Annotated in this window: 54 protein-coding genes, 1 tRNA gene and 1 pseudogene (1 of these 56 running past the window's edge); 19 read left to right on the forward strand and 37 right to left on the reverse strand. The window is 52.1% G+C overall.

Features of this window, described 5'->3' with window-relative positions:
- The first annotated feature begins 180 nt into the window (after positions 1-180).
- Positions 181-1,220 (forward strand): annotated as a pseudogene (locus OCL06_RS09480) (IS481 family transposase).
- A 96-nt stretch (positions 1,221-1,316) separates the two neighbouring features.
- Here the strand turns inward: OCL06_RS09480 and OCL06_RS09485 are convergent.
- The 3 genes from OCL06_RS09485 to OCL06_RS09495 all read right to left on the reverse strand — a co-directional run bounded on the left by OCL06_RS09485 (position 1,317) and on the right by OCL06_RS09495 (position 6,148).
- On the reverse strand, positions 1,317-2,990 hold the full coding sequence (locus tag OCL06_RS09485) for a DEAD/DEAH box helicase family protein (RefSeq protein WP_262993897.1): 1,674 nt from the start codon (positions 2,988-2,990) through the stop codon (positions 1,317-1,319).
- Positions 2,991-3,188: 198 nt separating this feature from the next.
- Positions 3,189-3,265, reverse strand: a tRNA-Ile gene (locus OCL06_RS09490).
- Positions 3,266-3,403: 138 nt separating this feature from the next.
- On the reverse strand, positions 3,404-6,148 hold the full coding sequence (locus tag OCL06_RS09495; protein ID WP_262993898.1) for a choice-of-anchor B family protein: 2,745 nt from the start codon (positions 6,146-6,148) through the stop codon (positions 3,404-3,406).
- Positions 6,149-6,208: 60 nt separating this feature from the next.
- Here OCL06_RS09495 and OCL06_RS09500 point away from each other — a divergent pair, with 60 nt between their 5' ends.
- The 3 genes from OCL06_RS09500 to OCL06_RS09510 all read left to right on the forward strand — a co-directional run bounded on the left by OCL06_RS09500 (position 6,209) and on the right by OCL06_RS09510 (position 8,526).
- Entirely contained in the window at positions 6,209-7,006 is a 798-nt protein-coding gene (locus OCL06_RS09500) for an MbnP family copper-binding protein (RefSeq protein ID WP_262993899.1), read from the forward strand.
- Complete coding sequence (locus OCL06_RS09505; RefSeq protein ID WP_262993901.1) at positions 6,988-8,085, forward strand: methanobactin export MATE transporter MbnM; 1,098 nt, start codon at positions 6,988-6,990, stop codon at positions 8,083-8,085. Before OCL06_RS09500 ends, OCL06_RS09505 begins: the two co-directional genes overlap by 19 nt.
- 111 nt (positions 8,086-8,196) lie before the next feature.
- Complete coding sequence (locus tag OCL06_RS09510; protein ID WP_262993903.1) at positions 8,197-8,526, forward strand: hypothetical protein; 330 nt, start codon at positions 8,197-8,199, stop codon at positions 8,524-8,526.
- Positions 8,527-8,543: 17 nt separating this feature from the next.
- On the opposite strand, the gene OCL06_RS09515 is transcribed toward OCL06_RS09510, so the two are convergent.
- The gene (locus OCL06_RS09515) at positions 8,544-9,203 is read right to left on the reverse strand and encodes a hypothetical protein (protein WP_262993905.1); all 660 of its coding nucleotides are present in this window, start codon (positions 9,201-9,203) and stop codon (positions 8,544-8,546) included.
- A 235-nt stretch (positions 9,204-9,438) separates the two neighbouring features.
- Here OCL06_RS09515 and OCL06_RS09520 point away from each other — a divergent pair, with 235 nt between their 5' ends.
- The 9 genes from OCL06_RS09520 to OCL06_RS09560 all read left to right on the forward strand — a co-directional run bounded on the left by OCL06_RS09520 (position 9,439) and on the right by OCL06_RS09560 (position 16,683).
- On the forward strand, positions 9,439-9,765 hold the full coding sequence (locus OCL06_RS09520) for a DUF3718 domain-containing protein (protein WP_262993907.1): 327 nt from the start codon (positions 9,439-9,441) through the stop codon (positions 9,763-9,765).
- 11 nt (positions 9,766-9,776) lie between these two features.
- Positions 9,777-10,703 (forward strand): LytTR family DNA-binding domain-containing protein, encoded by a 927-nt coding sequence (locus tag OCL06_RS09525; RefSeq protein WP_262993909.1) that lies wholly within the window; start codon positions 9,777-9,779, stop codon positions 10,701-10,703.
- Between the two features lie 54 nt (positions 10,704-10,757).
- Positions 10,758-11,126 carry a CidA/LrgA family protein gene (locus OCL06_RS09530; RefSeq protein ID WP_262993911.1) on the forward strand — a complete coding sequence of 123 codons (369 nt, stop codon included), beginning with the start codon at positions 10,758-10,760 and terminating at the stop codon, positions 11,124-11,126.
- Entirely contained in the window at positions 11,123-11,860 is a 738-nt protein-coding gene (locus tag OCL06_RS09535) for an LrgB family protein (RefSeq protein ID WP_262993914.1), read from the forward strand. The genes OCL06_RS09530 and OCL06_RS09535 overlap by 4 nt, the downstream gene beginning before the upstream one ends.
- Before the next feature lie 187 nt (positions 11,861-12,047).
- Positions 12,048-13,043, forward strand: a complete 996-nt coding sequence (locus OCL06_RS09540) for a response regulator (RefSeq protein ID WP_262993916.1) — start codon at positions 12,048-12,050, stop codon at positions 13,041-13,043.
- Positions 13,043-13,540, forward strand: coding sequence for a PAS domain-containing protein (locus OCL06_RS09545; protein WP_262993918.1), 498 nt, complete (start codon positions 13,043-13,045; stop codon positions 13,538-13,540). The genes OCL06_RS09540 and OCL06_RS09545 overlap by 1 nt, the downstream gene beginning before the upstream one ends.
- Positions 13,541-13,594: 54 nt before the next feature.
- Entirely contained in the window at positions 13,595-15,280 is a 1,686-nt protein-coding gene (locus tag OCL06_RS09550) for an Lcl C-terminal domain-containing protein (RefSeq protein WP_262993920.1), read from the forward strand.
- 14 nt (positions 15,281-15,294) lie between these two features.
- Positions 15,295-15,783 (forward strand): Lcl C-terminal domain-containing protein, encoded by a 489-nt coding sequence (locus OCL06_RS09555; RefSeq protein ID WP_262994847.1) that lies wholly within the window; start codon positions 15,295-15,297, stop codon positions 15,781-15,783.
- Between the two features lie 105 nt (positions 15,784-15,888).
- Complete coding sequence (locus tag OCL06_RS09560) at positions 15,889-16,683, forward strand: YggN family protein (protein ID WP_262993922.1); 795 nt, start codon at positions 15,889-15,891, stop codon at positions 16,681-16,683.
- 27 nt (positions 16,684-16,710) lie between these two features.
- On the opposite strand, the gene OCL06_RS09565 is transcribed toward OCL06_RS09560, so the two are convergent.
- The 5 genes from OCL06_RS09565 to OCL06_RS09585 form a co-directional block, all read right to left on the reverse strand.
- Positions 16,711-16,941: a hypothetical protein gene (locus tag OCL06_RS09565; protein ID WP_262993924.1), complete on the reverse strand. Its 231-nt coding sequence runs from the start codon at positions 16,939-16,941 to the stop codon at positions 16,711-16,713.
- A 328-nt stretch (positions 16,942-17,269) separates the two neighbouring features.
- Positions 17,270-18,409, reverse strand: coding sequence for a radical SAM family heme chaperone HemW (gene hemW, locus OCL06_RS09570; protein ID WP_262993925.1), 1,140 nt, complete (start codon positions 18,407-18,409; stop codon positions 17,270-17,272).
- On the reverse strand, positions 18,402-19,004 hold the full coding sequence (gene rdgB, locus OCL06_RS09575) for an RdgB/HAM1 family non-canonical purine NTP pyrophosphatase (RefSeq protein WP_262993926.1): 603 nt from the start codon (positions 19,002-19,004) through the stop codon (positions 18,402-18,404). Before rdgB ends, hemW begins: the two co-directional genes overlap by 8 nt.
- A gap of 9 nt (positions 19,005-19,013) precedes the next feature.
- Positions 19,014-20,249 (reverse strand): ATP-dependent RNA helicase SrmB, encoded by a 1,236-nt coding sequence (srmB, locus tag OCL06_RS09580; RefSeq protein WP_262993927.1) that lies wholly within the window; start codon positions 20,247-20,249, stop codon positions 19,014-19,016.
- A 76-nt stretch (positions 20,250-20,325) separates the two neighbouring features.
- Positions 20,326-21,441, reverse strand: a complete 1,116-nt coding sequence (locus OCL06_RS09585; RefSeq protein WP_262994848.1) for a tRNA nucleotidyltransferase/poly(A) polymerase-related protein — start codon at positions 21,439-21,441, stop codon at positions 20,326-20,328.
- A 131-nt stretch (positions 21,442-21,572) separates the two neighbouring features.
- On the opposite strand from OCL06_RS09585, the gene OCL06_RS09590 reads away from it, so the two are divergent.
- Together OCL06_RS09590 and OCL06_RS09595 are read left to right on the forward strand one after the other, a co-directional pair.
- Positions 21,573-22,484: an ExeA family protein gene (locus tag OCL06_RS09590; RefSeq protein WP_262993928.1), complete on the forward strand. Its 912-nt coding sequence runs from the start codon at positions 21,573-21,575 to the stop codon at positions 22,482-22,484.
- The gene (locus tag OCL06_RS09595) at positions 22,477-23,610 is read left to right on the forward strand and encodes a general secretion pathway protein GspB (RefSeq protein WP_262993929.1); all 1,134 of its coding nucleotides are present in this window, start codon (positions 22,477-22,479) and stop codon (positions 23,608-23,610) included. The genes OCL06_RS09590 and OCL06_RS09595 overlap by 8 nt, the downstream gene beginning before the upstream one ends.
- A gap of 37 nt (positions 23,611-23,647) precedes the next feature.
- Here OCL06_RS09595 and OCL06_RS09600 read toward each other — a convergent pair whose 3' ends face one another.
- From OCL06_RS09600 to mutS, 9 genes are all read right to left on the reverse strand, one after another.
- Entirely contained in the window at positions 23,648-24,835 is a 1,188-nt protein-coding gene (locus tag OCL06_RS09600; protein WP_262993930.1) for an HD-GYP domain-containing protein, read from the reverse strand.
- Positions 24,836-25,154: 319 nt separating this feature from the next.
- The gene (leuD, locus tag OCL06_RS09605; protein ID WP_262993932.1) at positions 25,155-25,766 is read right to left on the reverse strand and encodes a 3-isopropylmalate dehydratase small subunit; all 612 of its coding nucleotides are present in this window, start codon (positions 25,764-25,766) and stop codon (positions 25,155-25,157) included.
- A 4-nt stretch (positions 25,767-25,770) separates the two neighbouring features.
- Complete coding sequence (leuC, locus tag OCL06_RS09610; protein WP_262993934.1) at positions 25,771-27,171, reverse strand: 3-isopropylmalate dehydratase large subunit; 1,401 nt, start codon at positions 27,169-27,171, stop codon at positions 25,771-25,773.
- A 3-nt stretch (positions 27,172-27,174) separates the two neighbouring features.
- Positions 27,175-28,272: a 3-isopropylmalate dehydrogenase gene (gene leuB, locus OCL06_RS09615; RefSeq protein WP_262993936.1), complete on the reverse strand. Its 1,098-nt coding sequence runs from the start codon at positions 28,270-28,272 to the stop codon at positions 27,175-27,177.
- Positions 28,273-29,832 carry a 2-isopropylmalate synthase gene (gene leuA, locus OCL06_RS09620; protein ID WP_262993938.1) on the reverse strand — a complete coding sequence of 520 codons (1,560 nt, stop codon included), beginning with the start codon at positions 29,830-29,832 and terminating at the stop codon, positions 28,273-28,275.
- A gap of 298 nt (positions 29,833-30,130) precedes the next feature.
- Positions 30,131-30,805: a hypothetical protein gene (locus tag OCL06_RS09625; protein ID WP_262993940.1), complete on the reverse strand. Its 675-nt coding sequence runs from the start codon at positions 30,803-30,805 to the stop codon at positions 30,131-30,133.
- Between the two features lie 136 nt (positions 30,806-30,941).
- The gene (gene eno / locus OCL06_RS09630) at positions 30,942-32,234 is read right to left on the reverse strand and encodes a phosphopyruvate hydratase (RefSeq protein WP_262993942.1); all 1,293 of its coding nucleotides are present in this window, start codon (positions 32,232-32,234) and stop codon (positions 30,942-30,944) included.
- Positions 32,235-32,295: 61 nt separating this feature from the next.
- The gene (pyrG, locus tag OCL06_RS09635) at positions 32,296-33,927 is read right to left on the reverse strand and encodes a CTP synthase (RefSeq protein ID WP_262993944.1); all 1,632 of its coding nucleotides are present in this window, start codon (positions 33,925-33,927) and stop codon (positions 32,296-32,298) included.
- Positions 33,928-34,086: 159 nt separating this feature from the next.
- A complete protein-coding gene (gene mutS, locus OCL06_RS09640) occupies positions 34,087-36,651 on the reverse strand; it encodes a DNA mismatch repair protein MutS (protein WP_262994850.1) in 2,565 nt (854 codons plus the stop codon).
- Positions 36,652-36,841: 190 nt separating this feature from the next.
- On the opposite strand from mutS, the gene OCL06_RS09645 reads away from it, so the two are divergent.
- Both OCL06_RS09645 and recA read left to right on the forward strand, forming a co-directional pair.
- The gene (locus OCL06_RS09645) at positions 36,842-37,345 is read left to right on the forward strand and encodes a CinA family protein (RefSeq protein WP_262993946.1); all 504 of its coding nucleotides are present in this window, start codon (positions 36,842-36,844) and stop codon (positions 37,343-37,345) included.
- A 112-nt stretch (positions 37,346-37,457) separates the two neighbouring features.
- Entirely contained in the window at positions 37,458-38,522 is a 1,065-nt protein-coding gene (gene recA, locus OCL06_RS09650; protein WP_262993948.1) for a recombinase RecA, read from the forward strand.
- 76 nt (positions 38,523-38,598) lie between these two features.
- On the opposite strand, the gene OCL06_RS09655 is transcribed toward recA, so the two are convergent.
- Entirely contained in the window at positions 38,599-39,276 is a 678-nt protein-coding gene (locus tag OCL06_RS09655; RefSeq protein ID WP_262993950.1) for a hypothetical protein, read from the reverse strand.
- A gap of 174 nt (positions 39,277-39,450) precedes the next feature.
- Between OCL06_RS09655 and OCL06_RS09660 the strand changes: the two genes are divergently transcribed.
- Positions 39,451-40,257 carry an ABC transporter ATP-binding protein gene (locus OCL06_RS09660; protein WP_262993959.1) on the forward strand — a complete coding sequence of 269 codons (807 nt, stop codon included), beginning with the start codon at positions 39,451-39,453 and terminating at the stop codon, positions 40,255-40,257.
- On the forward strand, positions 40,241-41,437 hold the full coding sequence (locus tag OCL06_RS09665) for an ABC transporter permease subunit (RefSeq protein ID WP_262993961.1): 1,197 nt from the start codon (positions 40,241-40,243) through the stop codon (positions 41,435-41,437). Before OCL06_RS09660 ends, OCL06_RS09665 begins: the two co-directional genes overlap by 17 nt.
- Before the next feature lie 23 nt (positions 41,438-41,460).
- Here the strand turns inward: OCL06_RS09665 and OCL06_RS09670 are convergent, their stop codons facing one another.
- The 18 genes from OCL06_RS09670 to OCL06_RS09755 form a co-directional block, all read right to left on the reverse strand.
- Positions 41,461-42,405, reverse strand: coding sequence for a tetratricopeptide repeat protein (locus tag OCL06_RS09670; protein ID WP_262993963.1), 945 nt, complete (start codon positions 42,403-42,405; stop codon positions 41,461-41,463).
- Positions 42,406-42,419: 14 nt separating this feature from the next.
- Complete coding sequence (locus OCL06_RS09675; RefSeq protein WP_262993965.1) at positions 42,420-43,394, reverse strand: type II secretion system F family protein; 975 nt, start codon at positions 43,392-43,394, stop codon at positions 42,420-42,422.
- Position 43,395: 1 nt separating this feature from the next.
- Entirely contained in the window at positions 43,396-44,364 is a 969-nt protein-coding gene (locus OCL06_RS09680; RefSeq protein ID WP_262993967.1) for a type II secretion system F family protein, read from the reverse strand.
- Positions 44,365-44,373: 9 nt separating this feature from the next.
- Positions 44,374-45,693: a TadA family conjugal transfer-associated ATPase gene (locus OCL06_RS09685; RefSeq protein WP_262993969.1), complete on the reverse strand. Its 1,320-nt coding sequence runs from the start codon at positions 45,691-45,693 to the stop codon at positions 44,374-44,376.
- Entirely contained in the window at positions 45,693-46,928 is a 1,236-nt protein-coding gene (locus OCL06_RS09690) for a CpaE/TadZ family protein (protein WP_262993971.1), read from the reverse strand. The genes OCL06_RS09685 and OCL06_RS09690 overlap by 1 nt, the downstream gene beginning before the upstream one ends.
- Positions 46,929-46,962: 34 nt before the next feature.
- Positions 46,963-47,430, reverse strand: a complete 468-nt coding sequence (locus OCL06_RS09695; protein WP_262993973.1) for a TadE/TadG family type IV pilus assembly protein — start codon at positions 47,428-47,430, stop codon at positions 46,963-46,965.
- Positions 47,427-47,885 (reverse strand): TadE family protein, encoded by a 459-nt coding sequence (locus OCL06_RS09700; RefSeq protein ID WP_262993975.1) that lies wholly within the window; start codon positions 47,883-47,885, stop codon positions 47,427-47,429. Before OCL06_RS09700 ends, OCL06_RS09695 begins: the two co-directional genes overlap by 4 nt.
- Positions 47,878-49,191, reverse strand: coding sequence for a TadE/TadG family type IV pilus assembly protein (locus OCL06_RS09705; RefSeq protein WP_262993977.1), 1,314 nt, complete (start codon positions 49,189-49,191; stop codon positions 47,878-47,880). Before OCL06_RS09705 ends, OCL06_RS09700 begins: the two co-directional genes overlap by 8 nt.
- Positions 49,192-49,199: 8 nt before the next feature.
- Entirely contained in the window at positions 49,200-49,460 is a 261-nt protein-coding gene (locus OCL06_RS09710) for a hypothetical protein (protein WP_262993979.1), read from the reverse strand.
- Complete coding sequence (locus OCL06_RS09715) at positions 49,460-50,947, reverse strand: type II and III secretion system protein family protein (RefSeq protein ID WP_262993980.1); 1,488 nt, start codon at positions 50,945-50,947, stop codon at positions 49,460-49,462. Before OCL06_RS09715 ends, OCL06_RS09710 begins: the two co-directional genes overlap by 1 nt.
- On the reverse strand, positions 50,947-51,768 hold the full coding sequence (cpaB, locus tag OCL06_RS09720) for a Flp pilus assembly protein CpaB (RefSeq protein ID WP_262993982.1): 822 nt from the start codon (positions 51,766-51,768) through the stop codon (positions 50,947-50,949). The genes OCL06_RS09715 and cpaB overlap by 1 nt, the downstream gene beginning before the upstream one ends.
- 11 nt (positions 51,769-51,779) lie before the next feature.
- Entirely contained in the window at positions 51,780-53,123 is a 1,344-nt protein-coding gene (locus tag OCL06_RS09725; protein WP_262993984.1) for a DUF8689 domain-containing protein, read from the reverse strand.
- Complete coding sequence (locus OCL06_RS09730) at positions 53,123-53,671, reverse strand: A24 family peptidase (protein WP_262993986.1); 549 nt, start codon at positions 53,669-53,671, stop codon at positions 53,123-53,125. Before OCL06_RS09730 ends, OCL06_RS09725 begins: the two co-directional genes overlap by 1 nt.
- A gap of 72 nt (positions 53,672-53,743) precedes the next feature.
- The gene (locus OCL06_RS09735) at positions 53,744-53,968 is read right to left on the reverse strand and encodes a Flp family type IVb pilin (RefSeq protein WP_262993988.1); all 225 of its coding nucleotides are present in this window, start codon (positions 53,966-53,968) and stop codon (positions 53,744-53,746) included.
- Positions 53,969-54,092: 124 nt separating this feature from the next.
- Positions 54,093-55,523, reverse strand: a complete 1,431-nt coding sequence (locus tag OCL06_RS09740; protein WP_262993990.1) for a L,D-transpeptidase family protein — start codon at positions 55,521-55,523, stop codon at positions 54,093-54,095.
- A gap of 9 nt (positions 55,524-55,532) precedes the next feature.
- Positions 55,533-56,399, reverse strand: a complete 867-nt coding sequence (locus tag OCL06_RS09745; RefSeq protein ID WP_262993992.1) for a helix-turn-helix transcriptional regulator — start codon at positions 56,397-56,399, stop codon at positions 55,533-55,535.
- A gap of 468 nt (positions 56,400-56,867) precedes the next feature.
- Positions 56,868-57,179, reverse strand: coding sequence for an EscU/YscU/HrcU family type III secretion system export apparatus switch protein (locus OCL06_RS09750; RefSeq protein WP_262993994.1), 312 nt, complete (start codon positions 57,177-57,179; stop codon positions 56,868-56,870).
- Positions 57,176-57,671 carry the 3' end of a flagellar hook-length control protein FliK gene (locus OCL06_RS09755; protein ID WP_262993996.1) on the reverse strand. 1,556 nt of this gene lie beyond the right edge of the window, so only the last 496 of its 2,052 coding nucleotides appear in the window; its start codon lies off the right edge, out of view; the stop codon is at positions 57,176-57,178. The genes OCL06_RS09750 and OCL06_RS09755 overlap by 4 nt, the downstream gene beginning before the upstream one ends.

Genomic DNA, 57,671 nt, shown 5'->3' on the forward strand with positions numbered 1-57,671 from the left:
ATGTTCGGCCACATAGCTCATTGGATTACTTACCGCCTGTTGAGTATGCAAAGCGGGCAGCATAATATGAATAATCTGAATTAGTCTCGACTTAATCTGACACTTCTTCTTGAAAAGTTGAGAGTTACCCGTTTTGATAAAGGTGTCGAATCTTTAATCAAAACAAAATAGGTAACTCTCATGTTGCATACTAGCAATCCAATCATCAAACACAAAGCAGGACTGTTAAATCTGGCTGAAGAGCTGGGCAATGTATCGAAGGCTTGTAAAGTAATGGGCGTGTCCCGTGACACGTTTTATCGGTATCAGGAGTTGGTTGAGGAAGGCGGAGTCGATTCGCTGATTAACCGCTCAAGACGCACACCTAACCTCAAGAACAGGGTCGATGAAGAGACCGAGCAGGCTGTTAGAGCACATGCAATTGCGTTTCCTGCTCACGGCCAGGCGAGAACCAGCATGAGCTGCGTAAAGCAGGTGTATTCGTTTCAGGTAGCGGTGTTCGCTCGATATGGCTCAGGCATAACCTGGAAAACTTTAAAAAGCGACTTGCGGCACTGGAAGCTAAAGTTGAAAGCGACGGCATCATTCTGACAGATGAGCAGGTTGCCGCGCTTGAGAAGAAAAAGCAGGATGACGAGGCCTGCGGTGAAATTGAAACACATCATCCAGGCTACCTTGGCTCACAAGACACCTTCTACGTTGGCAACCTCAAAGGTGTCGGCCGCATTTACCAGCAAACCTTCGTCGATACCTACAGTAAAATCGCCTTCGCCAAGCTCTACACGACCAAAACGCCAATCACCTCGGCCGACATACTCAATGACAGAGTATTGCCGTTCTTCGAGGCTCAGGAGCTGCCTATGCTGAGAATACTGACAGACAGAGGCACAGAATACTGCGGCAAAGTAGAGCAGCATGATTATCAGCTTTACTTAGCCATCAACGATATCGACCACACAAAAACCAAGGCGCGACATCCACAAACTAATGGGGTCTGTGAGCGATTCCACAAAACCATCCTGAACGAATTCTACCAGGTCACCTTCCGTAAAAAGCTCTACGATTCGCTGGAGGGACTCCAAAAAGATCTGGACGAGTGGCTGGAATACTACAACAATGAAAGGACTCATCAGGGCAAAATGTGCTGTGGCAGAACGCCAATGGAAACATTAACTGATGGGAAGCAGATTTGGGCTAAGAAGAATTTAGCTCAAATCTAATCTGACACTGGCACCATAAAACGGGTAACTGTCAGATCAGGTCTGAGCTAGTACAAATAATCTCATCGAAGCAGTGGTGCTAGTTCAGGGGAAAGGTCATCCCGAATCTAACATTTTGGTATAAAGTAGTGTTTTTTCTTTTTGAGTACCGTCGACGCGTGCTTTTTCTGGGTTATCGTAGCTGTCACCATTTATCCAATGCGCTTTTATCCAGTTTTTTTCTCGTCGCAGGGCCCGATTGCCTTTAACACTTGGAGCTCCTTTAGCTGTAAATTCATTCCTAATTAAATCAATAGCTTTTAAATAAATAGGGTCTGTTGTATAGCTTGTAAAATCAATATTATCCTGAATTAACTTTGCTGGAACAGCTATATAGCTATCGGTCGCGTAGGTCTCAACGTCACCAATTGGACGGCGGCGTTTGTATTTTATAGTAAGACCTACATCTAGTCCGTTAACGTGATATTCCTGGCATACATCTTCAAAAAAATCCTTTAAACCCTCAAAGTCTGATGCTGCATGTTCAGAACAAGTATTCTCTAGGTGGTCTAAAATAGCGGCATATGCTTCAGCGGCATTTATGTTCGTGAAGTGTGTTGAGGAATTATTGCCGTGATAACCACATGCTCGACCAATATTAGCTTGAACGACCGCAGCTACACTCGCGATTGTGCTATCCCATGTTGAGATTAAATTGTTTTTCATCATGGTGCCAAAGTTAATTCCCGCTCTGGCGCCGGCAACTGTAATTGCTATGAGTTTGTCTTCAAACAGTACAGCATCATCAAACTCTTTTTTAAATCGTTCGATACTACAATGCTGATCATCTGGCACACCATTTAGAGAATTACCAAGAATGTATATTGAACTACTGTCTATTCCCTTGGCTATTAGCAGTTCTTTTGCTTCCATAGCCGATCCCGCAGGGACTCTCACCAAAGACCAACCCATTCCTTCGTGTTGTATGAATTGTTCTAAAAAAGCATCTCGTTCTGGGGATGGAATGAGAAAGTTCTTATTGGTGCTGTCTAGTCCTTTAACTTTGCCACTCTTTAGCATCTCTCTTACGCCATAATATTCATCGCTTGTTTTGTGAAAAACTAGGCGCGTATTGAAATTTCGTCTCAATATTGAATCTTTTAGTGCAGCAGATGCAATCTTATTAGCAGTCTCAATAAGCTCGTCATCTTTATCGTTTTCTGCTTGTTCTTTAAGATCTAATGCTTCCTGGTACTCAGTTTCTGCCCCATATAATGCGCCGAAAGGTGTAGCTGATATGAATACCACCTTACATGTATCGTTTTCTTGCTCAAGATAATCAAAAATTTTGCTATAACGAATGGCGCTTACGTTTGAGCCATAATGACATTCGTCGATAATGATAAGTTTAGGAGGATTACCTTTAAATTCATTTTCTAATGCTTTTTCAAAGTTAACAAAGTTACTTACGACCACATTTTTAGCTAGTTTAAGGTCGTCTTCCGCTTGTTCTTTCAGAGCAAGGTCAGGCATTGTGACCAAATAAAGCGTATCTTTAAGTTGTTTTCTGTCAGATATATCTTGATCGCTAAGGCTAAGTCTTTGTAAACAGCAAAGAGCTAGAGCAATTCCTGATTTTCCGGCTTGCATTTCTGCCGCTGTCACTACCGCTCGCACCTCGTGATCAAAGGCGGAAAAGGTTTTCTGAGCAGCGCTTATTTGATGTAAACGTAACACATCACCGGATAATACTTTTTTTACTATTGTACGATGCTTTTCTGCACTACTCATTGAGGCAATTCCTTCTGACTTTATGTGAATCTAACAATATACTTTTTTTTGATGGATTTCCTGCTATTAGAAAAATGACAAATCAAATGCTGCAATATGTACAGTTTGAATAGAGCAGAGAGACTACATTGGTTTGTAGCACATATGTAGCACAGAAAAATCTGGTTGGTAAGCACTACTGCTTTAGGCGAGGAAAAATGGTGGCCCCACCCTGACTTGAACAGGGGACCTGCCGATTATGAGTCGGATGCTCTAACCAACTGAGCTATGGGGCCTTAGAAAGGAATGCGCTTCTATTAACGAATGTTTTTACAAACGCCGCGCAGTATAAGCAGTTTTTTTCGGCTTGTCACCCTCTTGTCACCACCAAAAACGCGGCCTGACTGTTTTACATACAATCATAGTCAGGCCGGTCATTGCCAGGCGTTTTTTGTTTGTAACGTGCGGCGTCTGAACAGGCTCATCATGCCTAATCCCAACAGTAAGCCGTAACCCAGGCTGCCCCCGCCGGACTCTTCACGGGGAGGTGCTTCTACTGGGATCGAGGCGGCCGGCTGAACATTAACCGTCACGCTATCGCTGCTTTGCACACCAAACTCATCGGTCGCGGTGAGGCTGAAGGTTAGGGGCTGGGCGTCATCGGGAGCCACAAAGGAGGTTTCCAGCGAGGTGGGGCTGTCCAGCGTGACGGTCGGGCCGCTGGTTTGTGTCCACAAGGTTTCGGCCAGATTACCTTCCGGGTCGCTGGCAGAGCCGGTTAATGTCACTGTCGCGGAGAGGTTCGCTGACTTGTCGTTGCCGGCATTTACTTCCGGTGCCTGGTTGGCTTCATCGTCTTTAATGCGTACGGCAACGGTGATGAACTCCCCCAAATTATCCGCGGAAGCGCCGGTGAGATCGACAAAGAACGTTTCTTCGCTTTCTTCGTCGCTGTCGTTAACCAGGGCCAGTTCCAGCGTCTTGTCAGCGTTGTCACCATCTGCCCAGCTAAGCTCACCACTGCTATCGGTGACATCGCTGCCGACGGTAGCGGTGTCAGAACGTAATGCGTAATTCACGGTGATTGGGCCGGTGCTGCCGCCCTGACGGGATACGGTCAGCGCCACAGTAGCATCGGTTTCAAGTGCCACCACCCCGTCATTGGTAAAGCTGATGACGCCCGCACTGGTGTCCTCGCCATCAATTGTGACCTTGGTCATGCCCTTGCCGGGCGCAATCGAGCCGCCGTTAGGGTTGAACAGGCGCAGGAAGAACAGTTCACTCGGTTCATCCGCGCCGTTTTCAGCAATAGTCAGGCTGAGGGTTTTATCTTCCGTATCCCCCTGGGACCATGACACGCTGCCTTCAACCGGCGTCAAATCAGTTGCAGTAGCTGAGCCGAACAGCGTTGCATACTGCACCGTCATGGCATCGCTGCCGGTGCGTGACAGCGTGACGGTAAGCGTGGTGTTGTCACTGGTGCTAATCTGGCGGTTGGCGAACTGCACTACATTGCTTTCCATGGCCACGGTTTCGTCTTTCAGAATAAACAGGCCACCCTGAATATCGCTCACCAACAGGTTGCCACTGGGTAAGAACGGGTACACGCCCCATGCACCGTTAAAGGCTGTGTTATCTGAGCTGGGGAAGGTGTCGAAGTTGGCAATTTCTGTTGGCGCCGTGGGGTCGCTGATATCCAGCACCGTCAGCCCTTTCTCATAATTCGACATATAGTAGCGGTCGCCACGCACAAAGCCGTTGTGATCAATAGCGGTAGTTTCGCCCACCCAGCTGGCTACCAGCTGTGGGTTGGTCAGACTGGTGATATCAATAACATGAACTGTGGTATTCACCCCCTCATACGACTCATCCAGTTCGTCATGCACAATTACGTAGCGGGTGTCTTCCGTCCACCAGCCACTGTGGGTGTACTGGATGTTGGGATAGGTAACAGCTGACAGCTCTTTGGCACTGGTGGGATTAGTATGATCCCATAAGCGCACGCTGAGTTCGTTAAAGTCCAGCATGACCAGGCAGCCGTCAGCGGTGCCGTTCACACAGTCGTTGGTGGCCCGGGCGTCGGTTACCCTGAGTGAAGAGGCGTCATGGGTGTAGTCGTTACGGGTGGTGCTTTCAGGGATATAAGTGGCTTTGGGCTTTTGCAGGCTTTTCAGTGAATAGGAGCGCCATGCGCCCCCATAGTTTTCTGAGCCGGTAATATGAATTTGCGCATCGGTACCAGGCAACGCCGTATTAAGGGTGTAGTCCACGTTGGAAATGTAGATATTGTGGGCTTTTGCGTCTTCGTTTAGCCGACCGGCTTCGCTAATGCCGTTTGGCAGGTCGTTCAGGTCGATGATCCATAAGCCTTCCGAGGCGCTGTCCGCTGTCACATAGGCATAGGCTCGCCAGGTGCGGGAGGCAGAATGGTAATACTGGTACACCTTGATATCACGCCAGGTGGTTGACTGCCCCGGCAGGCTGCCGACCAGTTGCGGGCTCTCCGGGTTGGTAACATTCACCACCGCCACGCCGTTACGCTGGCCGATAATGGCGTATTCGTTGCCAGTGTTCAGATCAACGTGACCCCAGATATCATTGGCACTGGTAGCGTTTAGGCCAAGCTCACTCAGTGGCATGTGGGCCAGCAGGCTCAGGTTAGTACAGGAAAAGCCGGCCGAGGTGCCGTTTTCACACGCCGCTGCGGTATGAGACTCTGACATCAGCGCCATTGCGGTGCTTGCGAATTTCGTGAGTTCCCCCGCGTCCTCTTGTTTGCCATCAGCAATCACCTGAAAACCCTGGCGATGCAATTCATCGGCAAACGCGGGAGGGACGCCGTACAGGGTAGTGGTATGAAGTGAGGGGTTTTGGATCTGAAAATGATCGACACGGCTAAAACCGCCCTTCACCGGTACTATTTCACTGATCAGATAAAACAGGTCGTTGCGGCTCTCAATTGAGTAATGCCCGCTGGCTACCAGAACCTTGTCACCCTTGCCCGCCATCTGGGCGGCATAGGCAATAGTTTGACAGGGGCGAAAGCGGTTATCGCAGCGCCCACTGTCGGTGCCATTAGTGGCAACAAAACGTGCCTTGTCATGCTCGCTATGTGCATGTACAGCTTGACTCACTGTCCCTAGTGAGACCACTATTAATAGCAATACTTGTTTTATCATGTGTTCGTCCTGAATACCCTGAGCAGATAAATTAGCAGACGAAGGTACAAAGTGGAAATTTTGCGCAACACAGTAGTCAGAAGCGCTGTCATTTGTACGTTACTCTCGGCGTTGGCTGCGTGTGACAACATTATTCCTAACCGCGAGGGCGGAACCATTCCGGTGCACCTGAAGCACGTCGACACCGGCACCTGCCCCATGACAATGACCATCAATAACAACAAATGGGCCATCGACTATCTGGCGATGTATGCCAGTAATCCGGCTATCCGCATAGACGGCAAATGGCAGCCGCTGAAGTTTAAACAAACCGACTGGCAAACCCCCGATATTGCCTTGCTTAAGTTTCATCCGTCCTGTGATGGTAAAAAGGAAGGCAATACCCGGCTGCAACTGGAAGCGTCCGCAGAGCTGATGCAGCTGGCGACAAACTTTCGGTTCACCATCGGCTTACCGTTTGAAGAAAATCACGCTAACCCGCTAACCCAGCCTTCGCCCCTGAACGACAGTAGCATGTTCTGGTCGTGGCAGACCGGCCATAAATTTTTGCGTCTGGATGTGCATAATCCGGCGGCCCCAAACCAAACCTGGTCCTATCATCTGGGCAGTATTGGCTGTGACTCGGAGTCGGCCATGCGCCCGCCGGAAAAATCCTGCACGTTCACCAATCGGGTGGAAATGATTTTGCCTATGACGCAGCTGGATTCCGATCTGGATCTGGCGTTATCGGTACCGGTCATGCTGGCACAGGTCTCGTTGCCTGACACCGATGGCTGCATGTTTGAGTCGCCGGACGACCCGGTGTGCAACCAGTTGCTTCGTAATCTGCTTCACCGGCCATGGCTCGACTGGGACTGATTGCGCTTTTCGCGCTGTGGTTGAGTGGCTGCTCCGAGTCGCCCACCCCGTATAAATGGGCGTTGCCTTACAATGTGCCGGAACCTGTGGTGCCGGCCGACAATCCTATGACGGAAGAAAAGGTAGCGCTGGGGCGGATGCTGTTTTACGACACCGCGCTGAGCGTGAATCAGCAACAGTCCTGCGCATCCTGTCACCTGCAACAGTTTGCCTTTGCGGAAGCCACTGCCCATTCGATAGGCACCACGGGTGACGCAGTTCCGCGCAATGCGCTGGCATTAGTGAACGTAGCTTACAATGGCTCCCTCACCTGGGCCCACGAAGGGCTGAATCACATTGAGCAACAACTGATGATCCCGTTGTTTAACGAAGCCCCCGTGGAAATGGGCGTGACAGGTCATGAGCAGGCTATACTGGCGCGTTTGCAGTCACCGGATTATCAGGCAGCGTTTGAAGCCGCCTACGGTGATACTGCCGCAAGCTGGGATGGCATTGTGAAGGCACTGGCCAGCTTTGTCCGTAGTCTGGTGTCATTCTCCAGCCCGTTCGACCGTTACGCGTATGGCGGTGACGATAGTTCCCTGACAGAGCAACAAATAGACGGCATGAACCTGTTTTTTTCCGAACGGCTGGAGTGCTTTCATTGCCATGGGGGCGTTAACTTTACCCAGTCATCGAAGCACACTTTTCAGCAGCTTAATCTGCGACCGTTTCACAACACGGGCTTGTACAACGAAGACGGGCAGGGGGGGTATCCTGCGGTTGACCAGGGGTTGATAACGGTATCCTTAAAGCCAGAAGATATGGGCAAATTCCGGGCGCCTACGCTGCGCAATATTGTGGTCTCTGCCCCCTATATGCACGACGGCAGTGTGCGTACACTGGCGGAGGTGCTGGATATTTATGCCGCCGGTGGCCGCGGTGAAGGTAAAAACAATCCGTATAAAAGCCCGTTTGTGACCGGATTCAGCCTTACGCCGGAAGAGAAGGACGCGGTCATTGCGTTTTTGCAGAGCCTGACCGATCAGCAGTTTTTACATAACCCCACATTTGGGCCGCCACGTTCTTCAGAAAATTGAACAGATTGTTAAGAAAATGCGTGTATTCAGGCATCTAGTAAGTGCATCGCACACTGTTCTTTGATATCTTTTTGCTGATTACTGATACGACACGCCAGCACGGAGACAATAATGACTGAGAAGCCCTTTCTGGTAAGCGGTCGCAATACCCTTATTCATAAGATCAGAAAGCTGGATTTGCTTATTCTTAACGGCGACGATAATCCACCGATCATCGTGACGTATAAAGGTATAAAGCGATATGAAGGCAAAGTACCTGAAAATAAGCGTGACGCTAAAATGATGGATATGGAGCTGGTGGACTTAACAGCCGGTGAAGTCTTCAGCGACGAAAAAACGCTGCTGTTTGTGCAAACCCTGAACGGGAAAGAATATAAAATTGACTACAGCAAAGCCGATACGTCCATGTTTATCAAAATTCATCAGGACAGCTTCTTTTAAGTAGCGCTGTGCTGGGGTCAGGCAATGTGGCCCCAGTTTGTTGCTTCCAGCGAGTTAAAACCGCGGATGGGGCGGGGCTTGCCCTTGAGCTGAGTGTAGCGACGAGCAAATATCTCAAACCTGCAAATGTCGTGAGGTGTCACTTCTGACGCATTCACACCTTTAATAACCCCGGCCGTTTTCAGGCCTGCGGCAATCAGTTCAGAACAAAACCAGCTACTGAAATCCTCATCGTTATAGCTGATCCTTCCAAACCAGGGATGCTCATCCAGAAAGTCTACCGCTGCACCAAATAACTGTAAGACATCATATTTTTTATCCTGCTGCGCAAACATGAAGTCATGAAAAGCAGCCTGGTTCGCGTTAAAGACAGTGCGGGCCTCTGTGCCCAGCGGCAGCCACCAGATATCACCCTGGTATGTTTCTATTCGTTCACTGAGGCGATTAGTCATTACCCCCTGCTGCCCGTCTTTTACGGTGGCTTCTACTACCAGCTTACCCGGCTGCATGTCTGATACGGCAGCCTGAGGCTGCTCAACCACCACCGCCACATGGGTCACTGCCGAACGGGTAGTGAGCTTCGCCCAGCGGGAAAATAAACACTTGCCGCCAAAAGCAATCACATCGCCTGGCTGCATGTATGGCTTTACCTCCGGGTACTGCTGTACGTCCAGCACAGATACATCCTTGTTTGTAGGTATGACAGGGTGTTGCAAAGTGTGTGGCAGGCGCGACCAGTAACCGCCCCAGGCGTTTATTAATCAGCGTTTATAGCGTGTTTATCGCAATATCTCAAATAGCCGCCGCTGGCCGTTTTCCGCCGGTTACAACGCAATTTTTTCACTACTGTTATCTGGCAGCCGGACATTTTGTAGTAGCCGTCAGCATTCACAGGTAAACGAGGAATAAACAATGAAATTACTTACAGCAAGCAACGTAATTGGAGCCGTACTGGCATGTAGTGTAATCGCCGGTGGCGCTCAGGCCAAAGGCTATCCACCTGAAATGGAAGATAAACTGGTCCGGGTATGTGAAGCGATAAAAGCCGACAGTCCTATTCGCCTGCACGTGGCCGTGGAGCGTAGTGGTCTGACTTATCGGATGCTGCAACAGGGTCTGGTATGTAATGGCCAGGACATGCACACCTTTGCATTGTCGAACGGCGCAAAAAAAGCGGGAAAGTTTTTGATAACCCGTACTCATAGTGGCAAGCGTACCCTTACCGCACAGCATCACTAAGGAGCAAAGTCATGCTTTGTCATGGGCAACATGCTTTATCGGATATCAGGATAAAACGTGCCGGACTGGCTGGTGAGCATCCCGATGTGGTAGCTGCCTACGTAGCCAGTGTGACAGGGAAGGGCGCGTTGCAGGTGGTCATCTTATCGTTCGGTGAGGCGCATGGCAGCGGCCTTTACACTGAGCTTGAGCAGCACCCGGCGGTGAACGCAGTGCACGTGTGCAATGATGAATACAGTGCGCGCGAGGTGTGTTCAACCTCAGCACCTGTGGTGATCTTTGCACCGCTCTCTACCATGCTGAGTATGCGCCAACAGGTACCAGTCGGGTGCCGCTGGGTAGTGATGGGCGAGTCCAACGATGACGCCCTGGCTGCATTCAGCGCCTGCGCGAGCAGTTTTTTACCTTTGCCGCTGACCGTCGATAATATTCACCGGTGCATGGCGCAATTGCTCAGTGAAACTAAGCGGTTGCAGTTCAGGCGGCAATATCAGCAGGTCACCGAAGGGCTGTGCCGTCAGTTTGGCGTTACCCCCCATGCGCTGAGCGCAATGCTGCGGCGTCAGTGTGCCAGTCGTAATGAGCCGGGTGTGGTAGGTCTTAAGTCCGGCAGTGAATGGCGGTGTCTGCACCCCCACGATATACGCTGGATCGAGGCGGCGGGGGATTATATGTGTGTGTATACTCTGGGTGAAAATCATATTGTTCGTTCTACTCTGTCAGATTTGCTGAAAAAGCTTGATAACACCCGGTTTTTACGCGCCAGCCGCTCGGTCATTGCCAACGTAGACTGTGTAGCTGAAATTGAGACTGTCACTCCCTCGCTGCACATCCTGCATTTGGATGACGGGACCCAGGTTAAAATCAGCCGGCGTTGCTATATTGCCCACTGGCAACAGCGACAAAAAGATGATCGGGCAGGGCAAAGGTCGCGCTGATAAGTCTACATACTGGTGATACACTTACCGTATATTGTTGTCACCGGGATTGTTATGACCGTGCTTATCCGCCATCTGCTCGGCTGGACAGGGTTGTTGCTGTGTTATTTTGCGGGCAAGGTGTTGGTGCTGATGTGGGAACTGCCCTTGCCGGCGGCGCTCACTGGCTTGTTGTTGATGCTGCTAATGCTGTTTGTACGTGGCGGAGCTGTTTCTGTGGCCACTGCCGGCGCGCCCTTACTCAGGCACATGTCGGTGCTGTTTGTACCCGCGGTACTGGGCGTAGGCGTTTACTGGCAGAGTATCTATCTGCATGGCTGGGCCCTGGCGGCGGCCATTGTAGGCACGACGGTTGTCGCTTTGGGGCTGACCGGCCTTGTGGCACAACGAGTGCTTCAGCGGCGACTGGTGCAAACGGAATGACCCTCGCCCAGGCGCTCTTACAAATTGGTGCAGACGTAAGCCGTGTAGCCGATGCCACGTTCTCAGTGGCGGGCCTGCAATGGATCCTGATTACCCTTGTCTGTTACACCGCGGCGCTGGCGCTGTTTCGGCTGGCCGGCGGTTCACCCTGGCTGCACCCGCTGGTGATCACCGCTACTGGCGTGGGCATGACGTTATATCTTACCGAAACCAGTATTGCCGACTTCCAGACATATGCAGGTATTATTCACTGGCTGCTCGGGCCGGCTACCGTGGCACTGGCTATTCCGATGTATAACCAATGGCAACAGGTACGGGACCTGGGCTGGCACCTGTTGGTTTCGGTTATGGCGGGCGGCATACTGGCGCCGCTACTGGCATGGACCACCCTGTATCTGTTGGATGCCCCTTTGGCTCTGCAAATGACCATGCTGGTTAAATCCATCACCACGCCGCTTGCTATGGAAGCCAGCGCCAATATCGGCGGCGTGCCTGCGCTGGCCGCGGTGTTTGTTATCACCACCGGCATCGTGGGTGCAGTAGTAACCCCGGCGGTCTTCCATATTTTCAGGGTTACGGGTGCAGCAGCACAGGGCGTGGCATTAGGGACAGTGGCCCATGCGGTAGGAACGGCTAAAGCATTACAAATGAGTGAGCAGGCAGGGGCGATGGCAACGCTTGGGTTGTGTTTAAACGGTATCGTGACCGCGGTCATATTACCGCTAATGCTGTGAGCGGCCTGAGTTCACCTGACATGGACTTTCGGCCAATAGCTGCTATTGCTTAAAACGGGTGAAGATATTTATAAAAACGCCGATACCGGATATATACCCTGATAAACTTAATGCGCACGGCTCACCGGGCGACATTCTTCCATTGCCAGCGTAAAGGCAAACAGACGTAAGGTGGTAATTGAGTAACATGTTTTCAGTGTTAGTGTGTGACGACTCACTGGTAGCGCGCAAGCAGGTAGCTAAATGCCTGCCACAGGACTGGCAGGTCGCCGTGCATTTTGCCAAGCATGGTCAGGAAGCTGTGGATGCCATCGCCGAGGGCAAGGGCCAGCTTCTGCTGCTGGATTTGAACATGCCGGTGATGGATGGTTACCAAACCTTAGAGGCTATTAAAAAGGCCGGCTATCAAACCCAAACCGTGGTCATTTCCGGAGATATCCAACCCGAGGCTCACGAACGGGTTATGCAGCTTGGCGCGATCGATTTTATCCAGAAGCCGGTCAGCCCGGAGTCACTCCTTGCAGTACTGACCAAACACAATATCTTACAGGGTGACGAGCCAAACGCCGGTGAAGATTATCTGTTAGATCCTGACATACGGGACTGTTATCAGGAAATTACCAACATCGCCATGGGGCAGGCCGGCGACCATCTGGCCCGTATCATGAACGTATTTGTGCGCCTGCCTATTCCGAATGTAAACCTGATAGAAGTGTCTGAACTGCATATGATGCTGTCAGACATTGAGCACCACGAGCGGGTCACTGCGGTATGTCAGGGGTTTCTTGGGCCCGGCGTACGGGGAGAGGCCTTGTGCATACTGAGTGATTCCAGCTTTGAGGATGTGGCCAAAATTCTGGATATTCAGGATGCAGTGGATGATCGTATTCAGCTGGAATTACTGATGGATGCGGCCAGCATTCTTATTGGCACCTGTCTGACTGGACTGGCAAATCAAATGGACATTAATTTCAGTCAGGGCCACCCGGTGGTACTGGGCCAGCACCGCGCCATCACCGAAATTATTTCGATGAACAGCATCAAATGGCGTCGTACCCTGGCCATAGAGCTGAGTTACGGACTGGAAGGTTACAACGTGCAGTGCGATCTTATTCTGTTGTTTACCGAAGACTCCATGAAAACCATGAATGCCAAGCTGGCACATTTGCTGGAGGACTTTTAATGAGCCAGAGCGATTTAGAAGGGTTGCTGGAATTTCACTGGATGATGGACATGCTGCAGACGGTAGACGTAGGCATCGTGGTGTTGGATACCAATTATAAAGTGAAAGTATGGAATGGCTTTATGGAGAGCCACAGTGGCCTGTTGCCCAGTGAAGTGCGGGACAAAACCTTGTTTTCTTTATTTCCGGGAATTAAGCAGGACTGGTTTATGCGTAAAGCCAAGCCGGTATTTGCCCTGAAAACCCGTGCATTCATGACCTGGGAACAACGCCCTTATTTGTTCAAGTTTCCCAATTACCGGCCGATCACAGGCAGTGAGCCGTTCATGTATCAGAACATTACCCTGTCGCCGCTGGTATCTGCTACCGGCGTAGTCGACCACATCAGTATGATGATTTACGACATGACGGACATTGCGGCCGGTAAGAAACAACTGGAGTCACTGCAGGTGGCACAGAGTGAAGAGCAGGAACGGCGCCGCCGGACGGTGCGCTGAAGCAGCCGGACTTCTGCACCGGGTTAACCACATTAGTAGTATTAAGGAGCCGGGATGACCCTCTTTCGACACGCCACCTATGTGCTGGCAGCACTGATGCTGTTTGCTTGCGGCGGTTCAGGTAGCGACGATGACACCCCTAACCGTACTCTGTACGTCAGTGCCGGTGCGGATCGCAGTGTCAGCGAAGGTGCCTCAGTCACCCTGAGCGCAGAAGCCAGTGGCGGCGATGGGGCGCTTATCTGGCGCTGGATTGCCACCCCTACGCTGTCAATTACCCACGCAGATACCAGCTTACCCGCCGCGACATTTGTGGCGCCTACGCTGGCGACTGCCAGAGACTATACGATCACCGTCACGGTGACTGATGCCAGCGGGGTGAGCGCGTCTGACTCGCTGGTGGTGTCGGTACAGCCGGATAACAGCCCGCCGGTAGCGGACATTGCGGTAGCCGACTGGCCGGGGCTCACTACCGGGTTTTATCCGGCAGGAGTAGCGGTCACACTGGACGCTGCCGGCAGTACTGATGCAGATGCCGCCGACGCCGCTAACCCCATTGCCAGCTACACCTGGACTCAGACTCAGGGCACCGATGTGCTGACCGATGTAATGACTGAGCAGGCACAACTGGTGATCACCACACCGATAGCCAGTGAGCGTCAGATACTGGCATTTACGGTAGAGGTAACCGATGACGAAGGCGCCACCGACACCACCGCCGTGCAACTTACGGTGCAGTCGGCCAGTGAAACCGTGCCGGTTATTGAGGCGGGTGTGTCGCAGGCCGTATTCAGTGGTGAGCACATCGTGCTTGAGGGCAACGCCTATACCACCATACCGTCAGCCTCACCCCTTGCCGTAAGCTGGGAGTCCGACGCCACCATACAGGCGCCCAATAGCCTGTCTACTTATGCTATTGCCCCACAAGTGAATACTTACACCGAGTACGTATTTACCCTCACCGTGGTAGATGCCAATGGTAACCAGGTTGATGACACACTCACCGTTGCCGTGCGTCCTTACCCGGTCGCGAGAATGAATGATACCGGCGTCACAGTACAGGCCACCACCGATGCCATTACACTGAATCAGCAGAATCTGTGGCCGGGTCAGGACGGCCAGCGTGGCAGTGACGTTATTGCTCAGTCGGGTGCTCTGCCTAAAGCAGGCGATGGCGAAGCCGGCTTTGATTTCACTAAACTTAATAGTAACGGTGATGAGCAGGACGCGGACAGCGGCAGCTTTTCCTGTGTGCGGGATAATGTCACCGGACTGGTCTGGGAAGTGAAAACTGACGCCAATGACCTGCATGACAAAGATCACCGCTATTCCTGGTACCAGACTGAGGACAACGGCGGCTTCGCCGGCGATGAAAACGCAGTTGATACCAGTTGTACGCTGACAAATTGCAATACCCAGGCGTATGTGAATGCCGTGAACGCACAGGGGCTGTGCGGGTTTTACGACTGGCGAATGCCCACCCATCACGAGCTGCTTTCACTGGTGCATTTCGGTCGCACCAGTACGGCTATGATCGACGTTGAATTCTTTCCTTACACCGGTGAATTACAGCACTCACCATTATGGTACTGGACGGTAATTCCCGGCGCAGACGGTGTACAAGACGATGCTGCCCAAAACGCCTGGGCTATCGACTTTGCATCTGGTGTCGATAATTTTCTTAATAAATCCACCGCCGGCAGTATCCGCCTGGTGCGGGCAGGGAGGAGTGCCCCGTGATCCGAATTCTTACTATGCTCACCGCCCTACTGATACTGCCGGTACAGGCGCAAACCTGTCTGGCCACCGGTAACGAAACGGCACCCGACGAAGACTTTACTGTGCAGGGTGGCAACGAAGTGCTGCACCATCCCACTAACCTGATTTGGCAGCGCTGTGCTGTCGGGCAAACGTGGGACGGCAGCGTGTGTGCGGGCGAGGCCACCCGTTTCGACTGGCAGTCAGCATTGCAATATGCCCATGAGGCCAGCCAGGATGATAAGTTGGGCTGGCGTTTACCTAACGTGAAAGAGCTGGCCTCCATTACTGAGCGCCTGTGTGTACGGCCATCGGTTAATACCAGTATTTTTCATGCCACGCCGGCTGACGACTTTTGGACCGCCACCCCGTCCACTCAGGATCCGGACCGCGCCTGGGTGGTGGCATTTTTCAATGCCAGTCACGCTGTCAAACGCAAAGACCGTTTTGTGTATATCCGCCTGGTGCGCACCAACGTTGAATAATTTCCCCGCAACGCCTATGATGCGGCGGATTTTATTTAACCTGAATATTGGCTGATTGAACTTAAGTTGCTCCCTATTTGCAACGTTGGCGTTCACAATAGCATCATGAAGATACTCTCACTGTCATTGCGCACCTTTGTTGGCTTTTGCCTGCTGCTGATTGGTACTCAGCAGGCTGCGGCAGAATTTACCTGCGACATCGATTTTTCCTACGGGCTGGTGGTCAACGATGAGCAGCTGCGGGTAATGGATAAATCGCGCACGGTGCTGCAAATTAACCATCGCTCCCAGCTTTTCATTGGCGGGCGCTGGCAACCCCTCAACGATGAACAACGCTTGTGGCTGGAAGATTACGCTTCCGGCTTGCACTACGTGGTGCCGAAAATGATAGTACTGGCCACGGAAGGGGTCGATCTGGCCATTAAAAACATTGATCATGTTTATCTTGGGCTGGTAGGCAGCGATCACGACAGTTACGAGCGTCTGCGCAAAGCTATGCAGCGGGTGAAAAATCGGGTGAAAGAAAAATTCCGCCATGCCAGTAACCACTATTTCATTGGCCCCGGACCACTGGAAGCGGTGGACGAGTTTGTGGATGATGAAATTGAAAGTCAGTTGGAAGAAGCCATTTCAACGTCGGTTGGCGGGATCCTGTCGGCTATTAGTGGGGTGAACCCCAACAGCGGTGAGCCGGAAGATGCGCAAGCTGTAGAAATTGCTCGTCAGCTTGAAGCCATGGGTGAAAAGGTAGACAGTGATATCGGCCCACGCGCGTTCACGTTAAAAAACAAAGCCCAGTGGTTCTGCGACAAGCTAAGAAAGCTTGACCGCACTGAAGAGAGGCTGCGAGAAACCATCCCTGCGTTCAAGCAATATAATATTATTACCTCCACCCGCTAGGGTGAACGTTTTCTTACCTTAGCCCGCTCAGGCGTGCTGTTGACGCCTGCTGAGAGGCGGTGCAACAGGATCCGCTACCGGCATCGGGAAGGATGCACTGGCATCGAGCGTCACTGAACTGCCGTCACTGAACTCATAATGAGTGAGGGAGTCGTGAAGTTGCTCACATCGCACACATAAGCGGAAACACTGTAGCCAAATTCGCTCTTTGTCCACTGCCAGGGCTTGTTCAGCTTGAGTAGGGTAGTGCCGCATCATCGTTTGTGTCCTCTTGGTAAACGCGTGCCGACGACTGCAAAACGTGGCGTTACTGTGATTATTATTATGTGTCGCGTGATAAATGTCGTTGTCGTTAGGGCGAGACCCAGGCTGCAAGATTATTCAATTCAGGCCGCACTGTGCCTGCCAGTAGTGCCGGGTCTCTATGAGTAAGTATAGACAGCGCTGCGGGGATCGCAGCACGTAAACCCATTAATTTTTACCGGATCCTGGTAGACTTTAGTTGAAGCGGGCTGCAGCGGTGAGCTATGTGAAAAGTGGCTGTAAAGTCAGTTTGCCACTGCATCGATGCAGCGGCATGGGTGGTTCAGACCAGTTCGGTTAGCAGCGTATTGAGGTAGCGACGGCCTTTTGCGGTGACCTGCCACTGGCTGGGCGTTATCTCCAGTAACCCTTGTTGCTCAGCCCGGGACAGCGAGTCACGGACGTCCTGGGGCAATGCCTGGCCAGTCAGGGCCGCGTAATCGTCACTCGGGCAGGCTTCCACCAACCGAAAACGATTCATAAAAAATTCAAAGGGCAGAGCGTCATCTGCCACGGGCGTTTGCTTGTCCAGATAGGGCCTGCTGAGCTCCATATAGCCTCTCGGGTGCTTAACCTTCACGGTACGGGTAATCTGCCCAGAGTGGGTATTAGTAATCTTGCCGTGGGCGCCACAACCAATACCGAGGTAGTCTCCAAACCGCCAGTAATTCAGGTTGTGCTGGCATTGGTGGCCGGGTTTGCTGTAAGCGGATATCTCGTATTGCTCAAAGCCAGCAGCTTTTAGCGTAGCATGACCCTGTTGCTGTATTTCCCATAAAATATCGTCGCCGGGCAGTTCCGGCGGACGGGAATAAAACGGGGTGTTTGGTTCGATGGTCAGCTGATACCAGGACAAGTGGTAGGGAGACAACGCCAGTCCGCGACGTAAGTCTGACAGCGCGTTTTCAACACTCTGATCCGGCAAGCCATGCATGAGATCCAGGTTAAAGGTCGGTAAGCCGGCCGCGTGTGCCTGGGCAACCGCATTTTCCGCCTGTGCATCGTCATGGATGCGGCCGAGTAGTTTAAGATGTGCGGGTTGAAAGCTTTGCACACCCACCGAGATGCGGTTGATACCCGCCTGATAAAAGCCGGTAAACCGTCCGGCTTCCACCGTACCTGGGTTCGCTTCCATAGTAATTTCGGCGTCCGGCGCCACATCAATACGTGCGCGGATCCCAGCAATCAGATTATGCATCGCCTCTGCGGTAAGCAGGCTCGGCGTACCCCCGCCAATGAAGATTGTTTCGACCGTGCGTCCGGCTACCTGTTTTGCATCAATGGCGAGATCGTCCAACAAGTGCGAAACATACTCTTTTTCCGGCAACGCGGATTTCAGCCCATGGGAGTTAAAGTCACAATACGGACATTTCTGCACGCACCACGGGATGTGGACATATAAACTGAGCGGCGGATTACGCAAAAGTGTGCCTCATGGCATCCATTAATGCGGTCATTGCACGACCCCGATGGCTGATGCTGTTTTTCACCTGACGGTCCAGCTGGGCGGCGGTACAGTTTTCTGACGGCACATAAAAAACCGGATCATAGCCAAACCCGTCGGTGCCGCTGGGGCTATCGGTAATGACACCCTGCCAGGCGCCCTGCGCAGTAAGTGGCACGGGATCGCCGGCATGGCGCATAAATACCAGGGTACAAAAGAAGTGGGCGTGCCGGTTGTCTGTACCGTCCAGCGCCGTCAGCAACTTGTTGACGTTATCCTGGTCGCTGGCGTCAGTACCGGCATAGCGGGCAGAGTAAATGCCCGGTGCACCGCCCAGCGCATCCACCACCAGACCAGAGTCATCCGCGATAGCAGGCAGCCCGGTTTCTCTGGCGGCATGACGGGCTTTAATAATGGCGTTTTCCACAAAAGTGGTGCCCGTTTCCGGGACGTCACCCACCCCCAGTGCTTTTTGTGGGACTACGTCTACGCCGTAGTCAGCAAACAGGGTTTCAAATTCTCTGACTTTACCGGGATTGCCGGTGGCCAGCACAATCTTTTGAGGAAACGACATCACAGGCTCCTACTTCTTCTTCTTCGCTTTGCTGGTGGTTTTCTTCTTCACTTTGCTTGGGGCTTTCTTGCTGGCCTTTTTCTTTTTAGGGATTTTCTTGGGCGCTTTGTGTTTCGGACGTAACGAATCAATCACCCGCGCTTTCAGAGGTTCGCCGGAATAGCGACTGGCTTTACCCACCATTTCAATATCGTGGGCTTCAACCAGCGAAATTGCCGTGCCTTTAGCACCGGCGCGACCAGTACGCCCCACCCGGTGTACATAAATATCGGCTTTGCGTGGCATATCGAAGTTAATGACGTGGCTGACATTGGGGACGTCAATGCCTCGCGCAGCCACATCGGTGGCCAGCAACACCGGCACATCGCCAGATTTAAAGCGGGCAAGTGCGGCATTACGCTTGTCCTGAGGCATTTCACCCTGTAACCAGCACACCATGATCCCTTTCGACGCCAGGCTGTCTTTCAGGGCTTGCAACCGGTCACGGGTTTTCACGAACACAATCGCGTTGGTCACCTGGTTTTTAAGAATGTATTCCAGCAGGGCTTCCTTATGGGCATAGTCGTCCGCCAGGTGATACCACTGATGAATTTTATTCTTTTCTTTGCGAGACGGGCTGGCTTCCACCACCACCGGATCTTTCAGCAGTTCGTTGGAGAAGCGTTTTACGCCGCCCCCTTCCAGTGTGGCAGAAAACAACATATTTTGTTTACGCCAGCGCGCTTCAGCCGCAATCTGATTGACGATGCCTGAAAAACCCATATCCAGCATGCGGTCCGCTTCGTCGAGGATCAGACACTCAATATCACGACAGTCAGCTTTTTCGTTCTGAATATGCTCAAACAACCGGCCCGGTGTCGCCACCAGAATATCCAGGTTCTTTTGCAGCGTGTCGATGTCGGTGCCATAGTTAATGCCGCCGGTAATCACGCCGCATACCAGCTCAGTATGTTTGGTAATGGCCATTGCCTGCCCATAGACCTGCAAGGCTAACTCACGGGTCGGTGTGAGTATCAGAATGCGAGTCGCGCCGGGCTTTTGGCGTGGGTAGTCCAGCAGAAACTGACAGGCAGGCAGCAAAAATGCTGCGGTTTTGCCGGTGCCGGTGGGCGCAGAGGCCAGAATATCTTTGCCCTCCATCGCCGGAGGCACCACCAGTTCCTGTATGGAAGTCGGGGTGGTAAAGCCCATATCGGCAACGGCCTGGCAAAGCGCATCATCCAGCTCTAGTTCATCAAAAGTCATAGTCATATCATGGAAATCGAAATTCCGCGTATTGTAGCATTAGTTAGCCAAAACGCAGGGTAAAGCAGCAACATTTTTACTGCAGGGAAACGGTGAATTCGGCAACGGCCTCACAGCGGGCTGCGAATACGGCTTTTTTAATATCCGGGCCTTTCACACCACTGGCCACAATGGCTTTCACGTCGACCTCGTTAGCTGCCTGCAACGCCTGCTCAAGCGCATGGCGACGCGACGAATAGCCGTTTACCCGGGTCACAGAGGCGAGATAGCCGGCGGTATCCAGCAACGCGGCAAAGCGCGCCGGTTTACGCCACGCATCATGATTATTGAACAATTCAACAATGTCTGTTGCCTGCAGCGCCGAGTTCATCAGGGTGTGGCTGCAACGTGCGCTCATTTTGGCAAGATCAGCCACCACGTTAGGTGCTTTTAAGCGGGTCAGCAGGGTGTCTGTCTGTTCAGGCGTAAGACCGCTGCATAACACGGCCATGCGGGTTTCCAGCGGCGCGTTGTCATTTGCTGCCTTGGCGAGGGCTTCATATTCCGGGTTGGGGACAGGCGGGAGTTCCGCGAACCAGCTGGCAAGCGCGTTACTCTCGGAAAGCACCTCGAAAAACACCTGCGGCGACTGCTCCATGAGGCTGCGGCTGGTTTCCTGCCACACTCGTTCGGCGGTGAGCTGTTCAAGTTCGCCAGAAGCGGCCATGGTGCGCATGAGTGCCATCGTTGCCGGCGCCACACTGAAACCCAGATAATGGTAGCGGCAGGCAAACCGCGCCACCCTGAATACCCGCAGAGGATCTTCTGAGAAAGCATCGGAAACATGCCGTAAGACCCGCTGAGCGATATCTTCTACCCCGTGATAAGGATCAATCAGTTCACCATTGGCATCTTTGGCAATGGCGTTAACGGTGAGATCCCGGCGCTGAAGATCCTGCTCCAGTGTTACCGACGCCGACGCATCGCACACAAAACCAGTGTAACCTGTGCCTGCCTTACGTTCGGTGCGCGCCAGTGCATATTCGTCTTTAGTGCGCGGGTGCAGAAAAACCGGAAAGTCTTTGCCTACCTGGGTATAGCCTTTTTCCAGCATGATTTGCGGGGTGGCACCTACCACCACCCAGTCTTTTTCGGTGACCGGGCGGCCCAGGAGTTCGTCGCGGACTGCGCCGCCGACCAGATACGTCTGCATTGTTGTGGGGGAAGTCTGTTTTTGCATAGGGTTATTATGCCTTATTGTCCGCAAACGTGCTGGCAAGTTTTGACATCTGGTGCGGCTCTGGTAGTTTAATCCGCGTCACTCAATTTACCCGTTCTTGTGGAATGTATCTGAATTATTTCGGGCTGCGCGATAACCCTTTTTCGATTGCCCCGAACCCCGACTATTTATACATGAGCCCCCGGCATAAAGAAGCCCTGGCTCACCTGACTTTTGGGCTGCGTGAAAGTGGCGGCTTTGTGATGCTCACCGGCGAGGTGGGCACTGGCAAGACTACCGTCTCGCGCAAGCTGCTACAGCAACTGCCCGACAATACGCAGGTGGCCATGATCCTGAACCCCACATTATCGGCGCTGGAGTTACTGGCTACCGTGTGCGACGAGCTGGGTATTCAGTATGACGCCGACAAAGCCAGTCTGAAGTATTTCACTGACTGTATCCTCGGGCATCTGGCCGACAACCATACGGCGGGCATCAATACCGTACTGATGGTTGACGAAGCCCAGCACCTGATGCCGGAAGTGCTGGAGCAGTTACGGTTACTGACCAACCTGGAAACCAATCGCGAAAAACTGCTGAAGGTAGTGTTGATAGGGCAGCCGGAATTACAGCAGCTGCTAAAACGCAACGAGTTGCGTCAATTGGCCCAGCGCATTACGGCTCGCTATCACCTACTGCCATTAACTTCGCCAGAAGTGAGTGCTTACATTGCTCATCGGCTTTCTGTCGCTGGCGGGGATATCAGCATTTTCAGTAAGGGTACATTGCGGGCTGTGCACCAGATCACCGGTGGTATCCCGCGGGTGATTAATCTGTTGTGCGACCGGGCACTAACGTTGTCGTTTACCAAACAGCATGCCGTGGTGAAAAAGCCTATTTTCTTGGCTGCCGCAGAACAAATCCTGGGGGATGACATTGTGAGTCAGCGCCTGCAGGGGCAGCGTAAGGCCTGGTATGCCATGACATTTATTATTGCGATTGCCGTCGGCTTTGCGGTGGGGAGAGCTTATGTCTGAACGGATAGCCATTTTTGACGTGCAGCCAGGTATGGTGATCACGCAGGTGACGCAGCAAAACGGTCCGGTGAAAATTCAGAAATCAGGTCTGGTGTCCAGTGTCGCCATGGTACAGGGCCTGGCCGAAATGGGCGTACAGGAAGTGGAGATCGATCCTGCACAAACTGTGGAAATTGCGCCGGAAGTGACCACCAAAACCCGCGCGACCACACAAACCCAGGCGCTGCTACGTGGTGAGCATGATACCAGTGCACGCTTTGACCATGCGCTCTCTGACCAGTTTAACCGCAGCCTGTTTTTACCGACTGTACAGGGCTTGCCTTCGCTGTGGAAAGTCTACACCAGGCAAGCACTGACTATAGGGTTGCTGATAGGCGGTGGGTTCGCTATCGGCTTCACCGCCGCCACCCATACACAGTGGCGACCGGCCCTCAGCCAGTTGTTTAGTGAACCGGCACCGAAGACTGAAGTGGCCGTGATAACCCCGCAGCCACAGTCATCCGAAGCGGAGTCAAATAACCGCGAGCCTCAGGACAGTACAGTCAATGCCGGCAGTGAGAGTCAGCCAGCCCAGTCTGCCTCTGTTTCACAACAGTCAGAGGAAACCGCTGATATCACCAGTAACGCCAATGAGCAGGTTGCCGCGGCACAGCGTACGAAGGACCAGAACCAGGCGCAGCCAGAAGCGCTATCCAGCGGCGAATCCCCGTCATCAGCACAGCCAGACCCGGAAGATGAAGGGACCGTGCTGACACAACAACAGCCGGATAAAGATGTGTCGGTGTCGCCTGAGTTAATGGCGCGTTTTAATGCCGCGGTTGAGGCGCTGGACAACAAGGCGACTGATCCCGCCCCGGAACCCGAAACCCGGGTGACTGTGCGGGATGATACTCAGCGTATCGATCAGCTCCCCGTGCGCTTACTCACCCGTCTGCCAACCATGAACTTCTCTGCCCACATGTACGCCTCCCGGCCGCGGGATCGTTGGGTACGAGTGAATGGCAAGCAGCTGGGTGAAGGTGACTGGATTGCCGATAAAGTACAGATTATTAATATTGAAGCGCAGCAGGTAGTGCTGGCGTTTGAAGATGAGATCTTTACGATGGCTGCACTGACCGACTGGTAGCCGGTCAGTGCCTTGCTGGTTAAGTAATGAGGCTGTCTTAGCGGTCGGGCACCTGATGAATAAAGACTTCCCGGAAAAACTTCGGCAGATTAATCCCAAAGTCGGCCGGCCGCACACCTGACACGATTTCGTCGTTAGACTTACTCAGGTCCACCCGTTTGATTTCGTTATAGCTGCCTGAGTTGATGCTGTAGAACGTCATGACAACCGGGCTTAGCATGTCACTGGTACCGGCTTTACAGATTATCCCCAGCTTGCCGCTTTTTAATCTGACCAGCGAACCCACCGGATGTACGCCTACGCAGCGAATAAACTCTTTTACCATGGTTTGGTCCAGTCCGGGACTTTTTACAAGCCGCTTTAATGCCACTGAGGGGGTCAGTGAATCCTGATGGGGGCGTCTGGACACCATGGCATCGTAGGTATCGACGATAGCCGCCATTTTAGCAAAGGTGCTAATAGTGTCCTGCTGTAAACCGGCGGGATAACCGCTGCCGTCCACCCGCTCATGATGCTGAGCAACAATCGTTAATGACAGATCAGAAATGTCGGCACACTGCTCTAACATATCCACGCCTACATCTACGTGGGTCTGGACGAGTTTCCAGTCATCGTTGCTTAGCTCTCCGGTGTGGTAGCGCAACTCTTGGGGGATAGCCGACATTCCAACGTCCATTAACATGGCCCCGGTACATACCTGTTCAATGGTGTCGCGATCATATTCCAGATGCTGTGCGAACAGGCTCATCAAAATGCCACAGTTAATAGAGTGTTCAAGCAGATACGCATCGGCGTCTTTGATCATGGTCAGACAGGAGAGGGCATCCTGATTATCGAATAAACTGTCGATGATGCTTTGCGACAATTCGCTAATAGGGCTGAGGTCGCTGGCGCCGCCCTTTTTTAACGCGTTGATTAACTCGCCCTGAATGGATACTGCCTGCATGTACAAATCGTTGGCCGACGACAGCGCTTCTGACTGTGACTGCGGCGCCGAGGGCTGGGGAACCGGCGGGACTGCTTGGGGTTCCGCTATAGACCCAGCAATACGAGATTTCGCCATATCGATTTCCAGCACCAAAATCCCTTTGTCTTTCAGTGCGGAGATGGTTTGGGGGGACTTCACAACCCCTTTTGAGCGCATTTTCAGCGCACCGGACTGCTCGACAACCTTGTTGACGTACATACCGGGAACCAATTCATCGATGGCGACGTGCTTTAACATCAAATCTCCTTGTAAGGTATTCCTCACCAGTGTTGCAGGATTTACCGTGTACTGACGTTGCCGACAGGTTAGCAACCCACTCTTAGGCAGTCCACCACGCCCTTAGGCAACAGGTGGGTAGCAGATACAGGGCTGAATGGGGCAGAAACGCCGGGCGCAGTGATTACGGAAAGCTGGCAGCCTTCCGTTTTAAGCGCGATTCTTTTGCGTATAGTGTAGTGAAATGTGCGCTGCGTAAAAAGCAAAACTTATCATTTTCGTCGCACGCAGCGCCGTTAGTGTAAGCGGGAAGCGCAGTTACGCCGGTTAGCTGTCAATATCAGGCCCAGGGCGCTTGCTGCTGTTCATACTGAGTAATGGCGTCATCCAGTGTCAGTGTCTGACCGATGGCGTCCAGCCCCATTAACAGATTCGTTTTATGGTGCTCTGCTATGTCAAAGTGAAAACTTTGCTCGCCGGCGGTCACGGTTTGCTGGGGCAAATCTACAGTAACGTTAGTATCCGGTGACGCCTGTACCGTGGCAAACAGGGTATCCATGTCTGCCTTGGCCAGTGCCACAGGCAGCAGCTGGTTGTTTATGCAATTGCCATAAAAGATATCGGCAAAACTGGTAGCGATAATGACCTCAAAACCGAAATCCGCCAGCGCCCAGGGCGCATGTTCCCGGCTTGAGCCACACCCAAAATTTTCCCGTGCCAGCAAAATACTGGCGCCCCGATAAGCGGGCTGGTTTAGCACAAATTCCGGGTTAGGCTGCTTTTCTTCCAGATCCAGATAACGCCAGTCATGAAACAGGTGTTTGCCGTAGCCCGCGCGGGTGACGCCGGTCAGGAACTGTTTGGGAATAATCTGATCAGTGTCTACATTGGCCTGATCCAGTGGGCAGGCCGTACCACTGTGCTCTGAAAACCCCGGTGTTTGGTTACTCATTCGGTTACTCCTGAAATTCTCTGACATCGGCAAAGTGACCACGCAGTGCGGCGGCCACTGCCATAGCCGGGCTCACCAGATGCGTGCGCGCGCCCCGGCCCTGACGGCCTTCAAAATTACGGTTGCTGGTAGAGGCGCAGCGATCGCCCGCCGTGAGGATATCGTCGTTCATCCCCAGGCACATGGAACAGCCCGGTAACCGCCACTCAAAACCGGCTTCGGTAAATATGGTATCCAGTCCTTCGGCCTCGGCCTGGCGTTTTACCGCGGCAGACCCGGGCACCACCATGGCAGTCACCGACTTGCTAACTTTACCCTGCCGGGCAATGCTGGCAGCGGCGCGTAAGTCTTCGATTCGGCTGTTGGTGCAGGAACCAATAAATACATGGCTCACGGCAACATCTGCCAGCTTCTGTCCGGCGCTCAACCCCATATAGGCAAGGGCTTTACGGGCGCTTTCCTGCTCAATAGGATCCTGGAAGTCGTCAGGGGAGGGCACCGGCGCATTCACCCCAATGACCTGACCGGGGTTGGTGCCCCAGGTGACCTGAGGAGCAATATCTTCTGCTTGCAACGTGACGATGGTATCGAACTGCGCGCCCGCATCGCTGTGCAGCGCTTTCCATGACGCGACAGCTGCGTCCCAGTGCGCTTCTGAAGGGGCAAACTCGCGCCCCTGCAAATACGCAAAGGTGGTTTCGTCGGGCGCAATCAAGCCGGCTTTGGCGCCGGCCTCAATACTCATATTACATATGGTCATGCGCTCTTCCATCGACAGCGCACGAATGGCCTCGCCGGCGTATTCGATAACATGGCCGGTGGCCCCGCCATGACCAATTTCACCGATAATCGCCAGAATAATGTCTTTGGCTGTAATCCCGGTGGGAAGGGTGCCATTTACCTGCACCAGCATGCTTTTCGCTTTACTCTGCTTCAGTGTCTGGGTGGCCAGTACATGCTCTACCTGCGACGTGCCGATGCCGAAAGCCAGTGCGCCAAAAGCGCCGTGGGTGGCGGTATGGGAGTCACCACACACTACGGTCATACCGGGCTGAATAAGTCCCAGTTCTGGCCCCATAACATGCACTATGCCCTGTTTCCGGTGGCCTACCGGATACAGTTTAATGCCGTGCTCTTCGCAGTTCTGCGCCAGCGTTTGTAACTGCAGCGCATTCTGTGGCCCACACGCATCCAGTGCCAGTGAGCGGGTAGAAATGCTGTGATCCATGGTGGCAAAGGTCCGATCCGGACGGCGCACTTTACGGTTTTTTTCGTTCAGGCCGGCAAAGGCCTGCGGTGAGGTGACTTCGTGAATAAGGTGGCGGTCGATGTAGATCAGGTTGTCGTCGCCGATTTGATCGACAACATGGGCCTGCCACACTTTGTCATATAAGGTCTGAGCCATGATTTACTCCTGCGCGTGGATCTGGCGAACAATTTCATCGCCCACCTGGGCGGTCGTGGCGGCACGGTGTCTTTCGCTGGCGGGCAGTAACTCGCCGGTGACCACGCCTTTTTCCAGGGTGGCGACTACGGCCTGTTCAATCACATCAGCGGCTGCGGGGAGGTTCAGGCTGAAGCGCAGCATCATGGCCGCTGACAGAATCTGGGCAATGGGATTGGCAATGCCCTGTCCGGCAATATCGGGGGCGGAGCCGCCGGCTGGCTCGTACAGGCCGAAGCCATTGCCGTTCAGGCTGGCCGACGGTAACAAGCCCATCGACCCGGTCATCATGGCGCACTCATCAGACACTATGTCGCCAAAGAGATTCGAGCACAGCAGCACATCAAACTGGGCCGGGTTCTTCATTATTTGCATGGTCGCATTGTCGATGTAGATGTGTTCCAGCGTAACATCCGGGTAGTCGGCGGCCACTTCCTCGGTCACCTCCCGCCACAAGCGGCTGGTGACCAGTACATTGGCTTTGTCTACCGAGGTCACTTTGCCCCGGCGTTTGCGGGCAGCGTCAAACGCGGAGACGGCGATACGGCGAATCTCCCGTCTGGAATAGCGCATGGTGTCGTAAGCGAATTCCTCTTCGCCCTGACCTTCACGCCCTTTCGGTTGCCCGAAGTAAATGCCACCGGTCAGTTCCCGCACGACCAGCACGTCCACACCACTGGCGGCAATGTCAGCCCGTAAGGGTGATAACGCTTCCAGGCCGGGATAAATCCGCGCCGGGCGCAGATTACTGAATAAGTCAAAATGGCTGCGAAGGGTCAGCAGGGCGGCGCGCTCAGGGCGTTGCTCAAGGGGCAGGGTGTCCCATTTTGGGCCGCCGATAGAGCCAAACAGTATTGCATCCGCGTGCTCGCAACCGGCCAGCGTGGCTGCCGGTAATGCCTCGCCCTCGGTGTCGATAGCGAAGCCACCCACCGGATATGACGTGCGCTCTAAGGTAATAGCAAATTTTTGTTCGACCGCACTCAGCACCTTGTCGGCTTCCTGCATCACTTCTGGCCCAATGCCATCCCCGGCCAAAACTGCAATGGAAAACTGGCTCATTTACACTCCTGCTATGCGTTCTTGTTGGTTTTTCTGCTGGTCGATTTGATCGGCCAGGTGGGTATTATTTAATACGAAGATCAGCGCTTTCACACCTGCCTCCACAATGTCAGTGGCCAGCCCGATACCGTGGAAGCGGCGATCTTTGTATTCGGCGATTACACTGACCTGGGCCAGCGCATCTGCGCCTTCACCTTTCGAGTCCAGTGCGAAGTCCACAAGTTCTACGCCGTCCAGCTGGATCATATCGATAATGGCGTTATAGGCAGCGTCTACCGGGCCGTTACCTATTGCGGAGGCAGTGACAGAGGCATCGCCTACCCGCAACCGCACGGTGGCACTGGGCACTATTTCCCGGCCAGAGTTAGCCTGCAGGTATTCCAGTTCATAATACGCCTGCTCGTGCTTTTGCTTGTCGAAGAACAGCAACGCTTCCAGATCGTAGTCGTATACCTGGCCCTTTTTATCTGCCAGTGTCAGGAACGCCTGATAAACCGCTTCCAAATCGTATTCTTCCGGCTGATAGCCCAGCTCTTTCAGGCGGTGCTTAATGACATGACGGCCTGAGCGGGAAGTTAAATTGAGGTTGTTCTTATTGATGCCGACGCTTTCCGGCGTCATGATTTCATAGGTATTCTGCGCTTTAAGTACGCCATCCTGGTGAATGCCAGAGGAATGACTGAAGGCGTTCGCGCCGACAATGGCCTTGTTTGACTGTACCGGCATGTTGCACAGCTGGCTGACCAGCCTGGAGGTTCGGGATATTTCGCTGGAGTTAATCCGGGTATCCAGACCCAGCATGGTGCTACGGGTTTTCAGGATCATGGCAATTTCTTCCAGTGCGGCATTACCCGCGCGCTCGCCAATACCATTAATGGTGCATTCTACCTGCCGGGCACCCTGTTCCACTGCCGCTAGCGAATTGGCGACCGCGAGACCAAGATCGTTATGACAATGCACCGAAATAGTGGCCTTGTCGATATTCGGTACCCGGTTAAACAGCTGCGCGATGATACGTCCGAATTCAGTGGGGGTGGTATAGCCTACGGTGTCTGGAATATTTACCGTCGTCGCCCCGGCACTAATGGCCGCTTCCACCATGCGGCACAGGTAATCGATATGGGTGCGTCCGGCATCTTCACAGGAGAACTCGACGTCGTTGGTGTAACCCCGGGCACGTTTTACAGCCGCTACGGCCATGTCTACCACTTCATCCTGTGACTTTTTAAGTTTGGCACCCACATGAATTTCGGACGTGGCGATAAAGGTATGAATACGAAAGTTCTCCGCCACTTTCAGGGCTTCATTACAGGCGTCGATGTCGGCGGGCAGGGCACGGGCTAATCCGCATACGGTGGCATTTTTCACTTCCCGGGCAATCATCTGTACTGAGCGAAAGTCGCCCGGCGAGGACACCGGAAAACCGGCCTCGATAATATCTACGCCAAGCCGTTCCAGGGCCAGCGCAATCTGGAGTTTTTCTTTGGCGCTCAGACTGGCGGGCAGCGCCTGCTCACCGTCCCGTAACGTGGTATCAAAGATTTTAACCTGATCTGTCATGGCCTGTTCTCTTTTGCTTAGTTAAAAAAAAACCCGTGCAAAGCACGGGTTTTCGCTGTTTATTGCTGGACGCAATCTACCCGTGCAGTCTGGCTGCCATGAGGAGTAGTAGCGATAGAATATGGCGGTACATGATGAGTATGCCTGTACGTTGCGTCCTGTTGATGGACTCAATGTAACCGCGCTGAATAGTCAGGTCAACCTTTCTTTACAAGCCTGTATATAATAAAAGGTTATAAGTTTTGCTGGGTGCTTGAAGTTGGCTCTGTATTGTGTTTGCGCGAACGTAAAGGGGAGGTTAGCGGGTGGGCGTTAACCGGAATGTTTTCCAGTTGATATTGCCGGATAACAACATTTCCCGTAGCGACAACGCTCGCGGTGAACTGCGGCCTTTATGGTTCCAGGTGTGCCCACAGCACGCTGCGGTCATGATGGGTTTTGACGGGCGTAGCAACCGGCAACGGACTGTATTTGGCGCGGGCGGGTCAACTGGCTCACCGTCCATGTGGAACCAGCCATGCTTATTCGCGTGTAGTTTATGTTCAGCCGCTTGCAGCATATCGACAGAGTCGAGCTCAATGTGATCGCCTTCAATACTCTGAACATGTACCGGCACAACGAGACCGTACTCACTGTAACGGCTGTACCATTGGGCGGTTTTGTCCGGTTCGGAGCGATGTGCCGGGCATTTTGCGGCCGGCTTTGCCTGCCAGCTGGCGTTGTGGCTGTCTACATCGATAGGCGCGTTGTTGCGGGCAAGAAAGTATGCCGCCCGACGAATATGGTGGGGTAAACCCTGCAGGCGTCGCCGTAATAGCGGAAGCTGCGTGGGGCCCTGCGTGGCCAGCACGTGTAGTTCGCGTTCATACAGCGCATTACACAGTTCAGCAAACTCGGGGTAGGTGGCTGCAGTACTGCTGCTGATTTCGAAAATGTCAGTCTGACTGGACCAATTGTCAGTGCCTGAGGCCATGGCGTACGCGCGGTTTCTGTTAGTTCAGCTTAAGGTACCAATAAAAAGGGGCGATAGCCAAGCCTATCGCCCCTTTCCTGTAGATGTTGGTCGGCCCGGTTGTGCTATTGCCTGCCGGGCGACACGTCAGCGATGATTACTGACCTTTGATTTCCGAGCGACCACGGTAAGCCGCCTGGCTGCCCAGGGCTTCTTCAATACGTAGCAGCTGGTTGTACTTGGCTACCCGATCAGAACGACACAGTGAGCCGGTTTTGATTTGGCCCGCTGCCGTACCTACTGCCAGGTCGGCAATAGTGGCATCTTCGGTTTCACCAGAGCGGTGTGAGATAACTGCTGTAAAGCCGGCATCTTTTGCCATCTTAATGGCGTTCAGTGTCTCGGTTAATGAACCGATTTGGTTGAACTTGATAAGAATTGAGTTACCAATGCCGTTCTCGATACCGCGGGTCAGAATTTTGGTGTTAGTTACGAACAAATCGTCGCCGACCAGTTGTACTTTGTCGCCAATTTTCTTGGTCAGGCTGGCCCAGCCGTCCCAGTCGCTTTCGTCCAGACCGTCTTCGATAGACACGATGGGGTACTGGTTAGCCAGGTCCGCCAGGTAGTCACCAAAAGCTTCTGAGTCAAAGCTCTTGTTCTCGCCCGACAGCACATACTGGCCGTCTTTGTAGAATTCTGATGCGGCGCAATCCAGTGCCAGAGTTACATCTTCATTCATTTTGTAACCGGCAGCTTCGACGGCTTCAACAATCACGGCTAACGCTTCTGCGTTAGAGCTCAGGTTAGGGGCAAAACCACCTTCGTCGCCAACTGCGGTGTTCAGGCCTTTGGCCGACAGTACTTTTTTCAGGCTATGGAAGATTTCAGCACCCATACGCAGGGCTTCTTTGAAGCTGGCCGCGCCAACCGGCTGTACCATGAATTCCTGAATATCTACGTTGTTGTCGGCGTGCTCGCCACCATTGATGATATTCATCATCGGTACAGGCATAGAGTACTTGCCGGAAGTACCGTTCAGGTCTGCGATGTGTTCGTACAGCGCCACACCTTTTTCTGCGGCGGCCGCTTTGGCGACAGCAAGAGACACGGCCAGAATTGCATTCGCGCCCAGCTTTTCTTTGTTTTCAGTGCCGTCCAGACTGATCATCGCGTTGTCGATGTCTTCCTGGGCAATCGGATCTTTTCCAATCAGCGCTGGGGCAATAACGTCATTAATCGCGGCAACTGCTTTTAAAACACCTTTGCCAAGATAGCGTGACTTGTCGCCGTCGCGCAGTTCAAGCGCTTCACGAGAGCCTGTAGATGCACCGGAAGGGGCAGTGGCGCGGCCCATGATGCCTGACTCCAGGATCACATCCGCCTCAACGGTGGGGTTACCACGTGAGTCCAAGATTTCTCTACCGATAATGCGACTAATTTTCGCCATGTTATTTCCTCAACAATTGTGAGAGACCACCACGGGAGGGAGCGGCCTCTTATTTTTAAAATCAGTGATTTTCTTTCTGATATTTGCCAGCAGCTTCCACAAACCCGGTAAACAGTGGGTGTCCATCACGGGGAGTTGATGTGAACTCCGGGTGGAACTGACCGGCAACAAACCACGGATGGTCTGGTATTTCGATAACTTCGACAAGCCGTTTGTCAGTGGACAAACCACTTACCTTCAGGCCAGCGGCCTCAATTTGATCACGCAGGTTATTGTTTACCTCGTAACGGTGACGGTGACGTTCGAAAATTTCATCGCTGCCGTAAATATCATATACCTTAGTGCCTGGGATCAGGTGACACAGCTGGCTACCAAGGCGCATGGTGCCACCTAAGTCTGATGACTCGTCACGTTGTTCTTTGGTGCCGGCCGCATCCAGCCACTCGGTAATAAGGCCAACCACCGGGAACGGGGTGTCCTGATCAAACTCGGTGCTGTTCGCGCCTTCCATACCGGCTACGTTGCGGGCAAACTCAATTAACGCTACCTGCATACCCAGGCAAATTCCCAGGTAAGGCACCTTGTTTTCACGGGCATAGTTCACCGCCGCGATCTTACCTTCAATACCGCGCTCCCCAAACCCGCCGGGCACCAGAATCGCATCCAGGTGCTCCAGAATCTGAGTACCTTTGCTTTCCACATCCTGGGAATCGATATGATGGATATTAACCGTCAGGCGGTTTTTCAGGCCGGCATGTTTAAGCGCCTCGTTGACAGATTTATACGCATCCGGCAGCTCCACATATTTACCTACCATGCCAATGTTTACTTCGGCGGTGGGGTTAGACTCGGCGTACAACACCTGTTCCCACTCGGTCAGGTCAGCTTCTTTGCAGTCCAGACCAAAACGGTCAACCACCAGCTGATCCATACCCTGCGCTTTCAGTGCCGCAGGGATCCGGTAAATGCTATCGACGTCTTTTAACGATATGACCGCTTTTTCGGCTACGTTGGTAAACAGTGCGATTTTAGAACGCTCGGTGGCGGGCAACGCGCTCACGGAGCGGCACACCAGAATGTCAGGCTGAATACCAATAGAACGTAATTCTTTTACTGAGTGCTGGGTTGGCTTGGTTTTAACTTCGCCCGAGGCCGGCATGTAGGGCACCAACGTCAGGTGCATATACATGGCGCGTTCACGTCCCACTTCAGTGCCCAGCTGACGGATGGCTTCCAGGAAGGGCTGTGATTCAATATCACCAACCGTTCCACCAATTTCAACAATGGCCACATCGTGTCCCTGCGCACCCTCGACAACCCGGCGTTTAATTTCGTTGGTGATATGGGGAATAACCTGAATGGTCGCACCCAGATAATCGCCGCGTCTTTCGCGTTTCAGCACTTCCTCATACACCCGTCCGGTGGTGAAGTTATTCCGCTTGGTCATGCGGGTACGGATAAAGCGCTCGTAATGGCCTAAATCGAGGTCGGTTTCGGCGCCGTCATCGGTCACAAAAACTTCACCATGCTGGATTGGGCTCATTGTGCCCGGGTCGACATTGATGTACGGGTCGAGTTTTAACATGGTTACGGTGAGACCACGCGCTTCAAGGATTGCCGCCAGCGATGCAGCAGCAATACCCTTACCAAGCGATGATACGACACCACCGGTGACGAAAATATAATTTGTCATGCGAAACCTAAGGCGTTGGGTTGTAAGGATAATGTGTGTTTACGGACCAGAGCGGCCAGCCACACTTGGACGGCGTAATAGTATACCGAAAGAGTAGTATGCAAACAATCAGTTTGCCTGCCCGCCGTTGAATTAGGTTGCCGGCAGGCAGGGGAGGTGTCAGGACTGACGCAGCCGTTTGAGGGTATATAACAGGTCCAGTGCCTGCCGGGGTGACAACTCGTCCGGTACCAGGTTATCCAGGGCGTCCAGTACCGGGTGGGGTTTATCCTCGAAAGTAAGACTGGCTTGCGCCGGTGTCTGACTGTCAGCTTGCGGCTGCGTATTGGCATCGCCGATAGGATTGTTCTCCATGGCTTTGCTGTTTTCCAGTAAATGCAGTTTCTGACGCGCTGCCTGGATCACCGTTTTTGGCACGCCGGCCAGCTGCGCTACCTGCAAGCCATAACTTTTACTGGCAGCGCCTTGTTCTACCGTGTGCATGAAGCGAATGGTTTCGTCGTGCTCCACCGCGTCCAGGTGCACGTTTACCACGGTATCTACTGAGTCGGCCAGTTGCGTGAGCTCGAAATAATGGGTGGCGAATAATGCATAGGCCTGTAGCTCGCGGGCCAGATAACTGGCACAGGCCCACGCCAGTGACAGCCCGTCGTAGGTGCTGGTGCCGCGGCCTATTTCATCCATCAGAACCAGTGAATGTTCGGTGGCGTTATGCAGAATATTGGCTGTTTCGGTCATTTCCACCATAAAGGTAGAGCGGCCCGAAGCCAGATCATCCGACGCGCCTATGCGGGTAAAGATGCGGTCTACTTTGCCTATCACGGCCTGTTCGGCAGGCACAAAGCAGCCGAGATAAGCCATTAGTACAATCAGGGCAGTCTGACGCATATAGGTTGACTTACCGCCCATGTTGGGACCGGTGATCACCAGCATGGACTGACTTTCATTCAGGGTAAGCGGGTTGGCAATAAACGGGTCTTTCATTACCTGCTCCACCACCGGGTGGCGCCCAGCCTGATAACGAATTTCCCGGTTCTGGGTCAGCGTGGGCCGGTATAAATCAAGACTCACGGCGCGCTCGGCAAAACCGCAGATCACGTCAAGCTTGGCCAGACTGGCGGCACTGTCGATCAGGCTATTCAGGTGGGGCGCGATATCGTCGAACAGGGCGTCATATAATTGTTTTTCCAGCGCCAGCGCCCGGCTCTGACTTGTGAGTACCTTATCCTCGTGCTCTTTAAGCTCCGGGGTAATAAAGCGTTCGGTGTTTTTCAGGGTCTGGCGGCGAATATACTCGGCAGGGGCATTACCGCTGGCAGCCCGGCTGATTTCGATAAAGAAGCCATGCACACGGTTATAGCCCACCTTCAGGGTGGCGATGCCGGTGCGTTCACGCTCGCGTTGCTCCATGGCATCAAGGTAGTCAGTGGCGCCCTGAGACAACTCCCGCAACTCATCAAGTTCGGCGTTATACCCCGGAGCGATCACGCCGCCGTCGCGGATGACCACGGGGGGATTGTCCACAATCGCCCGGTTTAACAGGGCTTGTAGTTCCGGGTATTCGTCAATGCGGTCGGCCAGTTGCTGTAACAGCGGTGTTTCGAACCGGGCAAGCGTTTGTTGCAATTCCGGCAGCAGGTTTAGTGCCTGACGCAGCCGGGAAAAGTCCCGGGGCCGGGCAGAGCGCAGGGCGAGCCTGGCCATGATGCGTTCAATGTCACCAATGGCTTTCAGCGTGTCGCGCACCGCGTCGGCATCGCCCTGGGTTAGCGCTTCAATGGCATCCTGGCGCTGCACCAGCTCGTGATGATCAGTAATCGGTGCGTGCAGGTACCGTTGTAACAATCGGCTGCCCATGGCGGTGGACGTGGCGTCGAGTACGCTGAATAAGGTATTTTCCTGACCACCGGATAAATTATGGGTAAGCTCCAGGTTGCGGCGGGTAGCGGCATCCAGCTGGATGCGGGTGTTCTGCTGCTCTTTTTGGATCTGTCTGATGTGGGGCAGGGCGGTTCGTTGTGTATCTTTGACATACTGCAATACGCAACCCGCTGCACCCAGCCCTTTACTTAGGTCGCTTACCCCAAAACCGTCCAGTGTCGCGGTATTAAACTGGGCGTTGAGCTGCTCGGTGGCCGAATCGGGATCGAATTCCCATTCGGGACGCCGGCGAAGCCCTTTACGCTGATCAATTAACGGCAAACTCTCAAAGCCTTCCGGATAGAGTAATTCCGCCGGGTTCAGGCGTTGTAGCTCGGCCAGTAACTGTTCGTCTGAGTCACATTCGGAAACTAAAAAACGTCCGCTGGTGATATCCAGCGTGGCCAGGCCATACTGCATGCTGTGCCCGCACACGGCGGCCAGAATATTATCCCGCCGCTCTTCCAGCAGCGCTTCATCGGTTACCGTGCCAGGGGTGACAATGCGCTGTACCCGGCGTTCTACCGGCCCCTTGCTGGTGGCAGGGTCGCCCACCTGTTCACAAATGGCGACCGACTCGCCCATTTTTACCAGCCGGGCCAGATAACTCTCTACCGCATGGTATGGAACCCCGGCCATAGGAATGGGGTCGCCGCCGGATTTACCACGGGCCGTCAGGGATATGTCCAGCAGCTCTGCTGCACGTTTGGCATCATCGTAAAACAACTCATAGAAATCGCCCATCCGGTAAAATAGCAGGATGTTGGGGTGTTGTGCCTTGATTGCCAGATACTGGCGCATCATGGGGGTATGTGATTCCAAAAAGTACCTCGATGTGGTGTCAGCGAATGTTGCAGAGGCGGGTCGCGATAACGCCACCGACCTGAATTTTTGTTTAGCCAAACTCAGCGGCAAAAATGGTACACTTTTTTTGGTGTTTCTGTCAGGTAGGAATTGTCCTAATGACCCCGTTTGGCGAAAAGGAGAGCAACCTATGATTACTGAATCAGCCGTGTTGGCATTTGGAGAGCGGCTGCGGGAGCGTGGTTGGTCGGTATCCTGCGCCGAGTCCTGTACCGGCGGCGGCATTGCCCATGCGTTTACGTCCGTGGCAGGCAGCTCTGACTGGTTCAATGTGTCCTGGGTGACTTACTCAAACGCCGCCAAACAACAGGCTTTGGGGGTACAGGCTGCTACCCTCGCTGAACACGGCGCGGTTTCCGAAGCGGTAGTCAGAGAAATGGTTACCGGCGTACATCACCACAGCGGAGCAGATTTGGCTGTCGCGGTAAGCGGTATAGCCGGGCCGGGCGGCGGTTCACCAGAAAAGCCAGTGGGTACGGTCTGGTTTGGGTTCTATTGCCGGGGTGACGTGCTGTGCACGGCAAAAGTGTTTGCCGGCGACCGGAGCGCGGTGCGGGAACAGGCTGTTGAGTTTGCCATTCAGTTTCTGGACCAGTGGCTGGTTGTTAACGCGCCCGGAAATCAACAGGATTAAGAAAACCGCGACAATACACTTGAAACTGTATAAGTGTACAGTATAGAATGCAGTCATTCGTTGGTAAACTTCGCAACGTCAAAATTAACCGCACATCCCAGAGGATATTAACGTGGACGATAACAGATCAAAAGCGCTCACTGCAGCCGTCGGACAAATTGAAAAGCAGTTCGGTAAAGGTGCCATCATGCGTCTTGGTGACAACCAGGCCATGGACATCGAAGCTATCTCAACCGGCTCCCTGAGTATCGATATCGCGTTAGGCATAGGTGGTCTTCCCTGTGGACGTGTTGTTGAAATTTACGGCCCGGAGTCTTCCGGTAAAACCACGCTGACATTACAGGTGATCGCCGAAGCCCAGAAAAAAGGGAAAACCTGTGCGTTCGTCGATGCAGAGCACGCGCTGGATCCTATCTACGCAGGTAAGCTGGGTGTGAATATCGACGACCTGCTGGTATCTCAGCCCGACACGGGCGAGCAGGCGCTGGAGATCTGCGACATGCTGGTGCGCTCAGGTGCGGTTGATGTGGTTATCGTCGACTCCGTAGCAGCCCTGACACCGAAAGCGGAAATTGAAGGTGATATGGGTGACTCCCACGTTGGTTTGCAGGCACGACTGATGTCTCAGGCGCTGCGTAAACTTACGGCAAACATCAAGCGTTCAAATACGCTGTGTATTTTCATTAACCAGATTCGTATGAAGATTGGTGTGATGTTCGGGAACCCGGAAACGACTACCGGTGGTAACGCCCTGAAATTCTATTCGTCAGTACGTCTGGACATTCGTCGTATCGGCGCAGTGAAAGAAGGCGACGAAGTAGTCGGTAACGAGACCCGGGTGAAGGTGGTGAAAAACAAAGTGGCGCCGCCGTTCAAACAAGCCGAGTTTATGATCCGTTACGGCGAAGGCATAAGCAAAGAAGCCGAGCTTATCGACCTGGGCGTGAAACAGAAGCTGGTGGACAAAGCCGGTGCCTGGTACAGCTATAAAGGCGACCGTATTGGTCAGGGTAAAGCGAATGTTATGAAGTTCCTCAAAGAAAACCCTGAAATTGCCAATGAAATTGAGCAGCTGATCCGCAGCGAGTTACTGCTGAGCAAAAAGGAAAAAGCGGATCTTGCCGAAGCGGAAGCTGCCGCAGCTGAGAAAGGCGATACGGACGCGCCGCTGGCATAAGCGACATTCGTTCTGCGTAAACTATACTAAGCCTGTACACAGTACAGGCTTTTTTTATGGCTGGCCGGCTGCGGACTTAAGTTTCGCGGATACCGTATTGCAGTGCACAGCCATCAGGCAGCAGCTTGTCTTCCATTGGCGTAAGCGTGGTGACCTTCACCGGGCTGACCTTGTCCACTTCCGTATGTTGCGATACTTCCAGATAAGTATGTAGATAGGGAGCATCAGCATTAAGCTCGATGTACGGGAAGCTGGTGATGTGCCAGTTGCCAGAGATTTCTTGTTGCGCCAGATTCAGGGTAAATTCACCGTTATCGTGAAGCGTTAACTGGCCGCTGGCATTGCAACCTAACGTCCGGTAGGCCTGTGATAAATCCGCGGCACTCAGCCCTGATTGTGGATTAATATTATCAGGAACAATGTACAACCCGATGGACCGTCGGGAATACCAGTGATTGCTCATTTGCAATACGCGGATATGACTGACGGGCCAGTTCTCACTCACTGCCGACTCCAGCCGGAATACCGCGTCCCGATCGCGTAACAGGGGGGAATACAATACGGTAGTACTGTACACACCGGCCGGATACGGGTGGGCGTTGGTTTTTACCTTAAATTCAGCCCGGCGAAGCGCCTGCGTGACATCGGCTATCTGCTGTTCATCCAGGTAGCGGGTATTTACATGAACCGTTGTATTACTGCAGGCTGTGAGAACAAACAGCACCGCAACAAGCCAGCATGTGCGACATTCCATGTTTCTTCCTAACACATTTATTAACAAAACCACTGTACCAAAAATCGCGGCGAAGGCGTACAGTTTGTCAGCGTAGGAAGACTATCCTGCTTGTCGGTGAACTACAGAACAAAACAATTAAAATAAATGGGTAGAGACCGAACGGAACAACAAAAATCATGAGAGGGAGCCACAATGATTGATATTTCGCATCTTGCGAAGAAGTTCGCTGTTGAGTCGCCAAAAAAGCTCAGCGAACAGGAAAAGAAAGATCCCAGGCTGAAAGGGCGGTTCTTTCATTCAGTAAAAGACGTCAGCTTTCGGTGTGAAAAAGGCGAGGTGGTTGGCTTACTGGGTCCTAACGGAGCAGGCAAAACCACTACCCTGAGAATTCTGTCCACGGCGTTAAAACCGGAACAGGGAGAGGTGCACATCAATGGCATTAATGTGCTAAAGGATCCGGTACTGGCGCGTAAGAAAATTGGTTTTTTATCCAGCTCTACCGGACTCTACGGGCGTTTGTCAGGTCGCGAAAATATTGCGTATTTTGGTCAGCTGCATGGACTGAGCAAAGCGCGCATCGATGAGAAAATTGCTGAAATGGCAGACTTGTTGGACATGCATAGCTTTTTAGACCGCCGTGCCGAGAACTTTTCATCCGGCATGAAACAAAAAGTATCGATTGCCCGTGCGGTTATCCACGATCCCGAGTTAGTGATTCTTGATGAACCTACTACCGGGCTGGATATCATGGCAACGGCCACGGTTATGAGTTTTATCGAGCGCCTGAAAGCGCAGGGTACACCCGTAATATTTTCGACCCACCATCTGGATGAAGTACAGGCACTGTGCGACCGCGTGGTAGTAATAAATCTCGGCGAAACCGTGTTTAACGGCACCACCGCCGAGTTTGCCGACTTGTCTGGTGGGCACATGCACCAGAGTTTCCTGCATACACTGAATGGTACCAAGGAGGAGCACAGCAATGTGGTTAATCTTTAAAAAGGAATTTATGGAGCTGGTAAGGGATCGTAAAACACTTATTTTTATGATCGCACTACCGGTATTGGTGTTCCCCCTGTTAATTGGCGGTACAATATTTTTTACCTCAAACGCGCTGGAAGACGCAGAAAATAAAGTATTGAAGTATGCCGTTATTGGTAATGCTAATGTCGCTGACATCAACAGCGCATTAAGTGAAGATGGGTCCATGCTTGAACGGGTAACGTTAACGGCAGAGCAAGATTATGTGGCGATGATCCAGGCGGACGAATTAGACTTCGTGCTTGAAGTTCCTACGCCGTTTAATAGCGAAGTACTGGAAAGTGGGCAGTTAGCGATTAATTTATACTTCAATGATGCTGGACTGAATAAAGTCTACCAGCGCGTATCCGCGATCCTTACCCCGTTGTCTGAAGAATACCAGTTACAGGCATTTAGGGCACTAGGCCTGTCGGAATCTCAGCAGCAGGCAATTGTCACCCCCATGCTTATAAACCGTGAAAATGTAGCAGATAACCGTGAGGTATGGGGAGAGCGAATTGGTGCGATGTTGCCCTACTTTCTATTTTTCTTATGTTTGCAAGGCGCGATGGCGCCTGCCTCAGATATGGGCGCCGGGGAGAAAGAGCGGGGAACCTTGGAAACACTGCTGATATCACCCATGCCCCGGTATAAGTTGGTACTGGGTAAGTTTTTTGCTATTTCCCTGTCAGGTGTGATTGCTGCATTAGTAACAGTGTCAAGCATGGCCCTTTGGACCGTGATCATATCTCAAGGCCTAGCGGTCGGATTTATAGTAGAGTTACTGTCGTCCATTGGCGTCCTGGATTTTGTACTGGTTTTCCTGATGTTAGTACCGGTTGTGGCTGTTTTTGCTTCACTGTTGTTGTCGCTGTCTATTTATGCACGCTCGTTCAAAGAGGCTCAGAGCTATATGGGCGGGCTGGTAATGGTGATGATTTTTCCTATTATTTTAGCCATGATGCCTGGGATTGAACTGAAAGGTGTGTGGGTATGGGTGCCTCTCACGAATGTAGCGCTGGCCATGAAAGAGCTGGTAAAAGGCACCATGGATTATGTCGCGCTGCTGGGTATTTTTGGCTCCACAGCGTTGATAGCCGGCATATTGTTGGCTTTCTCAGTGCATTGGTTCAACCGCGAAAAGGTATTGTTCAGGTAACCGGGGGAGGCCCCCTATGCCTGTTATGGCATAAACCTGTCGCCTTCCCCCTTTATTACAGATAAATGCTGACGCACGTCGCTGAGGTTTTCATAGGCGACTTCGTAATATTTAGGCGAAGCAGCAATAGCCTGTTCGAAGAAATATTCTGCTTCTTCGTAACGTTGCTCCAGCATTAAAAAGTAGCCTAGGTCGTTATAGGCCTGGGCATCTTCCATTACACGTTTCAGTGTCTGAAAGGCCTTATTATATCGGCCCATTCTGGCATAAACTAACCCAAGGTTTGTCCAGCTTCGCTCGTAAGAGGGCGCAGCGTCGATAGCTTTATGGAATGCGCTAATTGAGGCGGAATAATTGCCCGACAGGTAATGAGAATAGCCCATGTTAGTCAACACCACAGGTGAGTAAGGGGCTATTTGCAAGCTTAACGCGTACATTTCCTTTGCTTTATCGTAACTCCCCATCAAATCATAAGCGACACCAAGGCCGTTATAAGCGTCTAGCGGAGAGGACGCGTCTGTGCCCGCGTAAAATGATTGTATATTGGCTTTTTCTTTGAGACGCGCCTGGTCCAGCGCCGTCACGCGGGCAAAGTAATCAGTGGCTTTCGCCAACTCTTTATTTTGCAAAAGAATTTTAGCCGCGTCTGTTAGTGCATTAATGTGTGTAGGCTCAGCATCGATAATTCGTTGAAGCATGTGCAGTGCAAATTGAGGCTTGCCCATTTGCTTATGCAGCTCTGCCACACGGTAGATGAGGTCTATGTCTTTTGGTGCGTTTTCCAGTGCTTTCAAATAGTACACCAGCGCTTTGTCTTGCTCACCGGCCCGCTCATAATGCTTTGCCATTTCTTCTATTTGCGCTAAGGGTGCCTCCGCTTTTGCAGGGGCTTTTTGCACAGATGAAGGGGTGGTACTGCAAGCGCCTAACAGCACGAAAGAAATAACAACCAGGTTGCGTTTTATCATTGTCCTGCTTCCTTTTAAAATGCCGTATCCCATACTTCCATCACTTTAAGTATGGCAGGGCCGATTGCCACGATAAAAAACGATGGCCAAATGCATACCATCATCGGGAATATCATTTTTACAGCAATTTTCGCAGCCATTTCTTCTGCTGCCTGTAGGCGCTTATCACGGTATTCGTCTGCATAAACCCGCACGGTTTCTGCGACGCCGGTGCCTAGTTTGATGCTTTGTACAATGACAGAGTTTAGGCCACGGATATCGTCCAGACCGGTGCGGTGGCCGAACTCTTCCAGCGCTTTTGACAGGGGGATGCCTACTTTTACTTTTTTGACTACCAGGCCAAGTTCATGAGAAAGCTCACTATGTACCGCTTTTAACTCGCGGCTTACACGTTGGAATGATTCCAGCAGCCCAAGTCCGGACTCACAGCAAACCACCAGTAAATCTAATGCATCCGGAAAGTGCTTGCGTAATTTACGCATGCGCTTCTCGGCTAACCTGGCTAATACAATACCCGGTAAAATAAAGCACCCTCCAACGATAAGAATAATGAGGTAAACAGAGACCATAGCGCTTTGGTCGGGGAAGAGCTTGTGGACAAGTGAGGCCAGCCCTATGCCGAATAACAGGGCCAGGAGCCTAATCGCATAGTACACCTTCAATGCGTTTTCGGAATGAAATCCGGCATGAATTAACAGTTTTCGATTGTCTTTATCTTTATGGATTGTCTTGGCGAAAAACCTGTGGTTGCCGACCTTATTCAAGGTCGCTTCCAAGTAGTTCTGGTAACTAGAACTCATATCGATCCCATCGGAGGAAGCGCGCAAGCGTTGAATTTGCTGACGAATGGGTGAGTAAGTCCCGCTTATGAGATAGAAGAGCGCCATAGCCATCATTAGCCCTGCCAAAAGTGCGATGGCCAGAACGGCCATTTTGACCGTTTGTTCGTTAGTGGTGAGGGAGTACAGCAATCCCCGGAGATATTCCATGCTATGCCTCTAGCTCAAGTAGCTTTTTAATCCAGATCGTACCCACCAACATACCAATCAACCCCCATTTCAACAGCTCATGGCCTTCTTCGGTAGTAAACAGTTCACTTACATAAGTGGGGGTGGTCAGATACAACAGCGCAAATAATGCAAAGGGAAGCAGTACCAGGATCCAGCCACTTAGCCTCCCCTCAGCAGACAGGGTTTTAACTTTGCGGCGAAACTTAAATCGTTGTCTGATGAGTACCGACAGATTTTCAATATTTTCCGCGAGGTTGCCGCCCGTTTCTTTTTGAATGTTGACGGCGCTGGAAAATGCCATTGCTGAAGTGCTTGGCACCCGGCGTACAAACGCGAGCATGGCCGTTTTTAAGTCTGCTCCCAGGTTAATGCGTTGAAACAGAAGCTTCAGTTCATCACTCAAATCGCCTTTTAGTTCTTCAAATACCAGCTTTAACGCCTCATTGAACGCGTAGCCTGCCTGCAAGCCCCGTTTAAGAACGTCTAATGCTTCCGGAAATTGCTCCTCAATGCGATCCATTCTTTTGGCAATATCCCGCTGCAGCTTAAAGTGAAACGCAGCTAGGGTGGCGAGCCAGCAAACTCCAGAGACTAGTATGTCGCGGGTCACCAGCCACAGCAAAACAGATAAAAACGTACTGATGATACCTGCGATAGCCAGGTACTCATGGCCTAACATTTTCGAGCCGCTCAGTTCCAGCTTAAAGGTAAAGTCGCTCACCCAGGGAAGCTCTTCGATGGATTTTCTGAGCGCAGAGAGGTTGTTAAGTCGACTGTTAAGCAATAGCTGTTTGGGAAAATACTGATCGGCGCTAATTAACGTATCCAATTGCTTTTTGAGCTCTTTGGTATCGGCTCGCTGAGGGCTGTTTACAGAAACGAACAGCAGTTGAGAAAGCATCACAACAGCCAGAAATACCAGTACGAGAAAGACGAGTTGTATGTCCATGGCCGGCTCCTAAAAGAAAATCTCTTTGTCTACACCAAATATTTTGTGGGGCATTTCAATGCCCATTGCCACGAGCTTGCGATGAAACAGTGGCACCACGCCGGTGGCTTTGAAGTTACCGTCTACCTTGTTATCGCGGGTGAGGCCGTGCCGCTCGAATTTGAAGAGCTCGGACATAGTAATTGTCTCCCCTTCCATCCCGGTTACCTCTTGTATGCTTATGATTCGGCGACTACCGTCTTCGAGGCGTTGGGTCTGGATAACCAGGTCAATGGCAGAAGCAATTTGCGCACGAATGTTGCGCACAGGCATATCAAATCCCCCCATGCAAATCATGTTCTCCAGTCGGCCCAGCGCATCACGTGGACTGTTTGCGTGCAAGGTGGCCAGCGAGCCCTCATGGCCGGTATTCATGGCTGCCAGCATATCAATAGCTTCTGCACCACGAACCTCACCGATGACAATACGATCAGGACGCATCCGCAGGCAGTTTTTAACCAGATCGCGCTGGGTCACTTCGCCCTTGCCCTCAATGTTAGGAGGGCGGGTTTCAAGCCTTACCGTGTGTGGTTGCTGGAGTTGCAATTCGGCAGAGTCTTCGATGGTAATAATTCGTTCGTCGCCGGGAATGTAACTGGACACGATATTAAGCAGGGTGGTTTTACCACTACCGGTGCCGCCGGAAATTAATACGTTGAGTTTGCCTTTGACCGCCCCTTTTAGCAGGGTATCCATGTCAGCCGTCATTGAACCATAGTCAATGAGCTGGGCAACGGTAAGCTTTTCAACGGTGAACCGCCGGATGGACAGAGAGGGGCCGTCCAGCGCGAGTGGGGGGATAATTGCGTTCACCCGGCTACCGTCTTCAAGGCGCGCATCCACCATCGGGGATGACTCATCTACGCGGCGGCCAATCCGTGATACGATCCGATCGATAATGCTCAGTAAGTGCCGGTTGTCGTAAAAGCGCACGGCTGCACGTTCCAGCTTGCCGGCGCGTTCTACATAAATGTTATTAAAGTTATTTACCAAAATATCCGAAATTGAGGTGTCTGACATCAGCACTTCAAGGGGGCCAAGGCCAAGTATTTCGTCCAGCACCAGTCGGGTAATTACCTCACGTGTGGCCATATTGATGGGGCGGGGGTAGTTTTCAAGTAGCTTGCGGCAGCACTCAGTGATTTGCTGTCTGGCAGTCGTTTCCTCTATTTTTTCCAACATGGATGGGTCCAGCATATTCAGAACCTCACTGAACACTTCCTGCTTGGTATCGATATCAGCGGAGGTAAGCTGTTCATACGGATCGATAAAATGTTGTTCACCGTCCATTATCTACTCCTTAACAGTCTGCGGAAAAAACCTGCTTTTTCTTTGCAGGGGGCGTCTGGCTTTATCTCAGTTGCGAAGCAAACAATGCGCTCTAATTCTGCGGACAGCTTTTTGTGGTTAGCTAAGGACTCTAAAGGCCGGCCCAGGTCGGTACGCAATTTTGCCAGTGCAAAATTGTTTCCAATGGTGAAAGTTTGCTTAATGCCCAGTACAGACTGCACATCACCGAGTGTGATTTCCCCCTGGTCCGGGACGAAGCGATTGATGATGACTGCAACTTTTTTCGAGCTCATATCAATGTGACTGCGAAGCTCCGTCAGCATGGCTTTGGTTTCTCGAAGGGAGGCAACACTGAGCTGCATCACCACCAGTATGGTAGAGCTATGCGACAATAATGGGAGCGTCTGATATTCAAGTCCTTTCGACATGTCGACAAATACTTCGTCAAACGCCTGCCTTATTTTCCAGCTTAACTTGTTTAAATTCTGCGGCGAGTGGGCATCCTGCTTGAGGCGTGAAAAAGGGGTGTTGCCAATAAGGTGGGTAGTGTCTTTACTCGTCATCATAGATCGAATTGCCGCTTCATCCAGCTTTTCCAGCTCCCCTATTGCCTGGTCAATGGTAAATCGGCTTTCAAATCGTAAGCCATGTGCTAGCGAAGGGTAGTTGAAGTCTGCATCCAGCAATGCCAGCTGCTTCGTAGTGAGTTCAGAAAATACCTCGCTCATACAACAGGTGATAAAGGTGGCGCCGGAACCGGCCTTACCATTAATAATCGAGGTAAGCGGAGCAATACGCTGAGACTGGCTTACTGCGTCGGCGATATTGACCAGCGCCTGGTGCAATGTTTCGGTGACTTCCGTGGCGGGCAATAGATCGTCAACTTTATGCTGTACCGCCAGTTTCGCTATTTCAGTGGTCAGGTTCTCACAGATAAGTAACCGGTGTGGGACCTTGTGCACCAACCGTTGCAGAAGAGTGCTGGCACCCGCCGGAGACTCTACATACACGACGGCAACATGAAACTTGCTGAGGTCTTTGGGTAGGGTGTCAGTGAAAGTGGCTTCCAGCATATCATCATGGTCCACCTGTGGCCCGACAAGGCTTTTTACCTGACTCGACGTAGACATGATTAACACGTTGAGCCGGCTTGAAAGATTAGGCCGCGACAGTTTTTGTGCCGCCACAACTGGGGTCGGGTAATCGATAACGCAGGAGGTGCTTTCATTGTTCATAGTGCTGTCCTTATCCATAGTACGTTCTCATTAGTCAGCTACCATCACAGACCGTATAGCCCCAGCGTGTCACTCCCAGACTCTCCCTGGGGAGTGTTGAGGCGAAGTTCGGGGAGTTAAGGGTCAGAGCCAGCCCCGGCACCAAAAAGTCGTGCTGATAATTGATGATTTCAGCCCTTACCAGGTCAATTTGCCCATAAGATGTGGCTGTGGCGCCCTCCTCGGTGAGATAACTAACGGCAATATTGGCGGCCGAGAAGTTAGGGATTAACGGCATGAGGTCAGTAACCGCATAAATGATGGCGTTATTGTCCGCCAGCTGGTTTTCCTGGTCGAAGTCACAAACCACTACCAGCCGGGCTACTCGCCTGCTGGCTTCGGTAATGACATTCCAGGTGAAAAACAAGCGACCCACCTCAAAAACACTGAAAAGGACAAGAAAAAACACTGTTCCCACTACAGCAAACTCCACCGAGTAAACGCCTCGCTGATTGTGCTTCACTGGGATGCCCTCATGGTGTACGCCACCGTCATGGGGAACGCCAGTGATATACCCCCATCCCCGGTGAGTGAAAACAAGGAATCAGAAAATATCGGTGTCCACTGATATGAAACGGTAATGGTTACCCAGTCGCCGCTGAGAGAATAGCTGATATCGGCAGCGGCTAATCCGGGCAGAAGTTCGCTCTGACCGTTGGTATCACCAGATATGATCAGGTTCGAGGTTTTGGTTTTCAGGCTATCTGGCAGGGAGGGGATCCCGGTATTCCCCTGGTAGGCCCGATCGCTGATATAGCGGCCGGCGTCACGCACTGAGTTGGTGAGCGCGTTGTACTGATATAACAATCTGCCAAACTCCGCCGTAGCGAAAATCAGAAAAAATAATAGCGGCGCGATCAGAGTGAATTCTATGACCGCCACCCCCCGTTGATGAGTAAACGCTGTGATCCTAGGCATCAGTTTTCCCCGCGTGATATAGCACCAGCTTATAAGGGCCTGCATTATCCGCAGCATTGCCGGAGGGCACGCCTTCGCTATTGCAGGATTCTATATATTCCCCAATAACATAAGCGTCAGTACCTTTTTGTTGTACAGCCTGTGTCATGAAAAAGCACGCCGAGCCAAAATATCCCAGCTGGTCGGCACCATTGCTCTGGCCATCACAGTCACCCACCAGAATTTGTAATATCCGCCGCTCCACCCGCGCAGGGTCTGGAGCGACTATATCCCCGTTATGATTTACATCGCTGCAGACCGCTGCATTAGAGTCGGCGGTGGCCGTGTCGGTGAGGTATTCGTTATACCGATACGCGTTAGCGTATTGTTCCGAGGTGGTATCCAGGTTGTCGTCTGCATCCAGCGGAATATGCTCGCCCTCGCAGGTATTGAGATCTCGTGGGTGCTCAATATTGTTAATCTGCCCCCCCTGCCACTCGCCCATCCGGGTGTTCAGCCCCTGTGCCACAGGACCTACTGAATTACCCGGTTCGGTATCAATCTGCCCATCTGCGGCGGTAGGGTCGGCCGTAAAACATTGCTCGCCATTATAATCTTCACCGGCCATGGCTTTACGGACATCTGCGGCGCCGGAGGCTCCTTCCAGCCTTACCAGCTGGAAATTTCCAGGGCCAATAGGAGAGCTGGTATTGGAGCTAATTTTTAGCAGTTGCAATTGGCCAATAGGTAAGCCGAAGTTATCCGATGGGTCGTTGTTTGCACCACACACCACCATGGGCACCAGATTGCTGTAACACTCCACTAACGCGGTACTAGGGCCAGAGACCGCACTGGCACTGATTTGTTTATTCAGTCCCAGTACCTGAGCTAAGAAGTTATCCAGCGAAATCCCCGTTACACCTACCCGAATGTAGGTGGCTGTGGCACTGGCGGTAGGCATAAACGGGTCAGGTCGCTCTGAAAACTCAACGAACAACTGTTGCGTCACGCTTTCGCTATAAATATCTGCCGCACTTAAATCCAGGGTGTCGGCAATTTCACTGAATTCTGCGAATGTCAGGTTTTCAGCAATAATATCGACCACCGCCTGACGTGCGTCATCCTGGTTGCCGCCCTGATCAAGCTCACTGGCGCCGCTTAACGCGGCGGCATCGACCAGTAGTTGAAGCCTGGATTTATTCAGCAGCAGGTGACCCCCATCCAGCGCCATAGCCGCGGTGCCGAGCATGGCCAGAAAGCCAATGCAAAAGAGCACCAAAATATTGCCGGTTTGCTTTTGAATGTGGTGGGGAGGCAAGATAGTCATGTGTTTACCTATTTATTTCCTTTGTCGCCCTGTGTTTCTACTCTGCGACCTTCTTTGTTGGTATAGACACTGTCTCGGTAGTTATCGGCCGCGTGTTTACCGTAATCACCCTGAAGTTCCCGGGTAATACCGTCATTATTCACCGGCGCTTCATGATCGAGAGTCTGCAGCGCAATAATCTCCTGCGTGGCGTGAGCGGTTTGATAATGAGGTGCCTGAGCACAACCAGCAATGGCTAAGGTCATACAAGTAAGGGTAATAGTACGCATTAGTAAGTACCTCCATGCTGTTCGATGTCGTGCCCGTAACGGCTGTCGGTGCCCCCGTTCGAGGGTAAAATATCGTAAGGGGATTCCACGTTGTATGAACGGCTTTCACTATGGTGAGTAACCTGCTGCGTGGGCTCGCCCATCAGATAGAATTTCAGATCGGAGACGGGCACGAAGCCATCGGTGGGTAACGACACCCCAGCTTTATTAAACGGACGGACCAGGCGAGGGGTAACCATAATCACCAGTTCGGACTGGCCACTCACAAACTGCTGGCTGCGGAATAGCTGACCCAGAATCGGGATGTCGCCCAAACCAGGGAAGCGTTCGATGTTTTCCCGTAAGTTATCAGACAGCAAACCGCCAATGGCCAGCGTCTGCCCGTCACCTAACTCCACGGTGGTTTCTGAGGTCCGTTTGATAATCGACGGAATAATCAATGAGCTGTTGGTACCGGTAGGGGTAATACCGACTGTATTAGCATTGGATATTTCGCTGACCAGCACTTTCAGATTGAGATTGATTTTCCCGCTATCTAGCACAGTGGGAACAAAACCCACGCCCACACCAAACTCACGGAACTGAATAGCAATGCCATCTTCTCTGGGGACGGGGATGGGAAATTCACCGCCGGATAAAAACTCTGCTTTTTGCCCGCTTAATGCGGTCAGGTTTGGCTCTGCGAGTATTTTGGCCATGCCATTTTCTTTCGCAATATCCAGCGCAACATTGAAAAACACGTTGCCGTCGATGTACTCGCCAATAACGCCATTAGAAAATTCATAGGGCGAGCCCTGGGTGACGAAGTTGTAAAACTCGGCACCACGGATGAGGCTGGCGTCCCAGTGGTTGTCATCCAGCATGCTCAGCAAATTGAGGTCCACATTAAACGAGCGACTAACCTCAGTACTCATTTCCGCCACGACCACCTCCAGCATTACCTGATGTCCGCCGCCAACGCTGAGTAGATTCAGTACCTGACTGTTGTCGTCTTCTCCGGCGGCTACTGCGTAGGCATGGGCCAAATCCACGGCTTTATTCATTTGCATGAGGGAGGACGTTTCGCCACTTAATACCAGCTGGCCCTGAGAGGTGTGCACATTAATATTCTCTTCGGGCAGAAAACGATGCAGACGTTCACGCAGGCTAACCAAATCGTGAGTAATCTCGATATTGATCACATCCACCAGGGCATCATCCTCGTCCCATACCATGACATTGGTGGTGCCAAGCTTTTTGCCTACAATGTAGAGCTCTTTTTGACGCAAAATTAAGATGTCGGCAATCTCTGGGTTACCTACCGAAACTCGTTGGGCGCCGCGCTTAAGATGCAGGTTCCGGGACTTATATATAGGTACGTGTATGGCGCTGTGTTTATCCGTGACTGGACCACCGGCATGAGCGGGTTGCATAATTATTAGCATCCATACCGCCAGAACGAGGGTGACACATATCGCACCCCGGTTAATCATCTGCAATAGTTTCATTATTCACTGCTCCCTGATGAGGCGGACTCCACTGACACCACTTCCTCTATCACACCGCGAATAAGGCGCACCTTCGGCTTGACGGGGTGGGGGACGGCGGTATGAACCGGTTTTTTCACCGGCGCCGGCTCTTCAGCTGGCGGTGCTGGCTTGGTATATTTAGCAATTTCTACCTGCTCATCATCTACCGGGTTTCGCAGTGCCAGCTGCAGCCCCCCGCGGGAGCGGGCATTCATTAATTCCTCAGCCTGTTGCAGACTCACTTCTACGGTAACCGCTCGCACTACCCGTGGCCGGTTTTCATTGTTCTGCGCGGTCTGGTCAATAGCCAGGATCTTGACATTGGCCAGGACCACTTCAGTAAGTGTATTGATGCCGTTCTTAAAGGTATTGAGGATGTCGACCCGGTCGCCGGGAAGCAGAAATCCGGCTACGCCTACCACATCGTTTACCCGTATGGTTAGCGCCCGCATGTTGTCACCAATCAGACTGGCCAGTGAGCTGCCTTCACCTTTTTCAGTCACACGGGCGGCGCGCACCACATCGCCGGCGTAGAGGGTTTCCCTGGCGACCTGCCCGGTAACCGATTCTATGGTGGCAAAGGTGCCCTCGGGGGCCAGGGCTTCCGGGTACGCGCGAACCCGCAACTGCTGCGCTTCAATGACGCTGCCAATAGGCACTGTCTGCGCCACTTCGACAACCTGAATATAGTTTTCATCCGGTAGCGAAGACGAGTCAGTCAGCCAGTTGTTTGCAAGGTAAACAGCGCCCAGTCCAAACACCGCTGACAGCACTAAAAATAACCATGTATTCTTGCTCATTTTTTTGTTCCTCACATCGACGTTACAAAATAGTGGCGCCAGGCATCATCAAGCAGCGCAGGTGTCACAGTAGGGGGAAGTTCGTGAAAGTGGGTGGCGTCTTTCACAATGCCCAGTAAATCTCTGGGGTAGCAGGGCAGGTAAGGCTTGGCCTGCTGCTCATGATAGGTGGTAAGTAGGTAGTCGAACGTTTCGGGGGCGCATTCCAGCCCCAGATTACTGCTTACTCTGTTCCACAGGGCGGTGTATTTGTCCTGCGGCAGTGGACGCATTTGAATTTTATACCCCAACCGGCGCAGAAACGCGTCGTCGATTAACTCGTGGGGATCAAGGTTGGTGGAAAACAGCATGGCCAGCTCAAACGGGACCTCAAAATGCACACCACTGCTTAAGCTTAAAAAGTCTTTGTGCTCTTCCAGTGGAATGATCCAGCGGTTAAATAACGCCGACGGGGAAACCTGCTGCCTGCCGAGATCATCCAGCAATAGTACGCCGTTATTGGCTTTCATTTGCAGTGGCGCTTTATACAGGTGACGGGTGACGTCGTAACTGACCTCCAGCATATCCAAAGTGAGTTCGCCGCCGGTGACAATAAGCGGACGACGAATTTTCTGATAGCGAGTATCTATCGTGCCGGGACTAGGTTGTTCACACAGTTCATGTACTTGTGGGTCGAATAACTGAATAATCTGGTTGTTTACTTCTACCGCTACCGGCTGATAAATGTCATCGTCGAACACTTTGATTAGCTGCCGACACAGGTAACTTTTCCCGGTGCCCGGGAGGCCATACAGCAACACCGGCTTACTGGAGTTCAAAGCCATGCCCATGGCTTCTAACGCCTCGTTTTCAAATGATTCACCGGCAAGCTTAGTGTCCAATAATGCCCGGGTTATTTGCGTATTACGGTGGCTTTGCCGTTTTACGCTGTGTTGGTAACTGGCAAGGGGGACCGGGGCTGGGCCACTGTAACCGCTGTATTGCAAGGCTTTTTCAGCATGCAATTTACCTGAGCCACTTAAACTGAAGCGCGCCTGGATGCTGGCCGCCCGGTTTTCTACCCACATCATGTCTTTAGCTTCGGTAATAAGCGCCTGAATGAGCGTACCCGGCAGCCGCATACTGTGTACCAGGCTTTCCAGGGTGGCCACCTGCTGGCTGTACAGGTGTTTCAGCAGCAGTTCCAGCAGCAGCGGGCGGGACAGGCCGGTGGCTTCCAGCGTGACCGGCTTCTGCAAAAAATCCGGGCGTGCAGCACCGGCTTGCGCAGCAGAAGGCAGCGGCGATATGTCAGTGTCGTCAGCCTTTTGGTAATGGTTGAAAATAGTGTCTGTATTGGCGTTTACGAAGGCCATTAGTGTATTCCTACCTGAGTAAGCAGACTTAAAAACGGTTGATGCAGGGCGGGTTCGTGGTAGCAGGTAATTAAAAAACCCAGCGCCAGTGCAGGTGCATAGGGCACCCGGATGGCGCCGAATTCATCGGCGTCTGGTTTGACATAACGACGCATGCAAAAACACATAAAATAACGGTAGACGGTTTTTTTAACGCTGCTCCAGCCGGCTTTGTAAGCAGCAAATAACACAGTGAGCAAGCCACCAATGGCAATTCCCCACGCCAGTGACCAAAGCGATAAGGTAATACCGATGATAGCGCCGACCGCCATCATCAGTTTCACATCGCCGGCGCCGAGCATTTTTAAGGAGTAGAGCGGAAATAATAATATAAGCATTAAACAGGCGGCAGCGGTGGCCCACAATGCGCCAGCTATGCCGTTTTCGATGCCGTTTAACACAATGCCCAGAGTCAAGAACGTTGCGCAAAGCATATTCGGAATGCGGTATGCGCGTAAGTCAAAAAAGATGGCAAGGGTAAAAAGGCTAAGGGCGAAGTAGGTTGCCATGGTAAATCTCGCTGGTGTTAATATGAATGAGGAGGGGAAGTCCTCCTCATTTCTCGGCTGACTTTACTAAGTTTACGGGTTAGTTGTAGTCGTAGTAGCACTAGAGCCATCACATGTGGCACTTGCGTTTGCAGCTGTGCAAAGATTTTGTATCGATGATTCGGTGGCTGTTCCCAGTTCAGTAAATGAAACCACTAAACCACCAACCACCAGCGAACCGGCAATGGCATATTCCACGGCAGTTAACCCAGACTCATCTTCAATAAAATTTTGTAGCAGTGTTGTTACGTTGTTCATACCTGTCTCCAAAGGTAAAAAGGAAAAATAATCCCTCCCAATCATGACGGACAAGCCTCCCTGATTAGTTGGTCTACACAGCCTAGTGGAGAATGAAGGTGGAGCGCTTACAGTAAATTGCGGTTTATTTCATCAAATTGCGTTCTGTGGCACTCAGTTGCGAAACCGTATAACGAAATTGCGAGTCATCCAGATGGTAAATATCCTGCAGCCAATGCAGCTGTCCGTTTTGTTCAACAACAGTTTGGTAATTCAGGTAGGTCGGAACAGGGTGAGTGAGTCGGCGGTGGTGTGTGGCAGCGGAGAGTGACACTGGTTGAATAGTGGCATCCAGCAGTGTGGCGAGTTTGTCCGGCGCCGCCAGGCGCACACAGCCATGACTGAGTGCGCGGTTGGCGCGAGAGAACAGGTGTTTCACCGGGGTGTCATGCAAGTAAATGGCATCGTTATTTTTTATATTAAAGCGCCACTTTCCTAGTGCATTGGCTGAACCCGGCCCCTGCACCAATAAATGGGTACGGTATTGTGCTCTGGGGTCGTTTAAACCGGATGACACGGGTTGGGTGTCACGCCAGTTTTTGCGGCTCACCCAGTGAAAGTTCTGCGAAGCCAGCAAACCCGGCGATGCGGCTACCTGGGGTAACAGCTCATTTATCACAATGCTGGCCGGTGGTACCCACTGCGGATTCACCGTTATCCTGTCAATTTCCGTCACCATGATGGGAGTGGGCGTGGCGGGGGCGCCCACAATTACCGGCATGGTTAATAAGGTATGGCCATGCTGACGGTAGGCCAGAGTGAACTCTGGTATGTTAACCACCACATACTGCTCAGGGGGAACAGCCGGCATCGATAACCAGCGATACAGGTTCTGTTGCAAGATTGCCAGCCTGCGTGCCGGGGGCAGGGCCAGCCATTTGCGCGTTTCCTTATTTAATTTGCCATTGGCAGGCAAGCTATGGCGATGTTGAAAACGTTTAATGGCCTGTTGCACTTGCGGGGTATAGTCATTCCATAGGCGGGGGCTGGCCAGCCGGTAATCACCCAGCCGAACCAGAATAGCGACTAGTGCCGCGATATGCTGGTGCCGCTGACCCAGTTTAGGCGTAAAGTTGTCGGGCAGTGTTGGCCAGGGCGTTTGGCTTAACCGCCGCATTTTGGTGATCGCACGGCGAAGTGCCATAACCTCGGGAAATTGTGGCAACTGTCCGTCGATCAGCGCGGAGAGTGTGCCTTGCGCATGCGCCGCGGTTATGTCCTGGTACGTAAGCTTCGTCGTGTTCAGCTGATGGCCAATAATAACATGATTAATCGCCAGCAGGCTTTGGGTAAGGTGCTCATCCGTGTGCTCAATGTTCTTTAATTCCTCATCATTGAGCAGTGAAGATGTGCGCAAGCCTAAATCAGCCATTAAGCTTGTTAGCTCCATGGCTGACACGCTGGGCTGGGCGTGGTTAAACCACAGCAATTGTCGCTCTTCAGGAGTCGGTTGACTGGCCAGTGTGGCAAACGCCATGGTGAAAGCAACACTGGCCAGCAGAACTTTCAGGTACATCAGCGCGAATTATCCAACACTGTGCATTTGAGTGCGATGAGCGGGGACAACCGGATGAGCCAGGCGAATGATATTTGGCAATATGGTTAGCCTGAGGCGCTGGTAGCGGGTAAACCGTTCATCCAGTGAAAACTGTCGGTTGCCGGCCATATACGAGCGGGGCGTAAGACCAAAGGTTTCTTTAAACGCTTTACAAAAATGGGATGGGCTTGAAAAGCCCAGTTCAAACGCAACGCTGGTGATATTTGCTCTGGGGTTTGCCAGCAATGTTTCCGCTTCCTCCAGTCGGCGGCAGGTCAGATAATGCCTGAACCCAATCCCGCACACGTCTTTAAAAAGGTGGCTTACACGGCTGGGGCTCAGGTTTAGCTGGCTGGCTACTTTTGCTAATGTAAGTTTGGCGCAAAAATGTTCTTCCACAAGCTGCACAATCTCTTCGAAGTTTATGGCACATTGAACACTTAACAACGACTGAATATCTAAAGAAGTGTGCGTGTAAGCATCACTATCGCACCCTATCCTAGGGAGGATAACATCCTGCAAACGCTCGCATTGTGCCGGGTGAAGCGGCAGCAACTCTATGTCGTCAACATGTGAGCGCAAGAGTTCGCACATGGTAGGCACCGTGGCATGCTCTGCAAAAACGGTTAAGTGAACACATCCCTTATGTTTCAACATAGCAATGTTGTAATGATGCTTCTTGCTTAAATCTGACATCACGTACGCCATGATGGGCGGTGCAGTGTCGTTGTTAAACGTGTACTCTGAGAAAGCGGACACAGTACAAGGCACGTAAGGCGCCAGGTCATTGCATACGACGTGCAGAAGTTGAGGCTGAGTGCCGGTAACAATTAACTGGTTGCATTCGTTGTTCATTAGCTTGATCCTTAGCCAGAAAACAAGAAAATCCTTACGTCGTAGTTAAAAATGAACGCGAAAACACCCAGGGTCAATAGTTCTGGAGTTTCTCATTATTTCGTATTAACTGAACGTGTTCTTGTTTTGATTATGGGCTGTTAGCCAGTAGTGGCTGCCATGTTTATATTATAAACTGCATATCCCATGCCTTCTTTCTTAATTGTTTGTTTTTTAATTCCCTTTGCAAACTGTTGAAAATTCCTAATCACTCAGTTGTAAAAAAAACAGACAGAAAATGCACGGTTAACGAGCTACAAATTATTGTGTGTTTAATTTATAAATCCCGTTCTACGATAAAATTTGCGTTAGCTCATTGGATATTTTCAGAATAAGAAACGTAGTTCAGGATGAGCAATTGATCAAATTTTTGGAAGCGCTCTCTTTATGGCAACACCCTGAGAACGGGGTGGCTGTGGCTTTTTATCTTCATACCTTGTGGGTCATGCCCGGCAGGTGCTTTTCCCAGCCTGCCGGCACTTCGCCCTGTAATACGTAAGAATAGGCAAGCAGTTCTGCAATCACGAAATACAATGACTCGGGGATTTCCTGGCCCATATCCAGGGTGGCCAGCACCTCGCTAAGATACGGATCTTCGTGTACCAGCACCCCGGCCTCTTCGGCTGCATTGATAATAGCCTCTGCCAGCTCACCATAGCCTTTCGAAATGACTTTTGGGGCGTCTTTCTTATCGCCGGCCTTATATTTAAGGCCAATGGCGCGTTTAATTTTTGACTTCATGCCTGGGTCTCAAAGATATGATACGGGCGTTCATTGAGCGTAGCCGGAATTTTGCCCCGCTGACAACTGGCACCGGCCACCTCCAGCCCGAGTTCAGTCAGCCTGCGTTTCAGGTAAGGTAAAGTATCAAGCACACTGACCAGCAGCGTGTCGGTTGAGGTATATAGATCCAGGGTAATACTCTCATTGTCGATGCGCGATTTCGCCAGCAGCTCGCCCTGATTGCCAATATCCAGCTTCATCGTCACATTCCACAGTTTGCCATTTTCGCCCTGTTTTCTGGCAGCATGGCCACCCCGTTCTTCCGGGCGGATAAGGATCTCGGGCGGCGAACCTTTTTCTGCTGTCACCGGCAACACATAAAACAAACTCTCCTGGCCCTGTAACCGGCTGTCCACCTGGGCGAGTTTGTGTTGTTGATGGTTAGCCAGCAGGGTTTTTATTTGCTGAATAAAGGGGTTACGGCTTTCAAACTGCGCCAGTTCCTGACTG

Source organism: Alteromonas salexigens, assembly GCF_025628895.1.
GTDB classification, from domain to species: Bacteria; Pseudomonadota; Gammaproteobacteria; order Enterobacterales; family Alteromonadaceae; genus Alteromonas; species Alteromonas salexigens.

Excerpts from the sequence above, each read along its gene's own strand:
- OCL06_RS09485 (WP_262993897.1), bottom strand. The coding sequence starts at position 2,990 with ATGAGTAGTGCAGAAAAGCATCGTACAATAGTAAAAAAAGTATTATCC.
- OCL06_RS09495 (WP_262993898.1), bottom strand. The coding sequence starts at position 6,148 with ATGATAAAACAAGTATTGCTATTAATAGTGGTCTCACTAGGGACAGTG.
- OCL06_RS09505 (WP_262993901.1), top strand. The coding sequence starts at position 6,988 with ATGGCTCGACTGGGACTGATTGCGCTTTTCGCGCTGTGGTTGAGTGGC.
- OCL06_RS09510 (WP_262993903.1), top strand. The coding sequence starts at position 8,197 with ATGACTGAGAAGCCCTTTCTGGTAAGCGGTCGCAATACCCTTATTCAT.
- OCL06_RS09520 (WP_262993907.1), top strand. The coding sequence starts at position 9,439 with ATGAAATTACTTACAGCAAGCAACGTAATTGGAGCCGTACTGGCATGT.
- OCL06_RS09525 (WP_262993909.1), top strand. The coding sequence starts at position 9,777 with ATGCTTTGTCATGGGCAACATGCTTTATCGGATATCAGGATAAAACGT.
- OCL06_RS09530 (WP_262993911.1), top strand. The coding sequence starts at position 10,758 with ATGACCGTGCTTATCCGCCATCTGCTCGGCTGGACAGGGTTGTTGCTG.
- OCL06_RS09535 (WP_262993914.1), top strand. The coding sequence starts at position 11,123 with ATGACCCTCGCCCAGGCGCTCTTACAAATTGGTGCAGACGTAAGCCGT.
- OCL06_RS09540 (WP_262993916.1), top strand. The coding sequence starts at position 12,048 with ATGTTTTCAGTGTTAGTGTGTGACGACTCACTGGTAGCGCGCAAGCAG.
- OCL06_RS09545 (WP_262993918.1), top strand. The coding sequence starts at position 13,043 with ATGAGCCAGAGCGATTTAGAAGGGTTGCTGGAATTTCACTGGATGATG.
- OCL06_RS09550 (WP_262993920.1), top strand. The coding sequence starts at position 13,595 with ATGACCCTCTTTCGACACGCCACCTATGTGCTGGCAGCACTGATGCTG.
- OCL06_RS09555 (WP_262994847.1), top strand. The coding sequence starts at position 15,295 with ATGCTCACCGCCCTACTGATACTGCCGGTACAGGCGCAAACCTGTCTG.
- OCL06_RS09560 (WP_262993922.1), top strand. The coding sequence starts at position 15,889 with ATGAAGATACTCTCACTGTCATTGCGCACCTTTGTTGGCTTTTGCCTG.
- OCL06_RS09565 (WP_262993924.1), bottom strand. The coding sequence starts at position 16,941 with ATGATGCGGCACTACCCTACTCAAGCTGAACAAGCCCTGGCAGTGGAC.
- rdgB (WP_262993926.1), bottom strand. The coding sequence starts at position 19,004 with ATGTCGTTTCCTCAAAAGATTGTGCTGGCCACCGGCAATCCCGGTAAA.
- srmB (WP_262993927.1), bottom strand. The coding sequence starts at position 20,249 with ATGACTTTTGATGAACTAGAGCTGGATGATGCGCTTTGCCAGGCCGTT.
- OCL06_RS09585 (WP_262994848.1), bottom strand. The coding sequence starts at position 21,441 with ATGCAGACGTATCTGGTCGGCGGCGCAGTCCGCGACGAACTCCTGGGC.
- OCL06_RS09590 (WP_262993928.1), top strand. The coding sequence starts at position 21,573 with ATGTATCTGAATTATTTCGGGCTGCGCGATAACCCTTTTTCGATTGCC.
- OCL06_RS09595 (WP_262993929.1), top strand. The coding sequence starts at position 22,477 with ATGTCTGAACGGATAGCCATTTTTGACGTGCAGCCAGGTATGGTGATC.
- OCL06_RS09600 (WP_262993930.1), bottom strand. The coding sequence starts at position 24,835 with ATGTTAAAGCACGTCGCCATCGATGAATTGGTTCCCGGTATGTACGTC.
- leuD (WP_262993932.1), bottom strand. The coding sequence starts at position 25,766 with ATGAGTAACCAAACACCGGGGTTTTCAGAGCACAGTGGTACGGCCTGC.
- leuC (WP_262993934.1), bottom strand. The coding sequence starts at position 27,171 with ATGGCTCAGACCTTATATGACAAAGTGTGGCAGGCCCATGTTGTCGAT.
- leuB (WP_262993936.1), bottom strand. The coding sequence starts at position 28,272 with ATGAGCCAGTTTTCCATTGCAGTTTTGGCCGGGGATGGCATTGGGCCA.
- leuA (WP_262993938.1), bottom strand. The coding sequence starts at position 29,832 with ATGACAGATCAGGTTAAAATCTTTGATACCACGTTACGGGACGGTGAG.
- OCL06_RS09625 (WP_262993940.1), bottom strand. The coding sequence starts at position 30,805 with ATGGCCTCAGGCACTGACAATTGGTCCAGTCAGACTGACATTTTCGAA.
- eno (WP_262993942.1), bottom strand. The coding sequence starts at position 32,234 with ATGGCGAAAATTAGTCGCATTATCGGTAGAGAAATCTTGGACTCACGT.
- pyrG (WP_262993944.1), bottom strand. The coding sequence starts at position 33,927 with ATGACAAATTATATTTTCGTCACCGGTGGTGTCGTATCATCGCTTGGT.
- mutS (WP_262994850.1), bottom strand. The coding sequence starts at position 36,651 with ATGATGCGCCAGTATCTGGCAATCAAGGCACAACACCCCAACATCCTG.
- OCL06_RS09645 (WP_262993946.1), top strand. The coding sequence starts at position 36,842 with ATGATTACTGAATCAGCCGTGTTGGCATTTGGAGAGCGGCTGCGGGAG.
- OCL06_RS09655 (WP_262993950.1), bottom strand. The coding sequence starts at position 39,276 with ATGGAATGTCGCACATGCTGGCTTGTTGCGGTGCTGTTTGTTCTCACA.
- OCL06_RS09660 (WP_262993959.1), top strand. The coding sequence starts at position 39,451 with ATGATTGATATTTCGCATCTTGCGAAGAAGTTCGCTGTTGAGTCGCCA.
- OCL06_RS09665 (WP_262993961.1), top strand. The coding sequence starts at position 40,241 with ATGTGGTTAATCTTTAAAAAGGAATTTATGGAGCTGGTAAGGGATCGT.
- OCL06_RS09670 (WP_262993963.1), bottom strand. The coding sequence starts at position 42,405 with ATGATAAAACGCAACCTGGTTGTTATTTCTTTCGTGCTGTTAGGCGCT.
- OCL06_RS09675 (WP_262993965.1), bottom strand. The coding sequence starts at position 43,394 with ATGGAATATCTCCGGGGATTGCTGTACTCCCTCACCACTAACGAACAA.
- OCL06_RS09680 (WP_262993967.1), bottom strand. The coding sequence starts at position 44,364 with ATGGACATACAACTCGTCTTTCTCGTACTGGTATTTCTGGCTGTTGTG.
- OCL06_RS09685 (WP_262993969.1), bottom strand. The coding sequence starts at position 45,693 with ATGGACGGTGAACAACATTTTATCGATCCGTATGAACAGCTTACCTCC.
- OCL06_RS09690 (WP_262993971.1), bottom strand. The coding sequence starts at position 46,928 with ATGAACAATGAAAGCACCTCCTGCGTTATCGATTACCCGACCCCAGTT.
- OCL06_RS09700 (WP_262993975.1), bottom strand. The coding sequence starts at position 47,885 with ATGCCTAGGATCACAGCGTTTACTCATCAACGGGGGGTGGCGGTCATA.
- OCL06_RS09705 (WP_262993977.1), bottom strand. The coding sequence starts at position 49,191 with ATGACTATCTTGCCTCCCCACCACATTCAAAAGCAAACCGGCAATATT.
- OCL06_RS09710 (WP_262993979.1), bottom strand. The coding sequence starts at position 49,460 with ATGCGTACTATTACCCTTACTTGTATGACCTTAGCCATTGCTGGTTGT.
- OCL06_RS09715 (WP_262993980.1), bottom strand. The coding sequence starts at position 50,947 with ATGAAACTATTGCAGATGATTAACCGGGGTGCGATATGTGTCACCCTC.
- cpaB (WP_262993982.1), bottom strand. The coding sequence starts at position 51,768 with ATGAGCAAGAATACATGGTTATTTTTAGTGCTGTCAGCGGTGTTTGGA.
- OCL06_RS09725 (WP_262993984.1), bottom strand. The coding sequence starts at position 53,123 with ATGGCCTTCGTAAACGCCAATACAGACACTATTTTCAACCATTACCAA.
- OCL06_RS09730 (WP_262993986.1), bottom strand. The coding sequence starts at position 53,671 with ATGGCAACCTACTTCGCCCTTAGCCTTTTTACCCTTGCCATCTTTTTT.
- OCL06_RS09735 (WP_262993988.1), bottom strand. The coding sequence starts at position 53,968 with ATGAACAACGTAACAACACTGCTACAAAATTTTATTGAAGATGAGTCT.
- OCL06_RS09740 (WP_262993990.1), bottom strand. The coding sequence starts at position 55,523 with ATGTACCTGAAAGTTCTGCTGGCCAGTGTTGCTTTCACCATGGCGTTT.
- OCL06_RS09745 (WP_262993992.1), bottom strand. The coding sequence starts at position 56,399 with ATGAACAACGAATGCAACCAGTTAATTGTTACCGGCACTCAGCCTCAA.
- OCL06_RS09750 (WP_262993994.1), bottom strand. The coding sequence starts at position 57,179 with ATGAAGTCAAAAATTAAACGCGCCATTGGCCTTAAATATAAGGCCGGC.